A 46,868-nucleotide genomic window follows, 5' to 3' on the forward strand; every position below is an offset into this window, starting at 1 on the left:
TTAATTTAGGCAATTACCATGAAGAGCATGAAGACTTAAACCTTTCATGCCGCTTCATGTCCTTCATGGTTAAAAAATGAAAAATAAAACTTGCTCAGGTTATTTCATGCACGTTCCTAAGTAGGGCGCGGGGACAAAAGCCGCACCCGAATTTTTTATAGTGTTATCCGCGGGCATCTGTTTAAATCCGCGTCATCCATGTGCAATCATTAGATAGGACATCTTTAATAAATGAATTTAAGCCAAATTGAATTGCTTCGCGTTCTTCAAGAAAATGATTTCAGCCTTTCAAAAGCGGCGGAAAAAATGCACATCGTGCAATCGGCAGTCAGCCGGCAATTGCAGCTTTTCGAGGCCGAGCTGGGGTCCCCGATCTACGAACGGCAAGGCAAGAAACTGATAGGCTTGACCTCCCTGGGCCAACGCATCATGGCAGAAGTCGCGACCATTAACATGGCCAAGAACAATATCCAGACCATAGCGGCCGACTATATCGACAGCAACCAGGGCGTGCTGCATATTGCGACCACGCACACCCAGGCCAAGTATTTTTTACCCAGCCCTATCCTGCGCTTTAGGGAAAAATACCCGGGCGTCAGGATTTATATGATCGAAGCGTCGCCCGAACAACTGATTAATAAACTGCACACCCGGAAAGCCGATATTGCGATCTGCACCGAGAAGGTCGACGAAGATGCCGATTTGGTCGTCAAACCCTGCTATGAATGGCATCATGCGGTCGTGGTGCCAAAAAATCATCCGCTGAGCGAGGGTGACATTTCTCTTAAACGGCTCGCCTCTTATCCGATACTCACCTACAGCTTCGGTTTTACCGGCCGCTCAAATATCGAGACCGCCTTTAAAAACACCGACATGGAGCTGGACATTATCCTGGCCGCCGCCGATACCGACGTGATCAAGACTTATGTCCGCCTGGGCATGGGCGTCGGCATTATCGCCGGCATGGCGTATGATCCGGCGATGGATCATGATCTGGTGGCGCGGGATTTATCGCATCTTATTCCCAGCTCAAGAACCAAGATCGCCTATTTAAAAAACAACTACCTGCCTTTATATACGCAGCACTTCATCGACGAGCTGCTGGTTGCGGCTAAAGAGCTCGGTGTCGCTGGGAGCGAGATTTAATATAGTCTGCGGGATTCGTATATGCGCTGGAGACGGTAAAAGCATTATTCACCACGAACGACTGCATGGATGCAGGAGGTAGAGCAATGCAGGAGCAATTACCGAGACACGAAGGACACGAAGTTTTATTAAGGAATGTGCATGAAATAACTTTTGCAAATAGCATCGCCACTATCCCCAGACCTGGCGGGTTTTAACTTGTGAAGTGATTTTATCCGCACTCCTATAGATATTTCTCTTCGTGCCCTTCGTGTCTTCGTGGTTATTCTTATGCTGTTTTAAAAGAGATTACGGCATCACATCCGTTATTTCATTGAGGTAAATCTGGACAAAAACGATGCGCGGCCCATTCATTTTTCTGACCACAACTTCGAACTGGTTGAATTCAATCTTTTGGCCTTCTACCGGAATGTCGCGCAGCTTGGCCATGATGAGGCCGCCGATCGATACCTCGTCTTCCAATTCAAGCTCTTCGTTCTCGACATCGATTCCCAGAATCCGTTCCAGCGAAAATATCGGCAGACTGCCCTTGCCGATCAGCGTGCCGTTATCAAGCCGGGTCCAGTCATTGTTGTTTTGACGGAACTCGTCGCGTATCTCACCGACCATCGCGCTTAACAAATTATCCAGCGTGATGAAACCTTGCGGTTTTTGGCCTTTTTGCCCGATGATTGCAAAATGCGATGTTCCCATGCGGAATTGACGGAACAGTTCCAGTGCCGGTGTATGCGCCGCTATGTATTGGATAGGCCGCAGGTAATGAGTCAAATCCTCAATCGCGTGGCCTTCCTGTTGGGCGAAAAACAAATCCTTCAAATGGATCACCCCTAACACATCAACACCGTTAGTGTCGAAATAGGGATAACGGCTGAAGCGTTTTTGAGACACGGTTTGCAGGTTTTTTTGCAATGACTCGTTGCGGTGCAAGGCAGTGATCTCATGGATCGGGCGCATCAAATCGGATACTTCGAGTTCGCTGAAATCGAGCGTTTTCGCCAGAATGTTCCATTCATCGCGGGTAAAGCGGTCGTCCGGGAAGTTGCTGCGTAAAATAAGCTTAAGCTCGTCAGCCGAGTAATGCGCATCATGACCATGAACATTACCCAAACCGAACAGGCGCAGTACCAAATTGGCGCTGGAGTTGAGCAGCCAGATCGCCGGATACATCAGCCAATAAAATCCGTAGAGCGGAACGGCGCTCCATAAGCCGATTTTTTCAGGATTACGAATCGCCAGAGATTTCGGCGCAAGCTCGCCGACGACGATGTGCAGAAACGAAATGGCGGTAAAGGCGAACGCGAACGATATGCCGTGTATCATTTCCGGTGATGTGACGTCGAACCTGTCGAATAGGGATTCCAGCAGGCTGGCAAACGCAGGTTCGCCAATCCAGCCCAGACCGAGCGAAGCGAGCGTAATGCCCAGCTGGCAGGCCGATAAATAGGCATCGAGTTTTGCGTGTACCTTTCCCAGAATGCGTCCGCGCCAACCTTTCGTTTTAACAATCGCGCGGATGCGCGTTTGCCGCAGTTTGACCAGACCGAACTCTGCGGCCACAAAAAAGCCATTGAGCGCGACCAGCAACAGTGCGGCAATGATCAGAAAAAGATTATTCATAACACTTAAGCTTTAATGGAAAGTAGTATTGGCATCGTCGATCAAGTGAAGAGACTACCCAATTATGGGTAGTATACACATAGCGCCCCCAACGGACATTGATCGGCGTTAAATTGCACGCTTTTCGGGACAAAACTGCCGGGATATAAGGCTTATATGGCGTTCTTGTTTTTTTGGTTACGCCGTTTTTTCAACAAGAAGAGAAGCCCAATGACAATTTACAACCCCCTGACGAAGGAGAACTCAATGGAACGACCGCAACCCGTGAGCTTCGGCGAAGCTTTCCGCTTCTGGCTCAAACTCGGCTTTATCAGCTTCGGCGGCCCTGCCGGGCAAATCGCGATCATGCACCAGGAACTGGTCGAGCGGCGGCGTTGGATTTCGGAAAAGCGTTTCCTGCATGCGCTGAATTACTGCATGTTGTTGCCGGGGCCTGAAGCGCAGCAACTCGCGGTTTATCTCGGCTGGCTGATGCATCGCACCTGGGGCGGCGTGGTCGCCGGATTGTTGTTTATCCTGCCGTCTCTGTTACTGTTGATCCTGCTGAGCTGGGTTTACCTGCGTTTCGGCCAGGTTCCGGCGGTGGCCGGCGTGCTTTACGGCATCAAACCCGCCGTCACCGCCATCGTACTGTTCGCGGCGTATCGCATCGGCTCGCGGGCTTTAAAAAACGGCCTATTGTGGACGCTGGCGGCGCTGGCCTTTCTCGCGATCTTCGCATTGCATGCGCCGTTCCCGTTGATCGTGCTGATCGCGGCCTGTCTCGGAGCCATTGGCGGACGCATCGTCCCTGACAAATTCGCCGTTGGCGGCCATGACGCGACCAAACAAAGCTACGGTCCCGCGCTGATCGATGACGATACGCCGATTCCCGACCATGCCCGGTTCCGTTGGCCGCACCTGCTTAAAATCGCGGCGGCGGGATTGATTTTGTGGGGCGGCGTGATCGGATTTTTGTGCGGGCAATACGGCTGGAACGGTGCGCTCACGCAGATGGGCTGGTTTTTCACCAAGGCGGCGCTGCTGACTTTCGGCGGCGCTTATGCGGTGTTGCCTTATGTGTACCAGGGAGCGGTGGAACATTACCATTGGCTGAGCGCCACGCAAATGATCGACGGCCTGGCGCTGGGCGAAACCACGCCCGGCCCGCTGATCATGATCGTCACCTTCGTCGGCTTCCTGGGCGGCTGGAGCCAGTTGCCTCTCGGTTCCGATGCGTTATTGATGGCCGGTGTGGTCGCGGCGGTCGTAGTCACCTATTTCACCTTCCTGCCCAGTTTTCTGTTCATCCTGGCGGGCGGCCCCTTGGTGGAGTCCACCCACGGCAATTTAAAATTCACCGCTCCGCTGTCGGCAATTACCGCCGCCGTGGTCGGCGTGATTCTTAATCTTGCCGTATTTTTTGCCTGGCATGTGTTCTGGCCGCAAGGTTTCGAAGGTCGTTTCGACGGCATTGCCGCGCTGATCGGGGCGGGCGCGTTGCTGGCCTTGTTCCGTTACAAGGCGGGCGTCATTCCGGTCATCGGCGCTTGCGGCATGGCGGGACTGTTGCTGTTGTTTATCAAGCCCTGGCTTGCCCAGCAAGGGATTTTTTTATGAATACGATGTTCGATATGGTCGCGGATTCTATCCCTGTATGCCGGAATATTGGGCAACAAAAACAGTTACCCAACCCGTTTAACAAGCCGCCAGGAAGCCTTTGCCTGACGGCCTCCAAACCCCTTTTGGGTCGGATGTTAGAATCAACAGCGCTTAAATGGGTAACGGGCCGATGCGTCCTGCCTGTTCCCTGCCCGCCTTGTCGCCATAAACCATCCTGATAATTTCCCTTCTCGCTTCCAACCAGTCGCGCAGTTCGTTTCCCGGCTTAAAGGCGCGCTTTTCCGCTTTGTAATAGGCCGCCTCGGCGATCATCGATTTAAGACTCTCGTCCAGCTCGTATGCAGGAACAGGTTCCGGGTTTGCCGAGGTAAAGCCGAACTTTACCAAACCGAAAACGGTTTGCGGCGAGCTGTTTTTAATGCCGATTTCCAGAGGCTCCCGTTCCGCCAGCGTACCGAACAGGCGATCCCATATCGAAAACACCGCGCCGTAGTTGGTATCGTGCTCACTGCGCTCCGTCGAATGGTGCGTGCGATGCAGATAAGGCACGATGATGACCCGCCCGAAGTGCTTTTCGCCGGGAAATGAAATATTGCCGTGATGAAACATGATGAACAAGGTCAACAGGGTTTCATTAATAAGCACCAGCATTTGATCCACGCCCAACAGGATAATGTAAGCCGCTTTCAGCACGGTGATGATCAGCAGCTCGACAACATGCAGACGGAATGCGGTCGACACATTCAAATAAGGGTCGTTGTGATGCACTTTGTGGAACATCCACAAGCCATCGAAACTGTGACTGATCCTGTGCCAGCAATAAAGCATTAAATCGAGCAACAGGAACGACAACAGGGCTTTCCAGCCCGGATTGTCGATGTGGCTTAACAGCCCCCGGTCGGAATAGCGTTCGGCCAGCATCAATAAAGGCGTTGCAGACAGCAACGAAATAACGATGCTGTTAAACATAAACAGGCCGATATTGGTTTGATAAGACCGGCGCAACTGTTTAGCGGGCAATCTGCGTTTGGGGCGGAAAAACTCAAGAGCCGATAAAGCGACAAATACAATAAGCAAGATAAATGTCGCCAATTTTCCGGGCATGCTTGATAGCCAGATTAAATAGCTTTCCACAAAAGTGATTAATGACATAATTTCGCTAGACATTGTCTTCTCCTTAATACAGCTTAGTGCAACGACATCTTAAGTAAAGACGGTGACAATTTGATGAAAAAAGGCTGAGGCAATAATTCCGATAGGCTCGGCTCCTTTACTTAAGAAAACGCCTCGATTATATCAAAGCAAAATCCGAGCCACAAACCGTTTACAGCCGAAAATATCACAAGAACACATAAAAAAATAATTATTTTTCAGATACTTGCATTATGTGGATTGAAAATAACATGAACGGCCGACTGAAAGAATTTTGTTTTTTTAAGTCGGCTGATTGTATCAGTCCGGTGCAACTGCTCTGTTGCATGCACTGTTTACAACATTCTTAAGCGTAGTTGAAGCGCGCAGAGAATCTTACGGTCATACTCAGGAGACGCCCCGTACACTTGAGCCGATTCATCGCGAACCGAGCATTGGAATGATCGACTGCGGCTATAACAGCAAGGTATCAGCGCAAAATCGCTTCTTTACAAACAGCGTATCAGCAGCGCCTGCTGGATTTTCAGCACAACGGGGGGGGTGCGAAAGCGCCCAGCCTTTTTTTATTAGCAAAGACAACACTGCCGAGTCCTCAACCGTCCCTGAGGGAAGCGCTGATTTAGTCCTTCGACAGGTTCAGGACGAACGGTAACGTATTGATTCCGTTCGTGGCGAGCCTGTCGAACCATGAACGGAAGCATTTTGTTCAGCGCTTCCTAGCTCATCACAAGCTGTTGGTCTGTCTTTTTGCTCAACGCATCACCGGTTCTTCATATTTATTTTTCCATCTACAATCCCAAGAGAATTTCATACATAGATCGGTATATTCGGCTGTCGGCTTGACAGTCGCATTGCCCAACCGAAAGTCGTCAAATAAACGCCAGGGCAAATTAGCCCTACGGGCTGCTTCATCCTGACAGTATTATCCACCCGCGATGACGCCGACAGCCTGTTGATTGACAGGCGGCATTTGCGCTACTGCCGCTGATTTTCTAGCGGTCAATAGCAAATCGGAAACAAAAAACAGCTGAAAAAACAATACTGTAAACCCCCGCATAACGCTTACTGAATTTAAAATGCGTATTTAAATTTAAAATTTCAATTACAATTGCCAAACATCATTACTACGCCTGTTTCGATCAATTTGCCTGCATGCCGAACCTTAAAATCAAGCCGGAAAAAACCCGCATCCGGCTGTTAACCGCAGCCAGCCGAATCTTCGCGGAAAAAGGCTTCCAGGACGCGACAATAGCCGAAATCTGCGGGCAGGCGAACGCCAATATCGCCTCGGTCAATTATCATTTCCGCGACAAGGAAACCCTCTATCTGGAATCCTGGCGTTTTGCATTTAATCAGGAACTAGAGCTGTACCCGCCCGACGGCGGCCTGACAGACGACGCACCGGCGGAACAACGGCTGGCCGAATGGATTAAATCCCTGGTCAGGCGCATCGGCGACGAGAATTCCTATTCGTTTGCGATTATTCATAAGGAAATGGCGCAGCCTACCCGGCTGCTGGCCGATATTCTGGAAAAGGAAATCAACCCTCAGCGCCTGCAAATGTTCGCCTTGCTGAAAGAATGCCTGGGACAGGCGGCCAGCGAACAGCAAATCCAGTACTGCCACGCCAGCATCATGGGCCAATGTTTTCAGCTGTTGCGGTTAAGACACATGCAAGGCGCCCGGCCGCATCGCAAACATCCCAGCGACTTAAGCAACCTCAAGGCGTTTGCCGAACACGTCGCGCAATTTTCGCTAGCCGGTATCCAAGCTATCCGTTCCCAAACCCTTAATTAATAACGCCCGTATGAGTCAACACAATCGCCGCACATTACTCCCGCCCGCCAACCGACGCCGGGCTTTTTTACTGCCCGGATCGCTGATCGTGCTGGCCATTATCGCCGCAGTCTTTTATTTCCAGCATGCGTCGTCGCCGGATGGTGAAAAATCCGATTCCAAGCGCGGCAAACGCGGCCGCGACAATGACGCACCGGTGGCGGTGTCGGCGGAAACCGCCGGCAAAGCCGATTTTCCGGTCTATCTGAACGGCCTGGGCACCGTCACCGCCTTGCGCTCCGTGACCGTGCGCTCCAGGGTTGACGGCGAACTGATGCGGGTGGCGTTCACCGAGGGCCAAATGGTCAAGGAAGGCGATTTACTGGCGGAAATCGATCCGCGCCCGTTTCAGGTGCAGTTACAGCAAGCCGAAGGCCAGTTGCTGCGCGATGAAGCGCTGCTGAAAAACGCCCAACTGGACCATGAGCGCTACCTGACCCTGCTCGAACAGGACTCTATTTCCGCCCAGCAAACCAAAACCCAGGAAGCCCAGGTCAAACAATATCAAGGCATTGTGGAAATGGATAAAGCCCAGGTCAATAACGCTAAACTCCAGCTCAGCTATGCCAAACTGACCGCCCCGATCCCTGGCCGGGTCGGATTGCGCCAGATCGACCAAGGCAACATCCTCCAGGCCAACGATGCTAACGGCTTGGTGGTGATTACCCAGCTTCAGCCGATCAGCGTGGTGTTTACCCTGCCCGAAGACAAGGTGCAATCGGTGGTGAAGCGTTGGCGATCCAACGAAGCGGTTAACGTCGAAGCCTATGACCGGGCCGGTAAAACCAAGCTGGCCGACGGCAAATTGCTGGCGCTGGACAACCAGATCGACCCCACCACCGGCACGCTGAAACTGAAGGCGCAATTCGACAATAACGAAAGTACCCTGTTCGCCAACCAGTTCGTCAACATCAAAATGCACCTGGAAACCTTGCCCGGCGTGACCCTGGTTTCCAGCGCCGCGATCCAGCACGACACTCAGGGCCCGTTTGTCTACGTGGTCGGCTCGGAAAAAACCGCGCAGGCGCGCCGCATCACTTTGGGGCCGACCGAGGGAGACAAGGTTGCGGTGCTCAGCAATCTTGCCGCCGGCGAAACCGTGGTGGTGGATGGCGTCGACAGGCTGCGCGACGGCAGCCCGGTCGATATTGCCAAAAAAGACGGGATAGCCGTGGCCGCCGATCCGAATGCGCAGCCCAAGTCCGAAGGCAAGTCGCGTAAAAACGATAAGCGTCCTTGACTATGATTCCAGCAAACCACGCCCTGCCGAATTTCAACCCGTCCCGGCTGTTCGTCCTGCGCCCGGTGGCGACCTCGCTGCTGATGCTGGCGATGTTGCTGGTCGGCATCCTGGCTTACCGCTTGTTGCCGGTATCGGCGCTGCCGCAGGTCGACTATCCGACCATCCAGGTGATCACGCTGTATCCGGGCGCCAGCCCCGAGGTCATGACGTCGGTGGTCACCGCGCCGCTGGAGCGCCAGTTCGGCCAGATGCCCGGACTCACCCAGATGTCGTCGACCAGCTCCGGCGGCGCGTCGGTGATTACCCTGCAATTCAACCTGAACCTGGATCTGGACATCGCCGAACAAACCGTGCAGGCGGCGATTAACGCCGCCGCCAACTTCCTGCCGAAAGATTTGCCGCAAGCGCCGATTTACAGCAAGGTCAATCCTGCCGACACGCCGATCATGACCTTGGCGGTCAGCTCCAAAGGCTTGCCGCTGTTCAAGGTCCAGGACCTGGTCGACACCCGGTTGGCCCAGAAAATCGCCCAATTATCCGGCGTCGGCATGGTCAACATCAGCGGCGGCCAGCGTCCCGCAGTGCGGATCCAGGCCAACCATAAAGCCTTGGCCGCATACGGCATCAGCCTGGAAGATGTGCGTAGCGTGATCGCCGCCGCCAACGTCAACCAGCCCAAAGGCATGTTCAACGGACCGATGCGTTCGGCGATTATCGACAGCAACGACCAATTGCGCTCGGCGGCGGAATACCGCGATCTGGTCGTGGCTTACCGCAACGGCGGGCCGGTGCATCTGTCCGAAGTCGCCGAAGTGGTGGACGGCGCGGAAAATGTCCGGCTCGCCGCCTGGGCAAACAAAGAGGCGGCGGTAATCGTCAACATCCAGCGTCAGCCCGGCGCGAACGTGATCGAAGTGGTTGACCGCGTCAAGGAACTGCTGCCGAAATTACAGGCCTCCTTGCCGCTCAACGTCGACGTGCTGCCGCTGACCGACCGCACCGTGACCATCCGCGCCTCGGTGCGTGACGTGCAGTTCGAGCTGCTGCTGGCGGTCGCGCTGGTGGTGATGGTGATTTTCCTGTTCCTGCGCAACGTACCCGCCACGATCATTCCGGGCGTCGCGGTGCCGCTGTCTCTGGTCGGCACCTTCGCGGTGATGTACTTGGCCGAGTTCAGCATCAACAACCTGACGCTGATGGCGCTGACCATCGCGACCGGCTTCGTGGTCGACGACGCGATTGTGGTCATCGAGAATATCTCCCGCTATATCGAGCGCGGCGAATCGCCGTTGAAAGCCGCGCTGAAAGGCTCCGAACAAATCGGCTTTACCATTATTTCTCTGACCTTTTCGCTGATCGCCGTGCTGATTCCGCTGTTGTTCATGAGCGACGTGGTCGGCCGGCTGTTCCGGGAGTTCGCGATCACGCTGGCGGTGGCTATCCTGATTTCCGCGGTCGTATCGCTGACGCTGACGCCGATGATGTGCGCCAAGCTGCTGCATTCGCACCCGGAGCCTGCCGAAAAGCCCGACGACTGGTTCGACAAGCTGATTGCCGCTTACGGCCGCAGCCTGGAATGGGTCATGCAGCGGCAAGGCCTGACCCTATCGGTGTTTTTCGCTACCGCCGCGCTGACCGTGGCGCTGTACGTCTTCATTCCCAAGGGATTTTTCCCGGTCCAGGATACCGGCATCATCCAGGGTTTTTCCGAAGCGCCGCAAAATGTGTCTTTTTCGGCGATGGCCGAACACCAGCAAAAACTGGCCGCGCTGCTGCTTGAAGATCCGGCGGTAGAAAGCCTGTCGTCGTTCATCGGCGTCGACGGCATCAATACCACGCCCAACGCAGGCCGTTTCCTGATCAACCTGAAACCGCAAGCCGAACGCAAGCTAAGCGCCAGCGAGGTCATAGCGCGGCTGAAACCCAAACTGTCCGGGCTGACCGGACTTAGCCTGTATTTACAGCCGGTGCAGGACTTGACGATGGAGAACCGGGTCAGCCGCACTCAGTACCAGTTCACGCTGGAAACACCGGACATCGATGAATTGAACCTCTGGACGCATAAGCTCGTCGATGAACTCTCCCGGCAGCCGGAACTTGCCGATGTCACCAGCGATGTGCAGGACCAGGGCCGGCAAGTCTATGTCAACATCGACCGCAGCACCGCCAGCCGCCTCGGCGTCAGCACCGCCGCAATCGACGAAACGCTGTACAGCGCTTACGGACAGCGGCTGGTATCGACTATTTTCACCCAATCCAACCAGTACCGGGTGGTGCTTGAAGTCGATCCAAGCGCGCAAAACTCCCCGGAAGCCTTGAACGATTTACGGATTCCTTCCAGCAACGGCACGCAGGTGCCGCTGTCGGCGATAGCCCAATTATCGGAACGGCCGACACCGCTGTCGATCAACCATCTCGACCAGTTCCCGGTCGCGACCTTATCGTTTAACCTCGCACCGGGCGCGGCGCTCGGCGATGCGGTAAAGACTATCGACCGCATCAAACAGCAAATCGGCCTGCCTGCCGGCATCCGCACCGATTACCAGGGCGCGGCGCTGGCGTTCAAAGCCTCGCTGGGCAATACCCTGTGGCTGATCCTGGCCGCGATCGTCACCGTTTATATCGTGCTCGGCGTGTTGTACGAAAGCTATATCCACCCGATCACTATTTTGTCCACGCTGCCGTCCGCCGGTGTCGGCGCACTGCTGGCGCTGATCGTTTCCGGCGGCGATCTGGGCATCATCGGCATCATCGGCATCATCCTGTTAATCGGTATCGTCAAGAAGAACGCGATCATGATGATCGACTTCGCGCTGGAAGCCGAGCGCAAGCAAGGCATGTCGCCAAGCGACGCGATTTTCCAGGCCTGCCTGCTGCGCTTCAGGCCGATTTTGATGACCACGCTGGCCGCCTTGCTGGGCGCTCTGCCGTTGATGTTGGGCAGCGGCGTCGGCTCGGAGCTGCGCCATCCTTTGGGCATCACGATGGTCGGCGGCTTGTTGCTGAGCCAGTTGTTGACCCTGTACACCACGCCGGTGATTTATTTATGGATGGACGGCCTGGCCCGGCGCGTGTCCGGCCGTCTGAACCTGAATCCGGCTGAAACCATCGAAGACGACGGAAGCTTGCGATGAATTTATCGGCGCTGTTCATTTACCGGCCGGTCGCCACCAGTCTGCTGACCCTGGCCATATCCCTGGCCGGTATTCTGGCTTTCCTGAATTTACCGGTGGCGTCGTTGCCGCAGGTGGAATTCCCGACCATCAGCGTAACCGCCCAGTTGCCCGGAGCCAGCGCTGAGACCATGGCGGCCACGGTGGCGACGCCGCTGGAGCGGGCATTGGGCCGGATCGCCGGGATTGCCGAAATGACCTCCAGCAGCCTGCAGGGCGCGTCCCAGATTACCCTGCAATTCGATCTGGACCGCGACATCAACGGCGCCGCCCGCGATGTGCAGGCGGCGATCAATGCCGCCGCCGGCATGCTGCCCAGCGGCATGCCCAATCGCCCCAGTTACCGGCTGGACAACCCTTCCGACGCGCCGATCCTGGTTCTGGCGCTGACCTCGGACACTCTCGGCCGCGGCCAAATGTACGACGCCGCCTCGACTATCCTGGCGCAGAAAATATCGCAGATTCCCGGCATCGGCCTAGTGCAGCTCGGCGGCGCGGCGTTGCCGGCGGTACGGGTCGAGCTGAATCCCAACGCGCTAAGCAAATACGGCATCGGCCTGGAGGATGTCAGGAACGCCATCACTCAAACCAACGTCAACCGTCCGAAAGGCGTGCTGGAAAACGGCGGCCAACGTTGGCAGATCCAGGCCAACGACCAGGCGCGCAAAGCGGCGGATTACCTGCCGCTAATCGTCAGCTACCGCAACGGCGCGCCGGTCACCATCGCCGATCTCGGCGAGGCCGTGGATTCGGTCGAGGACTTGCGCAACACCGGGTTGAAAAACGGTAAACCTTCAGTGCTGCTGATTCTCAGAAAGCAACCGCAGGCCAACGTGATTGAAACCGTCGATCAGGTTCTGGCCATATTGCCGCAGCTGCGCGCTTCCATCCCCAGCGCGATCGACCTGTCGGTGGTTATCGACCGTTCGATGAGCATCCGGTCTTCGATTACCGAAGTCGAACACAGCCTGTTGATTGCGATGGCGCTGGTCATTCTGGTGGTGCTGCTGTTCTTGCGGGATATACGCTCGACACTGGTGCCGATTATTGCGGTGCCGGCTTCGCTGTTCGGCGCCTGTGCAGCCATGTATTTTTTCAACTACAGCCTGAACAACTTGACCTTAATGGCGCTGACCATCGCCACCGGCTTTGTGGTCGACGACGCGATCGTGGTGCTGGAAAACACCCGCCGCCATATCGAGAAAGGCGTTCCGCCGTTCAAGGCCGCACTGTTGGCGACCAAGGAAGTCAGCTTTACCGTGTTGGCGATGAGCGTGTCGCTGGTGGCGGTGTTCCTGCCGATTTTGCTGATGGACGGCGTGGTCGGCCGCCTGTTCAGGGAATTCGCGGTGACGCTGTCGGCGGCCGTGCTGGTGTCGCTAGTGGTCTCGCTGACCGTCACGCCGATGCTGTGCGCACGCTGGGTCGGCAAGGAAAATCCGCAGCATGGCCGGCTCTATCAAAGCATCGGCAGGGCTTTCGACCGGGTGCAGCATTTTTACGGATGCACGTTGCGCTGGGCGTTGCGCCACGGGCGCATCATGATGCTGATCCTGCTCGCCACCATAGGTCTCAATATTTACCTGTACACGGTGATCGACAAAGGTTTTTTCCCGACCCAGGACGGCGGCAGAGTGCATGGTGAAATTCAAGCCGACCAAGGCACGTCTTTTTGGGCCTTGCAGAAAAAATTTTTCGAGGTTACCGAGCTATTGCGGCAGGACTCGGCGGTGTCAGCCGTGGTCGGGTTTGCCGGCAGCCAGCAGAGCGGCAATAGCGCCAGGGTCTTCGTGGTGTTAAAGCCGCACGACGAACGGGGTCCTGTCGATGAAGTGATGAAGCGTTTGCGGGACAGGGTGAAACGCGTTCCCGGCGTCGACCTGCATATGTTCGTGGCGCAAGAACTGCGTATCGGCGGCCGGCCTTCGTTCGGCTCTTACGACTACGCGCTGCAATCGGACGACCTGGGCCTGCTTCGGGAATGGATGCCGAAAGTGCTGGCCGCGTTGTCCAAACTGCCGGAACTCAGCGACGTCAGCACCACCCAGCAAGACAAGGGCCAGCAGATCGGCCTGGTGGTCGACCGGGATATGGCGGCGCGCTACGGCGTCAGCCAAGCCATGATCGACGCCAGCCTCAACGACGCTTTCGGCCAACGCCAGGTTTCGGTGATTTATAATCCGCTGAACCAGTACCGGGTCGTGATGGAATTGGCCCCCGAATATTGGCAAAGCCCGGAAGCCCTGAAACAGGTCTATATCAGCGTACCCGCCAAGCGCTTGCCGACCGGCGAACAACCGGGCTCGCTCCAGGTGCCGCTGTCGGCGCTGGCCAGTTTTGCGCCAACCAATACGCCGCTGTCAGTCAACCATCAAGGCCAGTTCGCCGCCGCCACGCTGTCGTTTAATCTTCGGCCCGGCACTTCGCTGTCCACCGCCACCGAACTGATCGAAAAAACCATGCGCGACATCGGCGTACCGAACGGGGTTCAAGGCAGTTTCCAGGGTTCGGCCAAAGCCTTCAAGGAGTCGTTACGCAACCAGCCGCTTTTAATCCTGGCCGCCTTGGTCAGCATTTACATCGTGCTGGGCGTACTCTACGAAAGCTATATCCATCCGCTGACCATCCTGTCCACCCTGCCCTCGGCCGGGGTCGGCGCGTTGCTGGCGCTGATGGCCTGCAACAACGAATTCAGCATCATTGCGCTGATCGGCGTGATATTACTGATCGGCATCGTCAAAAAGAATGCAATCATGATGATCGACTTTGCGTTGTTTGCCGAACGCGAGCTGGGTCTGGATTCGCGCGAGGCGATTTTTCAAGCCTGTTTGCTGCGCTTTCGGCCGATCATGATGACCACGATGGCGGCGCTGTTCGGCGCATTGCCGTTGGCGCTGGGCAGCGGTTACGGCGCGGAACTGCGCCAACCGTTGGGCATTTCGATCGTCGGCGGCCTGATCTTCAGCCAGATACTGACCTTGTACACGACGCCGGTCGTCTACCTTTACCTGGATCGTTTCCGGCTGTGGTTTCATCGCCGCTTTTTTAACCGCGCGGCTTCCGAAGCAAATAAGCCTGTTTAGGAACGTGCTTGAAACAACTATTTTTTAAACCATGAAGAACATGAAAAGCATGAAGGATCTACGTCTTCATGTCCTTCATGCTCTTCGTGGTGATTGCTTAATTTATTGGTTAAGTTCGACTACTTTACTTAGTCATCACAGAAACATTGGGGACGACTCATACGCATCAAGCTAAGGCGTAAAACCATGAAGAGCATGAAGGACATGAAGAAAAATGAGAGTGAAAACTTCGTGTCCTTCATGTTCTTCGCGGTGAATTTTAAGATTTTTTTGTTAGCCACTTATTTCTGAGACTTACATGACAGAGCGCATTACCCAACCTTTGATTTATGCCCTATTAACCGCGCAACTGGCCGGATGCACGGTAGGCCCGGATTATGTCCGACCGGAAGCAAAAATCCCCAATGAGTTCAAGGAAAGCAAGGGCTGGAAACAGGCTCAACCCCGCGACACTATGCTGTCCGGCAAATGGTGGGAAATCTTCAACGACCCACGGCTGAATAAACTGGAAGAACAGGTCGCGGCCGCCAATCAATCGATCATCCAGGCCGAGGCGCAATATCGCCAGGCCCAGCATCTGGTGCAATCGGCGCAGTCGGCGTTTTTCCCGATACTCAACCTTACCGGCACGACGAACCGTTTCCGCGCCGCCAGCGGCCAAAGCGTGGCGGTGTCGGGCGTCAGGAATCTGTTCGGCGTCGCCGGGGCGATCGCCTGGGAGCCCGATTTATGGGGCAGCGTCAGCCGCCAGGTCGAAGCCAACACCGGCAGCGCCCAAGCCAGCGCCGCGACCTTGCAGGCGCTGCGGCTATCCAGCGAAGCGACCTTGGCCGACAATTACTTTCAGTTAAAAACCCTGGATGCGCAAAAAGCGCTGCTCGACGAAACCGTGGTCGCTTACAGCAAAACCCTGCAAATCATCAAAAACCGCTACGCCGTCGGCATGGTCGGCAAGAGCGATGTGATGCAGGCCGAAACCCAACTGGAATCGGTGCGCGCCCAAGCCATTAATCTTGGCGTGCAGCGGGCCAAACTGGAGCATGCGATTGCGGTCTTGATCGGCAAGACCCCGGCTGACCTGTCCTTGGCGGCTGCGCCGCTGGATGTGCAGCCGCCGCCGATTCCGGCCAGCCTGCCGTCGGAGCTGCTGGAGCGGCGTCCCGACATTGCCGCCGCCGAACGCAAAATCGCCGCCGCCAACGCCCAGATCGGCGTCGCCAAAGCCGCCTATTACCCGAGCCTGAATCTGGCCGCCACCAACGGTTTTCAAACGTCCACCCTGGACAACCTGTTCAAATCGGCCAGCCGCTATTGGGCGCTGGGTCCGGCCGGTGCGGCGCTGACCTTGTTTGACGGCGGCGCCAAGCATGCCCAGTACAAACAGGCCATCGACGGTTTCGACGCCAGCGTCGCCGCTTACCGGCAAACGGTGCTGACCGGCTTTCAGGAAGTGGAAGACAATCTGGCCGCCTTGCGGATACTGGATGAACAAAAGCAGGTGCAGGATAAAGCCGTAACCGCAGCCAACCACGCGCTGACGCTGATCACCAATCAGTATCAAGCCGGAACCGTCAGTTATCTGGATGTGATGACCGCTCAGACCGTGGCCTTGTCCAACCGGCAGACAACAGTTCAGTTGCAGGGCCAGCGCTTGACCGCGTCGGTGCAGCTGGTCAAGGCCTTGGGCGGCGGCTGGAATGTGGCCATGCTGCCGAGCGAAGATCAGGCGGGCGGCGAAGTCAAATGGACGGATTATTTGATATTTCCGGTGGATTGATTTTCCCGTTCCCATGCCGCGAATCACCGTTCGCCGGCTTCCGTTGTTGCTTTGATTTTATCGTTCCAGCTTCCTGTCTCGGGAAGCGGAGCTTCGCTTTCTGAATTTCCAAGCTGGAAAGAGACTGTGAAAGTATTGTAAAAAACCGCCTTAAAAATCTTTTTATTATTTTTAAGCTATTGATTTTTAGTTAAGTACTGGAGTACAAACCTAGGTTTGTACTCCAGTACTTAATACTTTCACAGCCTCTGGAGAGCTTGGGAACTCGCAAAAACCTGAAACACACAAATTGATGTCATCAATCAGCTGATGTAGCTTTACACTTTAATAAAAACCCAGCCCAAAAAGAGAGTGCGATGAACTATTTCAAATCGGTTAGGCATATTTTGCTCATCAGCACCCTGGTGTTTGCTGCAAGCTGTTCCCAGGTATCAAAGCCCGGCAATACCGCCGATCTCGCAAACGATCGGCGCGAAGCGCGTTTTTCGATTTTGCAGGTTAACGATTCCTATAAAATCGAGGGCATCGAAAACGGCAGTATCGGCGGCTTTGCCCGCTTGCGCACGCTACGCAGGCAGCTTCAGGAAAGCGGCGAACAGGTATTGCTGCTGCACGGCGGAGACTTTCTGTTTCCATCGGTCATGAGCAAGTATCTGAAAGCCGATGCGATGATCAAGGTTCTAAACCTGATGGATGGCAATGAATCGGCATTCGATGACAATATGATGGTCGTGTTCGGCAACCATGAGTTTGACGACGCCGATCCCGGCGTGTTGTTAGGGCGCATCGCCCAGTCCGATTTTGCCTGGATTTCATCCAATACCCGGTACCGTTCTTCTGAAATGGCGTCGGGTTCTCCCTTTTCGGATCGGCTAAGCAATGTCCACGATGTACTGGTCAAGAACATCAATGGCGTCAAAGTCGGCTTGTTCGGTATCACGCTGGATTTTCAGAAGCAATCCTATGTCAGTTTCGATTACGATCCAGACCTTCGCCGTGCTGCGATCAACAAGGCTATCGCCGATTTGAAGGCGCAAGGCGCCGCCGTTATCATCGCGCTCACGCATCAGGATTTCGACCAGGACCAATGGCTGGCGCGCGAGTTTCCCGATGTAAACCTGATTGTCGGCGGCCATGAGCATTTCTATCTTGAGAAACGAATCGGCAAGACCTGGATTACCAAGGCCGACGCGGATAACCAAAGCGCCGTGCTTCATGATGTTCGCGTTTTAGCGGACGGTGCCGTCGAAACGAGTCACCGAAAAATCGACCTGGACGGCAAGGTTGAAAAAGATGTTCAGGTCGATGCCGAAGTTGGCAGGCAGTTGGCCAGGTTGGCGGAACAAATCAAGAAAAAGAACAAGGATTTAAACCAAGTATTGGGATATAGCCGATATTTACTGGAAGGTGTTGAGCCGGCAGTACGCAGCCGGGAAACGGCGTTGGGCGACTTTTTGGCCGATGTGATTCGCGAGCGGATGAAAGCCGACATTGCCTTTACCAATGGCGGCGGTATTCGCATCAACGACAATATTCCTCCCGGTCCGATCACGGTTTACGACATGGAAGGCCTGTTCTATTACGACAATGAACTGGTCAGCTTCGAACTTTCCGGTGCGCAATTGCTGGAGGTCCTGAAAAACTCGGTTTCCAAATCCCATCTTGGCAACGGCCGATTTTTACAGGTGTCGGGACTTCGTTTCAAGTACCGCGCCAAGGAATCGAACGGCGTTTATTCCTATGCCGTCGAACCCGCCGATGTGGAGATCAAAGCGCGAGGCGCTTCGGTTTACATGCCGCTGGACACGAATAAAAAATACCGGGTCGCCACCATTGATTTCATCTGGGAAAAAGGTTTTAGCGACGGCTACGAAATTTTTTCCCAGGGCGCGGGGAAATCCAGTCCGCCCCGCCTGGACAACGGTGCGGCGGTCAGTTTCCGCAAAACCACCGAGGAAGCGATTGACAAGTTGCCTAACAAAACCGTTACCAACCGGATAGAGGGCAGGATAATCCGGCAAGTGCAGTAATCGTTGAACAACCGGCCCAACAAATAGGCTAGTCAGACAAGTAATATTCTACGGTAGACACGACGCGGATTTTCTTGATGTGCGGGTTGTTTTTATCCCGCGGCTCGATAGTAAACTGCCCCTGGGAAGCCTGTTTGATCTTTCCCAGTTTGCTATTCGAGTCTTCAGCGAATTTTAAAGCGACCTCCCTGGCTTTTGTGGTGGTTTCCTGGATCATTTCCGGTTTGATTTTATTCAAATCAGTGTAAAGGTATTCGGTCTGATTTTGAAAGTCCTCGCCTTTAAAGGCTATCCCGCTCTTGCCTAATTCGGATAGCTCATTCATTGCTTTACGGACGACGGCAACATTCGATGAATAGACGGTAACCGTTTGAGCCGCCACATATCTAAAAGGAGCCTTCTCGCCGTTATTAAATTCCTGGGCTGCTTTGTCGGTAACCGAGGGCAAGGAATACGATATTTCGGCTGCCGCTATGCCCTTGGAAACCAGAAACGCTTCAATATTCTTTTTACCGGTTTCAATCGAATTATAAAGAGCTCCCAGGTCGTTGTTGCTCTCGGTGAAAACGATCGGCCAAATCACTATATCGGCCGCCAATTCCCGCTCGGATAAACCCTTGACGGAAACGCTACGCTCGTATTCCTTAAAGTCGATAGCGGCCCGGCCAAGGAGATACCCCAGCGCAGCCAGTCCGAGAAAGATCGATATGCCCAAGATCAGGGCGCTTGTTCTATTTGTTGGGTTCATGCTTCAGCTCGCTCTATTTGTCCAGGTCAGGATAGTTTATAGGAGGCTTAGATCTGGCACTAATAAAACCTTATTTCTCCCGTTCTATGCGACTCGGTAACTTTCAAAGCCATCGCGCAAATGGATGACGTAACCCAACAAAATGCCGCGTTGGTAGAACAAGCCGTAGCGGCATCGGAATCTCTGGAAGAACAGACGCAAACCCTGGTGGGCACAGTGAGCAGCTTTAAAGTCAATAACATCCCGGACAGCTCTTACCGCCTGATCCCTCATGCAACAAAACCCGCCGTAATCAAATTCGGTAACGGCTGATACAGGTGGCTGGGAAGCGTTTTAACTGATAATTTTATGAATCCATTGGTTCAGCCGGGATTTACCACATCCCTGTGGATATGTAGAGCCCCAAAAATGGCCGCTCCAGTATGACCTGGAAACGTTAACAGAGCGTAAATGGCCACTGGATTGTGGGACAGTCAGAATCGTTTGCTTGCTTTTTGGCGGTCTTATCGCCGTAAACCATCCAGATAATTTCCCTTTTTGCTTCCAGCCAGTCGCGAAGCTCATTTCCAGGCGTGAACTCGCGTTTTTCCGCTTTGTAATAGGCCGCTTCGGCGATCATCGATTTAAGACTGACGTCCAGTTCGTATGCAAGCACAGGCGCGGAACTGGCCGCGGTAAAGCCGAATTTTATCAGGCCTGAAACGGTTTGCGGCGAGCTGTTGTTAATGCCGATTTTGACAGGCTCCAGTTCCGCCAAGGTGCCGAACAGACGGTCCCATATCGAAAACACCGCGCCGTAGTTAGTGTCGTGCTCGTTTCGCTCCGTCGAATGGTGGGCGCGGTGCAGATACGGAGAAATAATGACCCGCCCCAGCCGTTTCTCGCCGCGGAATGAGATATTGCTGTGATGGAACATGATGAACAGGGTCAATAGAGTCTCGTTAGTCAGCACCATCGTCTTGTCTACGCCGAGCAGGACAATGTACGCCGATTTCAGCGCGGTGATGATTAACAGCTCGACAATGTGCAGCCGGAATGCGGTCGAGACATTCAAATAAGGATCGTTGTGATGCACCTTGTGGAACATCCACAGACAATCAAAACGGTGACTGATTCTGTGCCACAAATAAAGCATCAAATCGAGCAACAGGAACGACAGCAGGGCTTTCCATGCAGGATTGGAGATATGGCGCAGCAGCCCCCAATCTGAATAGCGGTCGGCCAGCATCAATAAGGACGCTACCGACAGTAACGAGATGACAAGACTGTTAAAAATAAACAGACCGGCATTGGTTTGATAAGACCGAAATAACTGTTTAACAGGCAGTCTGCGTTTAGGAAAACTAAACTCGAAGGCCGACAGTACGACAAAAGCAATCAGCAGGATAAATGTCGCCAATTTTGTTGACATGCTTGAGAGCCATGTTAAATAGGATTCAACAAAGATGATGAGTGGCGTAATTTCGCTGAACATTGACTTTTCCTCGATGTAAGACAAAACAATCTTTGATCGCGGCTTAGTAACGCTGTTTAGCGCATAAGCTTGTTTGACCAAAGCATTCATGTTTTCAGGTGTTGGAAAACAGCTTAGTACGATTTACATATTTAATAAAACGATATTATTCGATTTATATGTCTGATAAATAGATAAGACAAGCTGTTGTTAGCGTGTTCGAGAGAATGCAAATATGCGCCTTGACAGAGCGTAACGACTTAAAGTACTTTATAAAAAAACGAAAGCCGACACAGCTGACCGGACAACCGGAAGCCAGTGAGCCCCTTAGGGGCCACTGGCTTTTTTTTGGCCAAAATTTAGCCCCGGCAATTAGTTCGCAACTCGCACAGGAGACTCTTATGTCACATTGGTACGAAGACAATTCCCACTCCATCGGGCAAACTCCGCTGGTGCGGCTTAACCGCATCGGCGACGGCGCGCCGGTTACCCTGCTGGCGAAAATAGAAGGCCGCAATCCCGCTTATTCGGTCAAATGCCGGATCGGCGCGGCGATGATATGGGATGCCGAGCGGCGCGGCTTGCTGGGTCCCGGCAAGGAACTCGTCGAGCCGACCAGCGGCAATACCGGCATTGCGCTGGCGTTTGTCGCGGCGGCGCGGAACATCCCGTTGACATTGACGATGCCGGAAACGATGAGCCTGGAGCGCCGTAAATTATTGATCGCCTATGGCGCCAAGCTGGTGTTGACGGAAGGCGCCAAGGGCATGAGCGGCGCGATAGCGAAAGCCGAGGAAATCGCAGCCTCGGATCCCGAGCGTTATGTCTTGCTGCAACAGTTTAAAAACCCTGCCAACCCCGCTATTCACGAGCAAACCACAGGGCCGGAGATCTGGAACGACACCGACGGCGCTATCGATATTCTGGTGTCAGGCGTCGGCACCGGCGGGACGATTACCGGTATTTCCCGTTATATCAAGCAGGCGCAAGGCAAGGCGATCATTTCGATTGCGGTCGAACCTGCGGCGAGTCCGGTGCTCAGCCAGCGCCGTGCCGGTGAGCCGCTAAAGCCCGGCCCTCATAAAATTCAGGGTATCGGCGCGGGTTTTGTGCCGGATGTGCTCGATTTATCGTTAATCGATGAAATCGAGCAGGTCAGCCATGAAGAAGCCATTGCTTTCGCACGCCGCCTTGCCAGGGAAGAAGGCATGCTGTCGGGTATTTCCTGCGGCGCTGCGGCGGCTGTCGCGGTGCGGGTCGCCAAACGCCCCGAGAACGCCGGTAAAACCATTGTTGTGGTGTTGCCGGACTCCGGCGAACGTTATTTGAGCTCCCCTCTGTTTGAAGGCGTTTTCGACGCCGGCGGATTTGCAGCATGAGCGATTTAAGCTATCAAAATGCCAGGCAGGACTGGGGCGTCGATGAGCTGGTCATCAAATTGCGCCATTTGCGCGTGCAATCGCTGGAAACCCGGCAACGGCGCGACAAACCGCCGAAACTGCCGTCGCGCAAGGAGCTGCAAAAGATTCTCGACGGCCTGGGCGCGGTGTTGTTTCCAAACAGGTTGGGACTGCCGGACCTGAACGACGAAGGCATTGATTACTTTGTCGGGCATACGCTCGATACGCTGTTGCGCGAGCTTTTCAAACAAATCCGCCGCGAACTGCACTTTGTCTCAGGACATGCGCCTGCTGAAGAGACTTACCGGCAGGCCGTCGCTATCACCCGTGAGTTTGCCGCGCGCTTGCCTGAGGTCAGGAAGCTGCTCGATAGCGATATTCAGGCCGCCTACGAAGGCGATCCGGCGGCAAGAAGCTCCGACGAAGTGCTGGTTTGTTATCCGGGCATTACTGCGGTTATTCATCACCGGCTTGCGCACATTCTTCATCAATTGGGCGCGCCGCTGGTGGCGCGCGTTATTTCCGAGATTGCCCATTCCGCGACCGGCATTGATATTCATCCCGGCGCGCAAATCGGCGAGAGTTTTTTTATCGACCACGGCACTGGCGTGGTCATCGGCGAAACAGCGGTTATCGGGCGGCATGTTCGCGTGTATCAGGCGGTTACCCTGGGCGCCAAGCGTTTCCTGAAGGACGACGACGGCATCCTGGTCAAAGGCAATGCCCGGCATCCTATCGTTGAGGACGATGTGGTCATTTATGCGGGCGCGACGATCCTGGGCCGTATCACCATTGGCCGCGGCTCGACCATCGGCGGCAACGTCTGGCTTACCCATAGCATACCGCCCGGCAGCAACATTACACAGGCGCATGTGCGCAGTGAATTGTTTCAGGATGGGGGCGGGATATAAACGAAAGGTGAAAGGCGAAAATATCCGCTGGTTCCGCTCGTTCCCAAGCTCCAGCTTGGGAACGCCGTCTTGGAAGCTCCAGCTTCCCGAAACATAGAAAGCTGGAGCTTGGGAACCCGTATAACGCTCCAGCGTTGCGAAACGGGACGCCGGAGCGTCACTAACTGCATTCCCACGCTGGAGCATGGGAACGATACTACTAATTACACTAACCACAATAGGAAAAAGTCATGTCCGATATTCACGAAGGCCAAACCCATACCGCGCTGGGCGATGTTGCTGCGCGTACCTTGGCGAATGCCACCAAAACCGTCCCCATGCTGTCAACCATCACTCCCCGGTGGTTGGTGCATCTGTTGCAATGGAAACCGCTCGAAGCCGGTATTTACCGCGTTAATAAAGTTAAGAATGAAACCGGCCTGCTGGTCGATTGCTCCAGCCTCGACGAAAAAGAACTGCCGCAAACCTTTGTCGATTATGAAGAATGGGGCCGCGAGTACCGCTTGAATGCCGTTAATACGGTGCTCGACGTGCATACCCGTATTTCCGATTTATACAGCAGCCCGCACAATCAAATCCATGAGCAGCTGCGTTTGACCATAGAAACCATTAAAGAACGCCAGGAAAGCGAGCTGATCAACAACGCCGAATACGGCTTGCTGAATAATGTAGCCCCAGGCTTTAGAGTACAGCCGCGTACCGGCGCACCGACGCCTGACGACTTGGATGAATTGATTTCCCGTGTCTGGAAAGAACCTGCGTTTTTTCTGGCGCACCCGCTGGCAATCGCTGCATTCGGACGCGAATGCACACGCCGCGGCGTGCCTCCCGCTATCGTCACCCTGTTCGGTTCGCAGTTTTTAACTTGGCGCGGCCTGCCTTTGATCCCATCCGACAAAGTTAAAGTCGTCAACGGCAAAAGTAATATTCTGCTGTTGCGCACCGGTGAAAGCCGCCAAGGCGTGGTCGGTCTTTACCAGCCTAACCTGACCGGCGAACTGAGCATGGGGCTTTCCGTCCGTTTCATGGGCATCAATCATAAAGCGATTGCCTCTTACCTGATCTCACTGTATTGCTCGCTGGCGGTATTGACTGACGATGCGCTCGGCGTGCTCGAGAATGTCGAAGTGGGCAAGTACCATGAATACAAATAACGGCGATTTTTCACAAAACGCAACATTGCCGGATGTAGAGCAATTGACCAAACTCGCCAATGAGCTGTTTACGGCCTTACCCTGCGACGGATCGCGCATCGCCGCTGCCTCTTCGGCAGTGCCGGGCGGGTTTACGTCACCGTTGGCGGGTGCGGCTGGATCGGGAATACCGCAAGGTTTCGGCCTGCCGGGGGAAGCCGAATTGCAAAAGCTGTTTGCTCCGCGGCAACCGTCTTTAGCAAGCGTTCCTGACAGCCTTGATACGGGTTCGGTTTTCGGCAACCCGTCTGCGGCGGCAACATCGCCGTTGGCGGGTTTGGACAAATCCGTGCTGGCGGGTGTTTTGCCGCACAACTTCGGCCTGCCCGATGAAGCGCAATTGCAACAGCTGCTGGTTTCGCGCGTACCTTCAGGAAGCCACATTCCCGGAAGTATCGAGACAGCTTCAATTCCTGCCGCGCCGTCTTCGGTGGCGGGCCACGAATTGACAGCCGAATCGCTGACTGACGCCGAGCAATTAGCCAAAGTGGGCACTTCACCTCAGGCTTTTGAAGCGGAATTGCAAAAGCTTTTCGCTGAAAATTCAGCGGATAAAAGCGGTGGGCAGAAAAGCGTTGCCCACCCTACCTTTGATGCGTCATTGATAGCGGGACTTTCGCCTCAAGCCTACGGCCTGCCGGGCGAAGCTGAGTTGCGGGAGCTGTTCGGTTCGTTTTCTAAGCCTGCTGCCGGTATTCCGGCAAGCCCCGAACCGGGTTCAACGCTTTATTTTCTCGATGAGTTGAAACACGGAGGATTTAATGCGCAAGCGCCGACCTTGGTTTCTGCGCATCCGGCTTTTGATGTACAGGCGGTGCGCCGGGACTTTCCTATCCTGAAGGAACGGGTCAACGGTCAGCCGTTAGTCTGGTTCGATAACGCGGCGACGACTCAAAAGCCGCAGGCGGTGATCGATAGGGTCTCGTATTTTTATGAGCACGAGAACTCCAACATCCACCGTGCGGCGCATGAACTGGCCGCGCGGGCGACCGACGCTTACGAAAAAGCGCGGGATACCGTTGCCAAGTTTATGAATGCGCCGTCTTCTGCGGAGATCGTCTTTGCGCGCGGCACGACCGAGGCCATCAACCTGGTTGCGCAAAGCTGGGGGCGGCAGCATATCAAAGCGGGTGACGAGATCGTGATCACCTGGCTGGAGCACCACGCCAATATCGTGCCGTGGAAACAGCTGTGCGAAGCGACCGGCGCAACATTGCGCGTCGTGCCGGTTGATGACGACGGCCAGGTATTGCTGGGCGAATATCAAAAGTTGCTGAATTCTCACACCAAGCTGGTATCGTTCACGCAGGTCTCCAACGCGCTGGGTACGGTCACGCCCGCCAGGGAAATGATCGAGATGGCGCATCGGGTCGGGGCACGGGTGCTGCTGGACGGCGCTCAGTCGGTCTCGCATTTGCGCGTCGATGTACAGGCGCTGGATTGCGACTGGTTTGTGTTTTCCGGGCACAAGATATTCTCTCCCACCGGCATCGGCGTGTTGTACGGCAAGGCGGAATTGCTGGAATCCATGCCGCCGTGGCAAGGCGGCGGCAACATGATAGAGGATGTGACCTTTGAAAAAATCGTCTACCAGCCAGCACCGGCCCGCTTCGAAGCCGGTACCGGCAATATCGCCGATGCGGTAGGCCTGGGCGCAGCCCTTGAGTATCTGCTGAAAATCGGTATCGATAATATCGCCCGTTACGAGCACGAGTTGCTGGTCTATGCGATGGAGGCGTTAAGAACCATCTCCGGCTTGCGTTTGATCGGCACGGCTGCCGAGAAAACCAGCGTATTGTCGTTCGTGCTGGAAGGACACAGCAACCAGGATATTGGCGTCGCATTAAACCGCGCCGGTATTGCGGTACGCACCGGTCACCATTGCGCCCAGCCTATCTTGCGCCGTTTCGGCCTGGAAAGCACCGTGCGCCCGTCACTGGCGTTTTACAATACGCATGAGGAAGTCGATCTGTTGGTCAGCACCGTCAGACGGATCAAGAGCGGTCAGGATTTTTAGCAATAAAGGGTTTTTGCAGGGGCGGCTTTAGGCAAAGCTGCTCCTGCAATTTAGAATTTTTCTCGATCTGACAGGCTACGCCACTATCATTGAGTTAATGCGCTGCAGCCGGGCTGCCGCGTCGTTGTATTTAACTTAGGAACATGCATAAATTAATTTAAGCAATCACCATGAAGGGCATGAAGACTTAAATCCTTCATGTCCTTCATGCGCTTCATGGTTTAAAAATAAAATTTGCTCAAGTTATTTCATGCACGATCCTTAGGATATGTTCAGTAATAACTTCCCGACATTGAACGGATGAAATTTTTAATCAAATCCTTAATGGCATTGCCGCGCTACGTTCCGGGAAGTGCTACAGCCCATCGTATCGAATCACGTCATAAGGCTGACGCGGTAAGCCGAAAGCACCGTAATTACGCCAGGGATTACCGGAATGACGATGCTTTTGAAGCGGACAGATTCAATCAATCCGTACAGCCAAGTCAATAAAGCGCGCCGGCGGCCTCGGCCAATTCCGGTAAAAACGCTGAAGCCGACAGGCGTTCGTAATAACTGCCCTGCACCAGATCAAAACCGGTAGTGCGCGCCAGCGACTCGGATTTTTTTTGATCGATTTGTTGCAGGATTGTTTGCCCGCCGGTTGAAACAACCAGCGCTTTTAAATCATGCAGTTTTTCAAACAGGGCATTGTCGCGCACCTGCTCAAGGTGCCGCGCCGATAAACTGACGTAGTTCGGAGACAGCTTGGTAATCAGGTCGAACGACTGGCTTTCCTGCGCGACATACTCGAACTTAAGCGCGATTTGATAACCCCGGCGCCGGTAATTGTCCAGGCCGGTAATCAGTTCCTGATAATGCCGGGCATAATGGCTGTTTACCGACATAATAATCACGACATTTTTGGTTTCCAGGCCGCACTGCCCGATAACCTCTTCAAAATAAGCGCCATGATCCTTTTTAACGCCCAGTATATGCCGCGGATCGACTTCCAAGAATAATACGCCTTGCAAATGAGTTATCGGCAGGTAGTTGAGCATATGGACGGTGCGAGACAAGCGATCGAAATTGATGATAGATTCAAAACCGTCGGCTTGGTGCGGATGATTGCTCAGCAGGTTTTCAATTTCGTCGGAGTACAGGTACTGAACTTCATGGGTTGAAACTTTAAGCTTCGAGGCATGTCCGATAATCTCGGCGGGTTTTAATGCTTGCCGTATTGGCGAAAAAACGCTGCCGATTTTAATTTGGCCAAACAGCGCGCTTATGGCGCCGTCTTCAAGCAGGAAAGGACGAAAACTTGACCTATGCTCCTGCCCGAACCGGTCATTGAAATAGTCGACTAAATTTTGTAATGGCATTTGTTGTTCCTCATATCAGGTAAAAGTGCATGCCGCGGCGGAATTTCCGCTTCCGGTTACGTTGAATGGTTGTATTGTGTAATGAGGGAAACCGTAGAAATTTGTACCTTTCCCGACTTAAAAAAGAGGCGGGTCGAAACCCGCCCAAAAAAACAATCCCTGTTTTATAGAGAGGTACATAAAAAAGTGACATCACACACACCGTAAACAAAGCCGCAGTATTTTTACGGCAGTTCGTTGGTTGGATATAGCTTAGGGGGATTTTTATTTTTAATAAAACGATATTATTAGATGAGAAAATCTAATAAACAGATAATACAGCGTTATTTACTTTTCTTTAACAAAGTCCTTTCGGTGCTGCATTTATTCGATCCGCGATACAGCATGGGGTGTTATATGCCCTAATTTTTCCGAGCGAAATGCCGTGTTAATTTGCCTAACCGTTTTTTCAAGCCCAGCCGCCGCGCTATTTTGACTCGCTTTTCATCGCGCAAACCAAAGTATTAAGCATTTAGCGCGCCATTTGTGGCGGCATATTGTCGCGCGACAATCGGCCGCATTTTCAAGGTTGATTTTATTGACTAGAATCCCTGCAACTCTTGTTTGCGCTCCCTTTCCTAAAGGGCTTAGAGTTCAGCTGTTCTTCCTCTGTGTGCGGTCAGCAGCCCTGGCCGCATCTTTTTAGCCTGCGGGTGGAATCATGAAACGGAATTACCAAACTGATGCATCCTGCCCCCCCGTAAACGATCAAGATTTTATCGGGCGAATCGCTTGCCATAAAGCCGGTCACGCCGTCTTTACAACAAACAAAAAGATATTGAAAGCCATTGAGCGTTTGGACGGCTATCTTTTTAAAATTAATACCGCCAAACCTTGGCGTATTAGCGCGGCATAAACCAGCCTGCAAAATCGATTTATTAGATGTTTGTTTCGAATAATATCGTTTGTTTATTACTCATTGGCTGCACTAAGCTATTTTCCAGCAATACATTTGATAGGAGGACATGTACATGTCGGCATTAAAAAAAGCAGATCATTTCAACACTAGCCTGGCTGAAGAGATGGACTCGAGTTTTCAGCTGCATAGCCCATTCGTTACCCGCCGCATTCAACTGAACCATGCATCATCGCTGCCTCAAATAGGCTCATCCGTATATCAGTGCTTTTTTGAACATTCATCGGACGCCATGTTGATTGCTGACGCCGATTGTAAAATCCTGCATGTCAATCCGGCCTTTGTCGCCATTACCGGCTATACGCTTGAAGAATCGATCGGGCAAACGCCGCATTTGCTCTGTTCGGGAGTACACAGCGAATCGTTTTACGATCAGCTTTGGGAGTCTCTTAATCAAAAAGGCTACTGGCGCGGAGAGCTGGTCAACAAACATAAAAACGGCGATGCCTTTTCAATCTGGCAACGGATCAACGTCATTGAAGATAATAACCGGCAGGTGCTTTATTACATTTCCGCGTTCAGCGATATTTCGATCATCAAAAACACCGAGCGGAAATTATGGCAAATGGCGCACCTCGACTCCTTGTCCGGCCTTGCCAATCGCGCGTTATTTGAACAACGTCTGCTGCAAGAGCTATTCGCCGCCAAGCGTTCAGGACAATTCGGTGCGGTTATTTTCCTGGATTTGGACGATTTTAAAAAAATCAATGATTGCTTAGGCCACAGATTCGGCGATCTATTGTTGCAGGAAGTCGCCAAACGCCTACAACTCAATTTACGCACCGAAGATACCGTAGCGCGATTAGGCGGCGATGAATTCGTTATTTTGCTCTCAGGATTGACGCATAAGTTGGACGATGCGGAAAAAACCGCCGGCAACGTGGCTCAAAAAGTGCTGAATGCACTGCTTGAGGTTTACCTGATTGAGGATCAGGAACTGCAAATATCGGCGAGTCTGGGGATTACCCTTTTTTCCACAGCATTCGACGAAAGCACCGAGAAACTGCTGCGCCAAGCGGATGTCGCCATGTATGCCGCAAAAACCGAAGGCAAAAGCACTTACTGTTTTTATCATCCCGACATGCTGGAACAGGCCAATAAACGCCTGAGCATTGAAAACGAATTACGCTTTGCCTTGCAAAATGACCAGATCGTTTTGTTTTATCAGCCGCAATATGACGCTGCGCGTCAGTTACTGGGTTTTGAAGCCTTAGTCCGCTGGCAACATCCTGAAAAAGGTATGATTTCTCCGGCTGATTTCCTGCCGGTTGCCGAAGAAACCGGCATTATCATCGAGCTGGGCGAGCGTCTTTTATACATGGCTTGCCGGCAACTTGCCGCCTGGCATTCGCAAGGCTTCAAAGTACCGCACTTGGCGATCAATATCAGTCCCGTGCAGTTTACTCATTGCAATTTTGTCGATTCAGTCAACTCAGCAATGGAGCTAACCGGCGTAAATCCTGCCGCTATCATGCTGGAAATCACCGAAAACCTGATCATTAAAAACATTACCGAGGTCATCGAAAAAATGCGGCTGCTGAAACAGCGGGGCATTCGTTTTTCAATCGACGATTTCGGCACCGGCTATTCCTCGCTGGCTTATTTACGACGCATGCCGATCGACCAGTTAAAAATTGACCGCTCTTTTGTGCAAGACATCACCCACAACGAAAACGACGCCGCGATTGTCAATACGATTATCGCAATGGCGGGCAGTCTTAATCTGGACATTATTGCCGAAGGCGTCGAAACCCCGGAACAGGTTGCTTATCTTGCCGATTGCGGCTGCAACGCATTTCAGGGTTATTGGTTCAGCCGACCGCTGCCCGGCACCGAAGTCTTATCGATATTGGATAAAGGTTAATACATCATAGAAGCTTACATGGTGCGTTGGGCCTGACCGCTTCCGAAGACTTTTATGATATGCGGCTCAAAGCTTATTCGCTTATAAAGAGCCGCTAAAGTTGCGACAGCGGGCGGAAAAAATTTATTTTTCAACATCTTGATAACGCCAGTCCTGTGCAACTGTTTTTTTTGCGCAGCGTTTGCAATTCCGATAGTATGGCTAAGAGGCGGAACACCCGCGCTTTACTTCAAAGAGGAGCTTGCCGTGCCTAAAAGCAGCTTTGATCGCATCACGGACTGGCCTTATCACCCGCAAATAATAATGGCCGCCGGTTTTGTCTGCGCCTATGCGGCGGCGATGCAGGGCGATGGCCCCATCTGGGCGGCGCTGATTGTTGCGGCTTTTGCCGCGCCGCTGGTCGGATTCCTATTATTCTTGCCGTATTTTGTCAGCATCTGGATTCTGGCTGTGTCGGCCTCGCTGCTTGAAGCCATGCAGTCAATGCGTAAACCGGCGCCGGGGAGCGCGCAAGCAACATTTCACCATCTCAATCATTAATGGGACAATACGCCATGATGATTAACATAACCCCGCCCCTGCAATCCTTTGTCATCATCCCGTCTCAATTTTTAAGAGACAATACGTTATATTGACTAGCCCGGATAAGATTAACCATGTCGCCAACTACCGTAAAAACCGCAGCCAATTCCACGATCAGCATTCCCAGAGGCTACCGGGAAATTCCGTTCAACTACACATCCGCCGACGATTGGCAGGTCGTATCCTTCCTGCTGGGCGCCGAAATCGCGCTGATTCTGGAAGAATTGCGCGACCGCCGCGTCACCGGGCGCTCCGCCCGTTTGTTGATGCGCTTTTTCGGGGAAATCATGATTTACCGCCGCAACCCCTACCTGTTTCAGGAGCTGGTGACTTCGGCCGGCAGGCGCAAACGCATGTTCGAGAATGCCGAAAAGCACTTGAAGATCATCGAACAGAATATCGGCGACGAATCCAGGGTACATAAAGTGCTGGTCGCGTCCCGGCAACTGCTGGACGATTTTCGCAGCGACGTCGAAAAAACGCCGGGGTTGCGCAAACGCATGAAAAGGGAGCTGGGCGCTATCACCGGGGTTGCCAACGTCCTGTTTGACCCGTTCTCGCTGGTCTCCCATGCGACCGATGCGACCGACTGGCGCTTGTACCTGCCGGTGGCGGTAATGATGCCTGACAAGGAAGAACAACTGTCGCCGCTGCTCACCGCCATCGCCAAGATGGGCCTGAAAGCCGTGCCGCGCGGCGGCGGCACGGGATTGACCGGCGGCGCGGTTCCGTTACGGCCCGACTGCGTGGTGATCAACACCGAAAAGCTCGACCGCATTCGCGGCACCCGCGACATGGAATTCAAGCTTCGGGATGGAGAGATTGCCACGGCGCAGGTGCTTGAAGTTGAAGTCGGCGTCATCACCGAAAAAGCCCATCAATACGCCAGCAATCGAGGACTGGTGTTTGCCACCGACCCCACCAGCGCTTGGGCGTCCTCGATAGGCGGCAACATAGCCGAAAATGCCGGGGGCAAATGCGCGGTGCGCTGGGGCACCTGCATCGATAACCTGATTTCCTGGCGGATGGCGATGCCCGGCGGTAAGCGTTGGGAAGTGCGCAGAATCGACCATCAATTGCGTAAAATCCTGCCGGAAGATAACGTGACTTTCGAAGTGCTCGATCAGAGTGGAGAGTCGATCAAGATAATTGTTTTAAAAGGCAGCGAGATCAGGAAGAAAGGCCTGTGGAAAGATATTACCAACAAGGCGCTGGGCGGCGTTCCGGGCCTGCAAAAGGAAGGCACCGACGGCATCATCACCTCGGCGGAATTCATCCTGTATCCGAAATTTGAAGCCACGCGCACGATTTGCCTGGAGTTTTTCGGCCAGGACATGGAAGAGGCCAGCCGCGTGATTGTCGAGCTGTCCAAGGCGTTTCCGTTTCCCGACCAGGGCGAAGACACGCTGGTGGCGTTGGAACATTTCGATGACGAGTACGTGCGTGCGATCGATTACCAAGTCAAATCGAGCCGGTTCAAAACACCGAAAGCCGTGCTGCTGATCGATGTGGCGGGACATTCTTTAGATCAGGCGCAGCAAGGCATCGACAAGATACGCGCCATTCTGGATCAGTACCCGAACAGCGAGCTTTTTGAAGCGCACGATGCTGCCGAGGCGGAGCGGTACTGGGCGGACCGCAAAAAATTCGGCGCGATTGCAAGGCGAACCAACGCCTTCAAACTGAACGAGGACGTCGTCATTCCGTTGGAAACACTGGCCGAATTTTCCCGCTTTATCGACGAAGTCAACGTAGAAGAAGAGCGCTATGCCCAACTGAAATTCCTGGATCGCGCGGCGGCACTCTTTCGCGAACCGCCGGTTGAAGACAATGCCGATTCATTCGACGCCCGATCAAGCGTTGCGCTGGAGCTTGATGCAACCGCCAGAAACGAGCTGGCGACAGCCGATGAAAAAACATTGCGTAGCCTGTCTATCATCAAAAAGTTCAAAAAGGAATTCGTCGAGCTGGCGCGCGGATTCCCCAAAATTATCGCCGCCGTAGAGCTGGCTCATCAGGAAGTGCGCGACCGGCGCATCGTGCTGGCAACACACATGCACGCCGGGGACGGCAACGTGCATGTGAACCTGCCGGTGCTGTCCAACGACCGGGACATGCTGGAGCGGTCGGGCGAAGTCATCGATCATGTGATGTATAAAGTGGTCGAACTGGGCGGCGTGGTTTCCGGCGAGCACGGCATCGGCGTGACCAAACTGAAATACCTGGAACCGGAACGCCTTGCGGCGCTGAGCGCCTACCGCAGCGAAGTCGATCCGACCGGGCTGATGAATCCCGGCAAGCTGAATGATTTTGATGCGCTGGAACATATCTTCACACCGTCGTTCAACCTGTTGGGTCTGGAAGCGCGCATCCTGCGCCACGGCCAGCTGGAAGAGTTGGCGAACAAAATCGCCCATTGCGTGCGTTGCGGAAAGTGCAAGCCCGATTGCGGCGTTTTTCATCCGGCGGGCAGCCTGTTTTATCATCCGCGCAACAAGAATCTGGCTATCGGGGCGATTATCGAGGCTTTGCTGTTCGACGCCCAGCGCGAATATTCGACAAAATTCGAGCTGCTGCAATGGCTGGAAGAAGTGTCGGATCATTGCACGACCTGCCATAAATGCGCCAAGCCCTGTCCGGTCGATATAGACTCCGCCGACGTATCGGTGCTGGAGCGCCGGATTCTGGCCGATTGGGGTTACAAGCACACGGCGGCGGCGACCAAGATGACGCTGCGCTATCTGCACAGCGATTCGCCGATGTTCAACAAGGTTTTCCGTTTCGGCGTTCTTCGGGCCGGTTTTGTCGGCCAGCAGCTGGGCGCTATAGTAGCCAAGCCGTTGCAACCGAAAAAAGGCCAGTCCAAGCATTACCCGCTGCAACTGCTGAGCTCGCCGATGCCGACCGTGCCGTCAAAGACATTGCGCGATTTGCTGCCCAACTGCAAGGAAGATCAGGTTTTGGTATTCGAACCTGACGAGGAAGCCGAACGCACCGTGTTCTATTTTCCGGGCTGCGGTTCCGAGCGCATGGTGTCCGACATATCGATGGCGGCCCTCCATGTCCTGATGGGTTTAAAAACCCGAGTGGTGTTGCCGCCGCCGTTCCTGTGCTGCGGATTCCCGGCCTACGCCAACGGCCAGGCCGAAATGCATTCGCAAAACGGCTTGCGCGTGACGATCCTGCTGAACCAAATCCGCGACATGTTCACCCATCTGGAATTCGACGGCTGCGTTGTGACCTGCGGCACCTGCCGCGAGGGGCTTAACGAAATGGAAGCGGCCAAGTTGTTCGGCGGCAGGCTGGTCGATATAACCCGCTATGCGCTGGAGCGGGACTTGCAATTGGCCGGCACCGGCAGCGAGAGCTATCTGTATCACGCGCCCTGCCACGACTCGCTGGACGGCAAGGCGCTGGACGTGCTTGACCGGCTCGGCGGATTCGGCAGCGTTACGCCCGTGCCTAATTGCTGTTCGGAGGCGGGAACGCTGTCCTTGTCCCGTCCCGACATCTCCGCCGCGATGCTGCACCGCAAACGCGAGTCGTTGGCGGAAGTCATGCCGGAAAAAGGCCGGGCCACGATCCTGACCAACTGCCCGTCCTGCATCCAGGGCTTGGGCCGGAACAAGGGCATGGGCGTTGATCCGCAGCATCTTGCCGTTACGTTGGCTGAGAAAATGTCGGGAAAATCGTGGTTGAAGCAATTTAAGGCGCAGGCGGCTAAGGCTAAGGCGTTTAATTTTTGATGGGGGTAGTTGTAGGCTGGGCATGCTGTTTATGCCCAACTTTCCGATATTTCGATTTCCCGAGATGTTGGACAACGAAAAGCTGTTGTTCGACCTACGCGACTGTTGGATTTATGGTGCCTCTCCCTTAGGCTTTGTTGAAGGTGGGACAACTTCAACGAGCTGTTCTTTTACCGGGTAGATGGTTGTTTTCCCTTGGTTGAATAATGCAATATGAGATGGGCTGCGTGCTACAAGTTTCCCAGACGCAATGGGCTTGCCATCTTCAAGGAGAAAAATACATTCTTCTGTTGGCGCATTGGAATATATGCATATTTTGGCGTTAATAATTTCCTTTTCTGCTATGTTTTTGCCTTCGAAATAGGCGATAGCTGGAATACATAAGATTGCTGAAATTGCAGCAATTAGCATGAATGGTGCGACAATTGAAAAAGATGAAAGTATGAAGGGAAAGAAAATATAGTCGAACCACCGATGTTCTTTTATGAATATCGATTTGTTAAGTAGTCGCTCATCAATACAATGTTTGTATGTGATTACTGCTGCCAATACAATGCCCCCAATGATTATCGCAAAAATAATGAGTGACAAAGGGTTGTTTGTGAAAAGCTCAAGTGTCGTCGTGGCGAGGAATACGCAAGCAAAAAACGAAAATGCTAAGTATTCTTGATGTGATCGAGCAAAGAATTCGTTACTTAATCCATAGACATGAAGATAACCTTGGTCGAATGCGTATCCAAATATGTATAAAAATGGAACAGATAAGGTTGTAACGGCTGCTGTAACAGGAATCCATTTGGGTAGGTTATTTACTTCGCTCATATGCGTTTGTTCTGTAATGTTTAACGTAATATTAAGCAAGTAGCCTGGATGTAGCTTGCGGAATCCGGGGCTTTGCAGCTCCGATCATCCCGTATTCCGCTACGTTACATACGGGCTACGCGAATGTGAGGGAGTATAAGCCGCAGTCCGTTAAGCGCAATGTCAGGGATGAACTTCAACAAACGAACTTGAAGAATGCGGCACCGGAATGCACTGCCCCTCTTCTTTAAGCCCCTCAATGTGAAATTCGATAGCTTCCTGGATAAGTTGCAGTGCTTCTTCGGATGTTTCGCCTACGGCTACACAGCCAGGAAGATCGGGGACATAGGCGCCAAAACTTGTCGGGCCTTCTTCAATGACAACCATATAACGCATATAAACCTCTACTGCTTGAGACCCGATTGTTTCAGAACACTGATAAGCGTTCCGGGCGGGACATCTACGCTGGGCTTGCCAGAGCAATTGTGACCGTACCGGATTTGATGGAATGATGGAACTGACGATGGCTTCCTCTTTGCCGCACCAACTGCCAGCCATCCGACTCAATCAAAGCGATAAGATCTTTAACTTTCATGCCGGGAGTTTAGCACAGCCTTTTCTTGAGGCTCAATCAGCAACACGTCTAACGTACATGACAAGGTGTCGCTGGCAGCATTCAAATCCAACCAAGCCGCTTGCAAGCGCCATAGACGAGATACACGCCAAGACCGCAAACAAACAAACCGAAGATAAGCCGAAGCTGCGGCCCCGCCATTTGATTCGCGAAGTAAGCGCCAATCCACGAACCCAGGAACATGGTCGCGGCCAGAATGACGGCGGCCTTAATATCTACGTTTCCGTGCCGGTAATATTCGAATGCGGCGGCGAGACCGACCGGCGGGAGCAGCAACGCAAGCGTCGTTCCGGTCGCCATGTGCTGAGAGAAACCGGCCCAATAAATAAGCGCCGGTACGATGATGATGCCGCCGCCGATGCCGAAAAGCCCCGCCGCGATGCCGCCGAAAATACCGATAATCACAAACATGAGCCATAACGGCATCTGGATTCTCCTTTCGAATAAGACCGCAACGTCTTAATCTGACGAGCCGGCTTGCAATTTAAAATTCGCCACTGCACTCGACAGATGTTGCGTTTGCTCTTCCAACGATTCCGCGGCGGCTTGCTCTACCGTAGCAGCATTTTGCTGGGTCACGTCATTCAATAGAAACGCCTGCCGGGCAAGGTCGATCTATAGATACCTTCCTCTTCGTTCTCCACTCATCGGTTCCCGATGCTTTGCAAGTCACTTACAAAAATTACCTTTGCTGGGAGGCTTCGCACAGCTCTTGTCTGTAATTTTCAAGCCGGTTTTCCAGGGCGCGCTGTTCGGATAACAGCTTGCGAGAGCCTGTCCTGCGGTTGCATAGGGTACGGCTGTGAACCCTGCGGGCAGAGTAAAGCTGAAACCAATGCAGCCGCCTCGCGGGCAATCGTTCAGATAGACGCCGTCCGCGCTTTGACCGGTCGTCCTGCTACTCCAATAATTACAGACGCTCTTGATAGCCTCCTTCAAATCAGGCTCAGGGAATGTGTCTGAAACCGTGCATTTCTGCGGATTATTTCCCGGCTCGATCTGGCACAGATTCGACGGGAAACAGGCATCCTCGGGAACGGCGCTGGTTGGAAAGGCATAATCCGAAGCCACGGTGCCGTTATCCAGCGTCACGGTCAGAATGCCCGATGTGCCGTCATAGCTGCTGGACCCGTAACTACTGCTTACAGGAGCCGGAGTAACCTGCAATCCGTTATTCTGGGCATGAGGATCTATACGCACCCATTGCCCGCTGCCCGGCACATAATTAGGCCCGACATAGACCTGATAGGTCGTTTTGCTGTTGCCGGCGGCATAGAGGTGGTGAATCAAATAGCTTGCGCCAGCCGTGAAATTTGCATTCACGAAGGGGGCCGGAACGCTGCCGTTCAGGGCTGCCGCATTGGTATCGATATAGTAAGTCCCCTGGTTCATGGTGAGTCCCGGCGCCGCTCCTATACCCGCGCCCATAAAGAGCGTGCTGCGCCGGCAACAGGGGGTGACGCCGACTCCGCACACTTGAGCGTTGGTGCTGCAACTGTCGCCGGAGCTGCCGGTTTCAAGCTGCCGGTACACCGGCACTGCGGGGTGGCTTTGGCTCCACGCTGTGTCGGTGTTTGTGGCGGAACCGCCTGCCGTCACTGGCGCCTGCAATTTGGTAATGACGGTCGTAACAAAATCCTGAGGGATGGTCTCCGTGCCGAAGGAGTTGCATTGCGCTACTTTAAAGGGCGCGTCATAAAAAGCATTGTTGCTAAGCCCCGATGTCCGCGCGCCGCCGGTTGATGGCGCCATGCCGTTGAGACTGCCGTCCAGATCGTTCAATATCGTTGTCGAGTCGATCGGTGTAGCCCCCATATTATTAACGGTGTTGGATATTGGCGTACCCCATAACTGGCCTTGGATATAGTAAGCATATTGATCCAAAACATTGTGGCGCTCGGTTGTAGAATCAAAGCCGGATTTGCGGAACGCAAAAGCCGGAGGATAGTAAAAACCGTTGGGCTGTTTCCAGCCTATCGCCGCATTGATCACGCTGTATTGGCTCAAGGCCGGATCCTGGACGCTGGACGCCGTTAGAGGATAAGCGGGCTGGTTGGTCGAATCGTAAATAGAGGTACCGGTCGCATAAGGCGGCGTTGAGCCGGGCTGTGTCTTGACGCCGGAATTGGACGTATTCACTTGCGTGAAGATATTGCCGTCGGAAAAAAACGGCCCGTCATAAATGGTGATCATCCGTTTGGAGTTAAAACCGCCCATGTACAAACCGGTGCCGTCTTTCTGGAAATAGCAAAACGGCATCGGTTGAGTGCCATTGTTTTGTGAGCAGATTGCATTGCTCATGTCGGGGCCGTTTTGGCCCGCGTATTGATCTGTCGGCGCGATACTGCCGACAAAAAGACTGTCTTTCGCTATGGCCAATTGGCGATTAAGAACCTGATCCCAGCTGCCGCCGCTGACAAATCCCAAGCCTCCGAATAACTGGTCGGTGATCGCGCTATTGCTGAACACATAACTCCAGGGGCGCAGCCATACCGAGCCGAAATTGGTCTGAGCCCAGTTGAAAGAGGTGGTAAACCGGTCTATCACCGTCGCCACGCAATACTGGCCGTTTGTACTGGCTTGACCGGGGCCATAACCCGAAGCACAGGTAGGGTTCGTATCGGGACTCATCGCATATTTGATGCCGTAAAAATTGCTGGCGACAACCGGAAGCATTGACGTTGCAATCGTGTATGGATTGGAGGCTACGTTAACCGGAACAGGAGAACTCGCGGTTGGAGGAGTAGCGGGCGGATTCAGTGCAGGGATAAATGTAAAGTTGCTCGCGTCCGGTTGCAGGGAGGCGCGCTCCGTCATCAACGCATAGGCGGCGGTGGCGCAGCCATTGCCGCGGAACCGCTTAAACGGCGCCTGTCTCGCCCCAGCCTGGTTAAAGTTTGCGTAATCCAGCTCCGAATAGGTCTGGTACGTGGGTGCTGCCGCGCTATTACGAGCCCATGTCATACTCGCGCTCGGTCCGCTGACCGAGGAACTGAGCGGCCAGTAACAGGCCCCGAAACCATGCACCCCGACCGACTGGTTGCCGACAAATTCATTATAGGCATTCATGATCCAGAACATGGTCGGATAAACGGCGTCGCTACCCTGAACGGTTTGATCGTTCATCGTATTTAAAATCGGAGGAATAAAGCGGTACTCCGGGCTTGTGCTGTCCTGGACGGTAAAATAATCGGTCAATGCGGCGCGCGCGGAGACGCCCAGGTTCTGGCAAAAAAGATTGTTGATTTCAGAACCGTCCTCAATGTAAAAACCATGCCCCATCGACAGATAGCCGACATTGCGCGACACCTCGACATTATGCGTGGCGTGAACCACGACAAAGCGGGTATTCGATTCCCAGATCGAGCTGTCTTTAACGAAGGCATTGGTGTAGGAGGCGTCTTTCACCATGTGAAAATGCACCGGATAGCGCCCCATCCGTCCGCCCTGCCCCATCTGGTGAAATTCCACGCCCTGTACCTGGAACTTCGCAAAGCCCTGACGCACCATCATCTGAGCGCCGAAATAACAGTCGGGGTTATTTGCCGCGGCGGCGCAATTTGCCGACGCGGGAAAAGGATCCGTAGCCGTTGCGCCGAGCGATTGAATCGTGATGCTGCGCGTCAACAGCCCAATGGCGGCGCGGTTTTCCACCTGCCCATTCGGATTGCCGGTGCTTGTTAACAACGCGGAAGGCACCGTATAAGCCGCGCCATTATGCGGGTATTGCAGGGCTGTATTAAGCGTGGCGATTGTTTTGGTCGTATCAACCGCACTGACGGACGCAAGCTCGGAATGACTGGCAGACCAGTCGGTAGTCCCGACGATCAATTGGTCGCCCGGCGTCCAGTCGACGGCGCGATCCAGGGTCAGGGTAGTGCCCGCACTTGAAGCGCCGGCGCGCGCCCAGCTGTTTCCGGTTAATGCCGCCCATTGCGTAATGTCGTTTTGATTGGCTGCCGCCGGGACGGGGCAGGTAGCGGTTCGAATGCTGGGGTCGGTTCTGAATTGAGACGCTACGCCCTTGCTTCCGAACAGCTCCAGGCTTCCGCCGTAGCTGACCGCAAAAACTTTATAGCCGAAAATGGAATTATCCCCGTCTTGACCGGCGGCGTAACCTTCAAAATAGCTGTTATCCTGGGAATGATCTGTTGCCAATATCGCCTGACAGGGATCCGCCGGGTTAAATGTGCCGGAATTGAGACAACCTTTGCCCACGCGCGAACTGTCGTAACAAGTATCATCTTGGCAGCCGATCGGCGAATAATCCGGGTTGGGGTTTGTCGCAATATTACCGGGACCCGCTCCGTACAGGCCAATGATCAATTTGCCGCCCGCTGTACCAAACGGCACGTCATACGACCCTGCTTTGATTGAACCGCCTTGCTCTACTAAAATCGATTTGGCATTAAAGTTTATCGCGCCGCCGTCATCATTGAATATAAGCTTGCCGCCGTTGACCACATGCAAATATTGGTAAGTATAAGTACCCGAACCGACGGTTTGGCAATCGCTAATGTAGTAGTCATCGCTGGAAGATGAACTAGGCAGCGCGGAACATGTTTCAGCCGTTGGAACCGCCTCGTTGGCTCTTGCCGGCTTGATCGCATAACCAGCCAATAAAAATACTATAAATAATAAAGCATAATGTTTCATACACACCCCATGTTCTTGATAGTTATTTCGCCGGACGCATGATCACGGACGAAGAAGGGCAATAGTCCCTGACCCCGGAACTGCATGCCGTGGGCCGCATTTTCTTGTCGAAACAAAGGCGGACCTCTTGCAGATATGCGCCTTTGCAGGCGACGGCCATCTGCAAGCCCGGATTCGAGTCTTTGAACTGTTTGCGGATTGTTGCGGTCGAAGTGTTGACCTGACGGCTCGGATCGGCGAAAGCATCCGGGATTTTGATGGCCTGGAAAGTATTTTTGATCAGCTTGAAGTAATCGCCGACCTGTTCGCCGCTGCATGTGCCGTGCTTTTCCCATTCGTGCCGGATCAGCTTTTCGCTGGGCATGATCGGCAGCATTTCCTGCACGACCGCTTTGGGAACGGCAGGCGCCGTGGAGCAAGAATCGGGGTAACCTTTATTGTATTGCGGCCATAATCCATGCACGACGAATCCGTAATGTTTCCCGCCGTCGCACTGAGTCTTATCGCCCGGCGCTTCCGCGCAATGCTCGGGCGACCAGGAAAGGGTCAGCAGGTAATAGTCGAACTTCCCCGGCTGGCCATCCGCATGGGCGGAAAGACTCAAGGCCAGCATCAATGCGATGACCGCGTTGCCGATTATTTTGATATAAGACATCGTATTATCCTTTTGTTTAAATTCCGGTTTCTGCGTTGCCCCAGGCGATTGAGGCTTGCCCGTCCGGCCTTAGCCGCCAGTTTGCGTTCCGACCGTTACCGGCTTGTTGCCGGTGCCCCGCAGGTTAACCAGTTTCTGCAACAGATCGAACCAAAACGGCGCGCCGAACAGCGTCGCCGATGCGGTGACCAGCCAGCCCGCAACTTGAGTCCCGCTGATTGAGGCCGCGCCGTCCGGCCAGCCGATAGGCAAGGCCATTAACGTATCCCATGAAATGGCCGTCGGGTGGTCTGCCGCGCTGATCCCGGCCGCAATGGCGGGGTGCAGCCAAAGCGTCGAGAACAGATGAAAAGTATCGATATTGAACAGGGCCGCAATGGCCAAGGCGATCATGAAGCAATAAAGCTGGGACTTGCGCTTATAGTTGCCCGACAAGCGGTTCATTCCGGCATCGAACCAGGCCGCCAGCTCGGTATAGACGCCCTCAATTCCCGAGGCTCGTGCGTAGATGCCTTGCAACAGCTGTTTCAACTGGGGATCCGGGATTGCGTCGATGTCCTTGCCCAGCTGTGCGACATCACCGGTTTTGGTCTGTATGCAGTCTATAAGGGCGACAGCAAAATGCTTGGGATCAATATAAGAGGGTTTATTGTCAAGGTCTTGCGCGCTCTTGGCATTTCCCTGGCCTAAATGGCTGACAAAGCTATGGTTGTAGACATTAAGCGCAAGCCCGTCAAAATTCGGATCATTGAGCATCGATTTGACGCCTTCCAACAGCGTGTTGGAACGCAGATTAAACAATGATGCAATGGCTTCGTTAATCGAGCTGACAATAAGCGCGACGGACGCGTAACAAAAGACTAGCCCGATTGCGACTTCCAGGGTGGTGCTGTTAAACATGGATATCCCCTTCTTTGTATTTGCCCGGAACGCGGCCGGGGTTCTTTGTGTGTGCGTGTTTTATGATCCGGCGGCAAATTAAAGCGGCTACCGGTTCGGTTGCTTGCGGATTAAATACCTCAATATCGTTAAGTTAAGGAAAGGCTTCAGGCCATTGGCGTACAGGCTTCGCCTGCTAACGCAAGCAGAGCTTGCACTCCGGCAAACGCTCTTTCTTATATGAAATAAATAATCGCTTAACTTAAGGAAGCGCTGATTTAGTCCTTCGACAAGCTCAGGACGAACGGTAACGTATTGATTCCATTCGTGGTGAGCTTGTCGAACCATAAACGGAATCAATTTGTTCAGCGCTTCCTTAACGGTATATCGTTCCCTGAGATTTAATCCATATTGAAGAACGCAAAACGCCGCCTAAACGGCAAGGCGGCATTGTGGAGTAAAAAGTCACCGGCGTATGTAAGCAAAAGCTGATCTTTTTGTAATCTTCGGCAGATTGTATATGCGCTCGACTCTGCGGACTGTGCTAAGCGGTGGAGAGTCAAGCTAACTTGCCGGCATAATTCCGCTCGCCAAACAACGCGGTGCCGATTCTGACGATAGTCGAGCCTTCGGCTATCGCGGCTTGTAAATCCCCGGTCATGCCGAACGAGAAGGTATCCATCTCGGGCCGCCCCAGCTTTGCAACAGCCTGATACAGCGTTTTATAAGGCCGGCGTTGCCGCTCAAAATCGTCTTGCGGAGCCGGAATCGCCATTACGCCGCGCAGCTTCAGCTTGGGCAGTTTTACGACCTGTTCGCACAGCTCCGGCAATTCGTCCAGAGTAATGCCGGATTTGCTTTGCTCATCGCTGATATTGACTTGCAGGCAAATATTCAGCGGCGGCAAATGGGCCGGGCGCTGATCGCTAAGCCTCCGGGCTATCTTCAAGCTGTCCACGCTATGCACCCAGTCGAAATACGTCGCCAACGCCTTGGTTTTATTCGATTGTATCGGGCCGATAAAGTGCCAGGTAATATCGTAGGCCCCCAATGCCTGCTGTTTGCCCAACGCTTCCTGCAAATAATTTTCGCCGAAATGGCGTTGCCCGGATTGATAGGCGGCGGCAAGATCTTCGGCCGGCTTGGTCTTGCTGACGGCCAATAACAGCACCGAGCCGGGCTGGCGATTAAAGGCGAGCTCCGCATTACTGATTTGGGAGCGTATTTGTTTGAGTCTTTGAGTTATGGTCATTGCTTGTCCGCGTTCAGTTAGCTATCAATCTATCAATTATTAGGGAACCTCGAAAAACCTCGCATTTCGACAAGCTCAATACGAACGGTTCTAGGAAAACCAAGCTGTTCCGTTCGTGCTGAGCTTATCGAAGCATGAACGGAACAGGTTTTTCGAGGCTCCCATTACACAATGGTTTTCACGAAAAACTAACACAACGGCAACATTCAAAAAACAAAAAGATGAACTATGGTATAAAAACGATTTTATTTTTGTCTTCACGAGGATGTTATGGATATTGCCGAATTACTGGCTTTCTCAGCCAAAAACAAAGCGTCGGATTTACATTTGTCGGCGGGGCTCCCGCCTATGATCAGGGTTGACGGCGATATTCGGCGCATCAATATTCCCGCATTGGATCATAAGGAAGTGCATGCGCTGATTTATGACATTATGAATGACAAGCAACGCAAAGATTATGAGGAATTCCTGGAGACCGATTTTTCGTTTGAATTGCCCGGCGTCGCCCGGTTTCGTGTGAATGCGTTTAATCAGGAGCGCGGCGCGGCAGCCGTTTTCAGGACCATTCCATCGACAGTATTGAGCCTTGAAGACCTGAAAGCGCCCCGATTTTTTGAAGAACTCTGCCAAAAACCGCGCGGCCTGGTTCTGGTGACCGGCCCTACCGGCTCCGGCAAATCGACTACGCTGGCGGCGATGATCAATCATATCAACTGCAATGATTACGCGCACATCCTGACCGTCGAAGATCCCATTGAGTTTGTTCACGAAAGCCAGAAATCGCTGATCAACCAACGCGAAGTCCACCGCGATACCCACGGCTTTAACGAAGCGTTGCGCTCGGCGTTGCGGGAAGATCCCGACATTATCCTGGTCGGCGAAATGCGCGACCTGGAAACCATCCGGCTGGCGATGACGGCGGCCGAAACCGGCCACCTTGTGTTCGGCACGCTGCATACGACCTCCGCCGCGAAAACCATCGACCGTATTATCGACGTATTTCCCGCCGCGGAAAAAGACATGATCCGGGCCATGCTTTCCGAATCGTTGCAGGCGGTCATATCCCAAACCTTGCTGAAGAGAACCGGCGGCGGCCGCGTGGCCGCGCATGAAATCATGGTCGGCACACCGGCTATCAGGAACCTGATCCGTGAAGCCAAAGTTGCGCAAATGTATTCTGCGATTCAAACCGGACGCAAGGACGGCATGCAGACGCTGGATCAGAACCTGAAAGAGCTGGTGGACAGAGGCGTGATTACCGCAAAAATAGCGATGGAAAAAGCGGTTAACAAGGATATGTTCCGCTGATTTACGCGCCTTGCGGGAAACCACCAAATCACCTCAAACATAATCAAAGGAACAACGTGATAGCCATTTTTTTCGCCAGTATTTTATTGGGCACAGTCGCAGGATTAACGGCGGGGCTTTTCGGGATAGGCGGCGGCCTGGTTATTGTGCCGGTTTTAGCGATGTTGTTTGCGGCGCAAGGATTCCCCGCGGAACTGGTCATGATCATGTCGGTCGCAACCTCGCTGGCGACCATTATTCTTACTTCGATCTCTTCGGTGCTGGCGCACCATCGTTTGGATTCCGTATTGTGGAATAAAGTGCGCATCCTGGGACCGGGAATCATGATCGGCTCGGCTGTCGGAGCCGTGGTCGCGGATCACGTCAGCGGCGGCGTATTGCGGTTCATATTCATCATCTATTTGATAGGCGTTGGCGTGCAAATGGCTTTGCAGTTAAAGCCCAAACCGGGCCAACAGCAACCGTCCAAGGAGCTGGATTTGGCTGCGGCAGGCATCATGGGGCTGCTGTCGTCTCTGCTGGGAATAGGCGGGGGTACGCTGATTGTGCCTTATTTAGTGCATTTTCAAACGCCGATGCGCAATGCGGTCGCCATAGCCAGCGCCTGCGGCTTGCCGATAGCCGTGGTCGGCACGGTGGGCTATGCGCTGTTGGGCAAGGATGCGTCCCAGCTGCCTGACTGGAGTTTGGGCTATATCTATGTCCCCTCTTTTCTCGGCATCGTGCTGACCAGCATGTACACCGCGCCGATCGGCGCAAAGCTGGCCCATAAACTGCCCGCGGAACAATTAAAACGCTATTTCTCGCTGCTGCTGTTTGTGATGGCGGCTAAGTTGATATGGTTTTGAGGGTAATTTACTTCAGTTTTATCCCGTCAAATTTGCGATACCACGCAGTGTCGTAGGCTGGGTAGAGCAACGCGAAACCCAGATTTATGCCCGTCGATGCTGGGTTTCATTGCACTCAACCCAATCTACCGAACTATGGTTGGCTGTTTACCGCTACATAGCCGGCTGTTACCGCGATAAAAAGAAAGTGTACATCGTCTGACACGGAAAGATAGACAGTTAGTGCCCCGATAAAATACCAAAGCTTATTGCCCAGAGTGTGGCAATCAGGGATGATATACAGAAACCATATAATTACTTGTTAGGCATACATAACTCATGGCACGTAACATCGAAATCAAAGCCCGTATTGACGGTATTGACTCAACCTTGCCTTTAGCCGAAAAAATTGCCAGCGAAGGGCCGACAGAAATCCTTCAAGACGATACGTTTTTCACTTGCCCCAACGGAAGGCTAAAACTCCGCGCCTTTTCTGAACATGAAGGACAACTGATTTTTTATCAACGTTCTGACAGCTCAGGCCCAAAAGAATCTTTTTATGTCATTTCACCCACATCGTCACCCGATACGCTCCGCCAAACATTGACGCTGGCTTATGGAGAAAGTGGTCGCGTTCGCAAACATCGCACGTTATTCTTGGTGGGAAGAACGCGAGTGCATCTGGACAGAGTTGAAGGACTGGGAGACTTCCTTGAACTGGAAGTAGTCCTGGCTGACGACGAACCCAATGAAACCGGCATTTCAATCGCACATGATCTGCTGGAAAAATTAGCCGTTTCTCCCCGACAGCTAGTGGAAGAGGCCTATGTTGATCTACTTGCAAAATCGCCTAACGAATAAGGTTAGATTGTGTGAGCGATAGCGAGCCACAATCTGAACCGGTTGTTGGACAAGCCCGGTCGTAGTCGGAAAGCTGGCTTATTATAAGAAAATATCTTTTCGGATG

31 protein-coding genes and 1 pseudogene are annotated in these 46,868 nt (G+C 53.4%); 19 read left to right on the top strand and 13 right to left on the bottom strand.

Annotation, left to right across the window (positions count from 1 at the left end; genetic code table 11):
• The first annotated feature begins 231 nt into the window (after positions 1-231).
• Positions 232-1,146, top strand: coding sequence for a LysR substrate-binding domain-containing protein (locus tag V3O24_RS10855; protein ID WP_331307252.1), 915 nt, complete (start codon positions 232-234; stop codon positions 1,144-1,146).
• Between the two features lie 288 nt (positions 1,147-1,434).
• Here V3O24_RS10855 and V3O24_RS10860 read toward each other — a convergent pair whose 3' ends face one another.
• Positions 1,435-2,763, bottom strand: a complete 1,329-nt coding sequence (locus V3O24_RS10860; RefSeq protein ID WP_331307253.1) for a hemolysin family protein — start codon at positions 2,761-2,763, stop codon at positions 1,435-1,437.
• 246 nt (positions 2,764-3,009) lie between these two features.
• On the opposite strand from V3O24_RS10860, the gene chrA reads away from it, so the two are divergent.
• On the top strand, positions 3,010-4,362 hold the full coding sequence (gene chrA, locus V3O24_RS10865; RefSeq protein WP_331307254.1) for a chromate efflux transporter: 1,353 nt from the start codon (positions 3,010-3,012) through the stop codon (positions 4,360-4,362).
• Between the two features lie 153 nt (positions 4,363-4,515).
• Here chrA and V3O24_RS10870 read toward each other — a convergent pair whose 3' ends face one another.
• Positions 4,516-5,532, bottom strand: a complete 1,017-nt coding sequence (locus V3O24_RS10870) for a sterol desaturase family protein (protein ID WP_331307255.1) — start codon at positions 5,530-5,532, stop codon at positions 4,516-4,518.
• A 1,137-nt stretch (positions 5,533-6,669) separates the two neighbouring features.
• On the opposite strand from V3O24_RS10870, the gene V3O24_RS10875 reads away from it, so the two are divergent.
• From V3O24_RS10875 to V3O24_RS10900, 6 genes are all read left to right on the top strand, one after another.
• Complete coding sequence (locus V3O24_RS10875; RefSeq protein ID WP_331307256.1) at positions 6,670-7,314, top strand: CerR family C-terminal domain-containing protein; 645 nt, start codon at positions 6,670-6,672, stop codon at positions 7,312-7,314.
• 10 nt (positions 7,315-7,324) lie between these two features.
• On the top strand, positions 7,325-8,593 hold the full coding sequence (locus V3O24_RS10880) for an MdtA/MuxA family multidrug efflux RND transporter periplasmic adaptor subunit (RefSeq protein ID WP_331307257.1): 1,269 nt from the start codon (positions 7,325-7,327) through the stop codon (positions 8,591-8,593).
• 2 nt (positions 8,594-8,595) lie between these two features.
• Positions 8,596-11,730, top strand: coding sequence for an MdtB/MuxB family multidrug efflux RND transporter permease subunit (locus V3O24_RS10885; protein WP_331307258.1), 3,135 nt, complete (start codon positions 8,596-8,598; stop codon positions 11,728-11,730).
• Positions 11,727-14,852 carry an efflux RND transporter permease subunit gene (locus tag V3O24_RS10890; protein WP_331307259.1) on the top strand — a complete coding sequence of 1,042 codons (3,126 nt, stop codon included), beginning with the start codon at positions 11,727-11,729 and terminating at the stop codon, positions 14,850-14,852. Before V3O24_RS10885 ends, V3O24_RS10890 begins: the two co-directional genes overlap by 4 nt.
• A gap of 298 nt (positions 14,853-15,150) precedes the next feature.
• A complete protein-coding gene (locus V3O24_RS10895; RefSeq protein ID WP_331307260.1) occupies positions 15,151-16,629 on the top strand; it encodes an efflux transporter outer membrane subunit in 1,479 nt (492 codons plus the stop codon).
• Positions 16,630-16,985: 356 nt separating this feature from the next.
• Entirely contained in the window at positions 16,986-18,659 is a 1,674-nt protein-coding gene (locus V3O24_RS10900) for a bifunctional UDP-sugar hydrolase/5'-nucleotidase (RefSeq protein WP_331307261.1), read from the top strand.
• 28 nt (positions 18,660-18,687) lie between these two features.
• Here V3O24_RS10900 and V3O24_RS10905 read toward each other — a convergent pair whose 3' ends face one another.
• A complete protein-coding gene (locus V3O24_RS10905; RefSeq protein WP_331307262.1) occupies positions 18,688-19,407 on the bottom strand; it encodes an SIMPL domain-containing protein in 720 nt (239 codons plus the stop codon).
• Positions 19,408-19,512: 105 nt separating this feature from the next.
• Between V3O24_RS10905 and V3O24_RS10910 the strand changes: the two are divergent.
• Positions 19,513-19,744: pseudogene (locus V3O24_RS10910) on the top strand (hypothetical protein); the annotation flags it as partial.
• A gap of 99 nt (positions 19,745-19,843) precedes the next feature.
• Here the strand turns inward: V3O24_RS10910 and V3O24_RS10915 are convergent.
• Complete coding sequence (locus V3O24_RS10915; RefSeq protein WP_331307263.1) at positions 19,844-20,818, bottom strand: sterol desaturase family protein; 975 nt, start codon at positions 20,816-20,818, stop codon at positions 19,844-19,846.
• Positions 20,819-21,261: 443 nt separating this feature from the next.
• Here V3O24_RS10915 and cysK point away from each other — a divergent pair, with 443 nt between their 5' ends.
• The 4 genes from cysK (at position 21,262) to V3O24_RS10935 (ending at position 26,381) form a co-directional block, all read left to right on the top strand.
• Complete coding sequence (gene cysK, locus V3O24_RS10920; protein ID WP_331307264.1) at positions 21,262-22,239, top strand: cysteine synthase A; 978 nt, start codon at positions 21,262-21,264, stop codon at positions 22,237-22,239.
• A complete protein-coding gene (epsC, locus tag V3O24_RS10925) occupies positions 22,236-23,171 on the top strand; it encodes a serine O-acetyltransferase EpsC (protein WP_331307265.1) in 936 nt (311 codons plus the stop codon). The genes cysK and epsC overlap by 4 nt, the downstream gene beginning before the upstream one ends.
• 230 nt (positions 23,172-23,401) lie before the next feature.
• Positions 23,402-24,325, top strand: a complete 924-nt coding sequence (locus tag V3O24_RS10930; protein WP_104424534.1) for a family 2A encapsulin nanocompartment shell protein — start codon at positions 23,402-23,404, stop codon at positions 24,323-24,325.
• Entirely contained in the window at positions 24,312-26,381 is a 2,070-nt protein-coding gene (locus tag V3O24_RS10935; protein WP_331307266.1) for a family 2A encapsulin nanocompartment cargo protein cysteine desulfurase, read from the top strand. The genes V3O24_RS10930 and V3O24_RS10935 overlap by 14 nt, the downstream gene beginning before the upstream one ends.
• 485 nt (positions 26,382-26,866) lie before the next feature.
• On the opposite strand, the gene V3O24_RS10940 is transcribed toward V3O24_RS10935, so the two are convergent.
• The gene (locus V3O24_RS10940) at positions 26,867-27,742 is read right to left on the bottom strand and encodes an EAL domain-containing protein (RefSeq protein WP_104424532.1); all 876 of its coding nucleotides are present in this window, start codon (positions 27,740-27,742) and stop codon (positions 26,867-26,869) included.
• A 1,010-nt stretch (positions 27,743-28,752) separates the two neighbouring features.
• Between V3O24_RS10940 and V3O24_RS10945 the strand changes: the two genes are divergently transcribed.
• The 3 genes from V3O24_RS10945 (at position 28,753) to V3O24_RS10955 (ending at position 34,889) form a co-directional block, all read left to right on the top strand.
• Complete coding sequence (locus V3O24_RS10945; protein WP_331307267.1) at positions 28,753-30,561, top strand: EAL domain-containing protein; 1,809 nt, start codon at positions 28,753-28,755, stop codon at positions 30,559-30,561.
• Between the two features lie 246 nt (positions 30,562-30,807).
• A complete protein-coding gene (locus V3O24_RS10950) occupies positions 30,808-31,101 on the top strand; it encodes a hypothetical protein (protein ID WP_331307268.1) in 294 nt (97 codons plus the stop codon).
• A gap of 116 nt (positions 31,102-31,217) precedes the next feature.
• Positions 31,218-34,889 carry a DUF3683 domain-containing protein gene (locus V3O24_RS10955; protein WP_331307269.1) on the top strand — a complete coding sequence of 1,224 codons (3,672 nt, stop codon included), beginning with the start codon at positions 31,218-31,220 and terminating at the stop codon, positions 34,887-34,889.
• A gap of 111 nt (positions 34,890-35,000) precedes the next feature.
• Here V3O24_RS10955 and V3O24_RS10960 read toward each other — a convergent pair whose 3' ends face one another.
• The 8 genes from V3O24_RS10960 to V3O24_RS10995 all read right to left on the bottom strand — a co-directional run bounded on the left by V3O24_RS10960 (position 35,001) and on the right by V3O24_RS10995 (position 43,766).
• On the bottom strand, positions 35,001-35,711 hold the full coding sequence (locus V3O24_RS10960; protein WP_331307270.1) for a hypothetical protein: 711 nt from the start codon (positions 35,709-35,711) through the stop codon (positions 35,001-35,003).
• Positions 35,712-35,873: 162 nt separating this feature from the next.
• Positions 35,874-36,248, bottom strand: coding sequence for a type II toxin-antitoxin system HicB family antitoxin (locus V3O24_RS10965; protein WP_331307271.1), 375 nt, complete (start codon positions 36,246-36,248; stop codon positions 35,874-35,876).
• Between the two features lie 118 nt (positions 36,249-36,366).
• Positions 36,367-36,750: a sulfite exporter TauE/SafE family protein gene (locus V3O24_RS10970; RefSeq protein WP_331307272.1), complete on the bottom strand. Its 384-nt coding sequence runs from the start codon at positions 36,748-36,750 to the stop codon at positions 36,367-36,369.
• 33 nt (positions 36,751-36,783) lie between these two features.
• Positions 36,784-36,912 (bottom strand): hypothetical protein, encoded by a 129-nt coding sequence (locus V3O24_RS10975; protein ID WP_331307273.1) that lies wholly within the window; start codon positions 36,910-36,912, stop codon positions 36,784-36,786.
• 81 nt (positions 36,913-36,993) lie between these two features.
• The gene (locus V3O24_RS10980; protein ID WP_331307274.1) at positions 36,994-40,980 is read right to left on the bottom strand and encodes a G8 domain-containing protein; all 3,987 of its coding nucleotides are present in this window, start codon (positions 40,978-40,980) and stop codon (positions 36,994-36,996) included.
• A gap of 22 nt (positions 40,981-41,002) precedes the next feature.
• Positions 41,003-41,635: a ribonuclease T2 gene (locus tag V3O24_RS10985; protein ID WP_331307275.1), complete on the bottom strand. Its 633-nt coding sequence runs from the start codon at positions 41,633-41,635 to the stop codon at positions 41,003-41,005.
• A gap of 69 nt (positions 41,636-41,704) precedes the next feature.
• On the bottom strand, positions 41,705-42,535 hold the full coding sequence (locus V3O24_RS10990; protein WP_104424523.1) for a hypothetical protein: 831 nt from the start codon (positions 42,533-42,535) through the stop codon (positions 41,705-41,707).
• A gap of 538 nt (positions 42,536-43,073) precedes the next feature.
• The gene (locus V3O24_RS10995; RefSeq protein ID WP_331307276.1) at positions 43,074-43,766 is read right to left on the bottom strand and encodes a YggS family pyridoxal phosphate-dependent enzyme; all 693 of its coding nucleotides are present in this window, start codon (positions 43,764-43,766) and stop codon (positions 43,074-43,076) included.
• Between the two features lie 270 nt (positions 43,767-44,036).
• Here V3O24_RS10995 and V3O24_RS11000 point away from each other — a divergent pair, with 270 nt between their 5' ends.
• From V3O24_RS11000 to V3O24_RS11010, 3 genes are all read left to right on the top strand, one after another.
• Positions 44,037-45,074, top strand: coding sequence for a type IV pilus twitching motility protein PilT (locus V3O24_RS11000; RefSeq protein WP_104424521.1), 1,038 nt, complete (start codon positions 44,037-44,039; stop codon positions 45,072-45,074).
• A 56-nt stretch (positions 45,075-45,130) separates the two neighbouring features.
• A complete protein-coding gene (locus V3O24_RS11005; RefSeq protein WP_331307277.1) occupies positions 45,131-45,922 on the top strand; it encodes a sulfite exporter TauE/SafE family protein in 792 nt (263 codons plus the stop codon).
• A gap of 318 nt (positions 45,923-46,240) precedes the next feature.
• The gene (locus V3O24_RS11010; protein ID WP_331307278.1) at positions 46,241-46,762 is read left to right on the top strand and encodes a class IV adenylate cyclase; all 522 of its coding nucleotides are present in this window, start codon (positions 46,241-46,243) and stop codon (positions 46,760-46,762) included.
• Positions 46,763-46,868 lie beyond the last annotated feature (106 nt).

Origin of the sequence: Methylobacter sp. Wu8, from assembly GCF_036440755.1 — a bacterium.
Lineage (GTDB): Bacteria > Pseudomonadota > Gammaproteobacteria > Methylococcales > Methylomonadaceae > Methylobacter_A > Methylobacter_A tundripaludum_A.

Coding starts and splice junctions, on each gene's coding strand:
- V3O24_RS10855 (WP_331307252.1), top strand. CDS start 232: ATGAATTTAAGCCAAATTGAATTGCTTCGCGTTCTTCAAGAAAATGAT.
- V3O24_RS10860 (WP_331307253.1), bottom strand. CDS start 2,763: ATGAATAATCTTTTTCTGATCATTGCCGCACTGTTGCTGGTCGCGCTC.
- chrA (WP_331307254.1), top strand. CDS start 3,010: ATGGAACGACCGCAACCCGTGAGCTTCGGCGAAGCTTTCCGCTTCTGG.
- V3O24_RS10870 (WP_331307255.1), bottom strand. CDS start 5,532: ATGTCTAGCGAAATTATGTCATTAATCACTTTTGTGGAAAGCTATTTA.
- V3O24_RS10875 (WP_331307256.1), top strand. CDS start 6,670: ATGCCGAACCTTAAAATCAAGCCGGAAAAAACCCGCATCCGGCTGTTA.
- V3O24_RS10880 (WP_331307257.1), top strand. CDS start 7,325: ATGAGTCAACACAATCGCCGCACATTACTCCCGCCCGCCAACCGACGC.
- V3O24_RS10885 (WP_331307258.1), top strand. CDS start 8,596: ATGATTCCAGCAAACCACGCCCTGCCGAATTTCAACCCGTCCCGGCTG.
- V3O24_RS10890 (WP_331307259.1), top strand. CDS start 11,727: ATGAATTTATCGGCGCTGTTCATTTACCGGCCGGTCGCCACCAGTCTG.
- V3O24_RS10895 (WP_331307260.1), top strand. CDS start 15,151: ATGACAGAGCGCATTACCCAACCTTTGATTTATGCCCTATTAACCGCG.
- V3O24_RS10900 (WP_331307261.1), top strand. CDS start 16,986: ATGAACTATTTCAAATCGGTTAGGCATATTTTGCTCATCAGCACCCTG.
- V3O24_RS10905 (WP_331307262.1), bottom strand. CDS start 19,407: ATGAACCCAACAAATAGAACAAGCGCCCTGATCTTGGGCATATCGATC.
- V3O24_RS10915 (WP_331307263.1), bottom strand. CDS start 20,818: ATGTCAACAAAATTGGCGACATTTATCCTGCTGATTGCTTTTGTCGTA.
- cysK (WP_331307264.1), top strand. CDS start 21,262: ATGTCACATTGGTACGAAGACAATTCCCACTCCATCGGGCAAACTCCG.
- epsC (WP_331307265.1), top strand. CDS start 22,236: ATGAGCGATTTAAGCTATCAAAATGCCAGGCAGGACTGGGGCGTCGAT.
- V3O24_RS10930 (WP_104424534.1), top strand. CDS start 23,402: ATGTCCGATATTCACGAAGGCCAAACCCATACCGCGCTGGGCGATGTT.
- V3O24_RS10935 (WP_331307266.1), top strand. CDS start 24,312: ATGAATACAAATAACGGCGATTTTTCACAAAACGCAACATTGCCGGAT.
- V3O24_RS10940 (WP_104424532.1), bottom strand. CDS start 27,742: ATGCCATTACAAAATTTAGTCGACTATTTCAATGACCGGTTCGGGCAG.
- V3O24_RS10945 (WP_331307267.1), top strand. CDS start 28,753: ATGTCGGCATTAAAAAAAGCAGATCATTTCAACACTAGCCTGGCTGAA.
- V3O24_RS10955 (WP_331307269.1), top strand. CDS start 31,218: ATGTCGCCAACTACCGTAAAAACCGCAGCCAATTCCACGATCAGCATT.
- V3O24_RS10960 (WP_331307270.1), bottom strand. CDS start 35,711: ATGAGCGAAGTAAATAACCTACCCAAATGGATTCCTGTTACAGCAGCC.
- V3O24_RS10965 (WP_331307271.1), bottom strand. CDS start 36,248: ATGGCTGGCAGTTGGTGCGGCAAAGAGGAAGCCATCGTCAGTTCCATC.
- V3O24_RS10970 (WP_331307272.1), bottom strand. CDS start 36,750: ATGCCGTTATGGCTCATGTTTGTGATTATCGGTATTTTCGGCGGCATC.
- V3O24_RS10980 (WP_331307274.1), bottom strand. CDS start 40,980: ATGAAACATTATGCTTTATTATTTATAGTATTTTTATTGGCTGGTTAT.
- V3O24_RS10985 (WP_331307275.1), bottom strand. CDS start 41,635: ATGTCTTATATCAAAATAATCGGCAACGCGGTCATCGCATTGATGCTG.
- V3O24_RS10990 (WP_104424523.1), bottom strand. CDS start 42,535: ATGTTTAACAGCACCACCCTGGAAGTCGCAATCGGGCTAGTCTTTTGT.
- V3O24_RS10995 (WP_331307276.1), bottom strand. CDS start 43,766: ATGACCATAACTCAAAGACTCAAACAAATACGCTCCCAAATCAGTAAT.
- V3O24_RS11000 (WP_104424521.1), top strand. CDS start 44,037: ATGGATATTGCCGAATTACTGGCTTTCTCAGCCAAAAACAAAGCGTCG.
- V3O24_RS11010 (WP_331307278.1), top strand. CDS start 46,241: ATGGCACGTAACATCGAAATCAAAGCCCGTATTGACGGTATTGACTCA.